This window comes from Pseudomonas sp. G166 (assembly GCF_037027455.2).
Classification (GTDB): domain Bacteria; phylum Pseudomonadota; class Gammaproteobacteria; order Pseudomonadales; family Pseudomonadaceae; genus Aquipseudomonas.
Window position 1 is genome coordinate 2,805,152 of sequence record NZ_CP146985.1, and the last position, 56,180, is coordinate 2,861,331.

Annotated in this window: 54 protein-coding genes and 1 pseudogene (2 of these 55 running past the window's edge); 26 read left to right on the plus strand and 29 right to left on the minus strand. The window is 60.2% G+C overall.

The window, feature by feature from the left end; genetic code table 11:
* Window positions 1-253 carry the beginning of an OprD family porin gene (locus SGN16_RS12680; protein ID WP_335944225.1) on the minus strand. The gene continues 1,091 nt to the left of window position 1, outside the view, so the window shows 253 of its 1,344 coding nt (coding positions 1-253); the start codon lies at window positions 251-253; its stop codon lies off the left edge, out of view.
* Between the two features lie 37 nt (window positions 254-290).
* Entirely contained in the window at window positions 291-713 is a 423-nt protein-coding gene (locus SGN16_RS12685) for an AraC family transcriptional regulator (RefSeq protein WP_210644490.1), read from the minus strand.
* A gap of 253 nt (window positions 714-966) precedes the next feature.
* Here SGN16_RS12685 and SGN16_RS12690 point away from each other — a divergent pair, with 253 nt between their 5' ends.
* A complete protein-coding gene (locus tag SGN16_RS12690; RefSeq protein WP_335944226.1) occupies window positions 967-1,956 on the plus strand; it encodes an MBL fold metallo-hydrolase in 990 nt (329 codons plus the stop codon).
* A gap of 81 nt (window positions 1,957-2,037) precedes the next feature.
* Here SGN16_RS12690 and SGN16_RS12695 read toward each other — a convergent pair whose 3' ends face one another.
* From SGN16_RS12695 to SGN16_RS12710, 4 genes are all read right to left on the minus strand, one after another.
* On the minus strand, window positions 2,038-3,009 hold the full coding sequence (locus SGN16_RS12695; RefSeq protein ID WP_335944227.1) for an FAD:protein FMN transferase: 972 nt from the start codon (window positions 3,007-3,009) through the stop codon (window positions 2,038-2,040).
* Window positions 2,993-5,173 carry a PepSY domain-containing protein gene (locus tag SGN16_RS12700; RefSeq protein ID WP_335944228.1) on the minus strand — a complete coding sequence of 727 codons (2,181 nt, stop codon included), beginning with the start codon at window positions 5,171-5,173 and terminating at the stop codon, window positions 2,993-2,995. Before SGN16_RS12700 ends, SGN16_RS12695 begins: the two co-directional genes overlap by 17 nt.
* A 24-nt stretch (window positions 5,174-5,197) precedes the next feature.
* Window positions 5,198-5,668 carry a DUF2271 domain-containing protein gene (locus tag SGN16_RS12705; protein ID WP_335944229.1) on the minus strand — a complete coding sequence of 157 codons (471 nt, stop codon included), beginning with the start codon at window positions 5,666-5,668 and terminating at the stop codon, window positions 5,198-5,200.
* A gap of 85 nt (window positions 5,669-5,753) precedes the next feature.
* Window positions 5,754-6,077 carry a PepSY domain-containing protein gene (locus SGN16_RS12710; RefSeq protein ID WP_210644497.1) on the minus strand — a complete coding sequence of 108 codons (324 nt, stop codon included), beginning with the start codon at window positions 6,075-6,077 and terminating at the stop codon, window positions 5,754-5,756.
* A 131-nt stretch (window positions 6,078-6,208) separates the two neighbouring features.
* Here SGN16_RS12710 and SGN16_RS12715 point away from each other — a divergent pair, with 131 nt between their 5' ends.
* Together SGN16_RS12715 and SGN16_RS12720 are read left to right on the plus strand one after the other, a co-directional pair.
* A complete protein-coding gene (locus tag SGN16_RS12715) occupies window positions 6,209-6,868 on the plus strand; it encodes a response regulator transcription factor (protein WP_135845820.1) in 660 nt (219 codons plus the stop codon).
* Window positions 6,865-8,208, plus strand: a complete 1,344-nt coding sequence (locus tag SGN16_RS12720) for a HAMP domain-containing sensor histidine kinase (protein WP_335944230.1) — start codon at window positions 6,865-6,867, stop codon at window positions 8,206-8,208. Before SGN16_RS12715 ends, SGN16_RS12720 begins: the two co-directional genes overlap by 4 nt.
* 85 nt (window positions 8,209-8,293) lie before the next feature.
* Here SGN16_RS12720 and SGN16_RS12725 read toward each other — a convergent pair whose 3' ends face one another.
* A complete protein-coding gene (locus tag SGN16_RS12725) occupies window positions 8,294-10,009 on the minus strand; it encodes an amidase (protein ID WP_335944231.1) in 1,716 nt (571 codons plus the stop codon).
* 248 nt (window positions 10,010-10,257) lie between these two features.
* Between SGN16_RS12725 and SGN16_RS12730 the strand changes: the two genes are divergently transcribed.
* The 4 genes from SGN16_RS12730 (at window position 10,258) to SGN16_RS12745 (ending at window position 14,756) form a co-directional block, all read left to right on the plus strand.
* Window positions 10,258-10,989 (plus strand): GntR family transcriptional regulator, encoded by a 732-nt coding sequence (locus SGN16_RS12730; RefSeq protein WP_210644503.1) that lies wholly within the window; start codon window positions 10,258-10,260, stop codon window positions 10,987-10,989.
* A 135-nt stretch (window positions 10,990-11,124) separates the two neighbouring features.
* On the plus strand, window positions 11,125-12,414 hold the full coding sequence (locus tag SGN16_RS12735) for an MFS transporter (protein WP_210644505.1): 1,290 nt from the start codon (window positions 11,125-11,127) through the stop codon (window positions 12,412-12,414).
* A gap of 27 nt (window positions 12,415-12,441) precedes the next feature.
* On the plus strand, window positions 12,442-13,272 hold the full coding sequence (locus SGN16_RS12740) for an amidohydrolase family protein (protein WP_335944232.1): 831 nt from the start codon (window positions 12,442-12,444) through the stop codon (window positions 13,270-13,272).
* A gap of 128 nt (window positions 13,273-13,400) precedes the next feature.
* Window positions 13,401-14,756: a PAS domain-containing methyl-accepting chemotaxis protein gene (locus SGN16_RS12745; RefSeq protein WP_335944233.1), complete on the plus strand. Its 1,356-nt coding sequence runs from the start codon at window positions 13,401-13,403 to the stop codon at window positions 14,754-14,756.
* A gap of 256 nt (window positions 14,757-15,012) precedes the next feature.
* On the opposite strand, the gene SGN16_RS12750 is transcribed toward SGN16_RS12745, so the two are convergent.
* The 3 genes from SGN16_RS12750 to SGN16_RS12760 all read right to left on the minus strand — a co-directional run bounded on the left by SGN16_RS12750 (window position 15,013) and on the right by SGN16_RS12760 (window position 18,434).
* Window positions 15,013-16,617 (minus strand): hybrid sensor histidine kinase/response regulator, encoded by a 1,605-nt coding sequence (locus tag SGN16_RS12750; RefSeq protein WP_335944234.1) that lies wholly within the window; start codon window positions 16,615-16,617, stop codon window positions 15,013-15,015.
* Window positions 16,618-16,917: 300 nt separating this feature from the next.
* Window positions 16,918-17,415, minus strand: a complete 498-nt coding sequence (locus tag SGN16_RS12755) for a hypothetical protein (RefSeq protein ID WP_210644525.1) — start codon at window positions 17,413-17,415, stop codon at window positions 16,918-16,920.
* A 368-nt stretch (window positions 17,416-17,783) separates the two neighbouring features.
* A complete protein-coding gene (locus tag SGN16_RS12760; protein ID WP_210644526.1) occupies window positions 17,784-18,434 on the minus strand; it encodes a response regulator transcription factor in 651 nt (216 codons plus the stop codon).
* 102 nt (window positions 18,435-18,536) lie between these two features.
* On the opposite strand from SGN16_RS12760, the gene SGN16_RS12765 reads away from it, so the two are divergent.
* From SGN16_RS12765 to SGN16_RS12795, 7 genes are all read left to right on the plus strand, one after another.
* Window positions 18,537-20,147, plus strand: a complete 1,611-nt coding sequence (locus SGN16_RS12765) for a hybrid sensor histidine kinase/response regulator (protein ID WP_335944295.1) — start codon at window positions 18,537-18,539, stop codon at window positions 20,145-20,147.
* A 198-nt stretch (window positions 20,148-20,345) separates the two neighbouring features.
* The gene (locus SGN16_RS12770) at window positions 20,346-22,148 is read left to right on the plus strand and encodes a PAS domain S-box protein (protein ID WP_335944235.1); all 1,803 of its coding nucleotides are present in this window, start codon (window positions 20,346-20,348) and stop codon (window positions 22,146-22,148) included.
* Window positions 22,145-22,507, plus strand: coding sequence for a response regulator (locus SGN16_RS12775; RefSeq protein ID WP_210644530.1), 363 nt, complete (start codon window positions 22,145-22,147; stop codon window positions 22,505-22,507). Before SGN16_RS12770 ends, SGN16_RS12775 begins: the two co-directional genes overlap by 4 nt.
* A 235-nt stretch (window positions 22,508-22,742) precedes the next feature.
* Window positions 22,743-24,797, plus strand: coding sequence for a pyridoxamine 5'-phosphate oxidase family protein (locus SGN16_RS12780; protein ID WP_335944236.1), 2,055 nt, complete (start codon window positions 22,743-22,745; stop codon window positions 24,795-24,797).
* Window positions 24,798-24,950: 153 nt separating this feature from the next.
* A complete protein-coding gene (locus tag SGN16_RS12785) occupies window positions 24,951-25,580 on the plus strand; it encodes a glutathione S-transferase (protein ID WP_210644534.1) in 630 nt (209 codons plus the stop codon).
* Window positions 25,581-25,662: 82 nt separating this feature from the next.
* On the plus strand, window positions 25,663-26,583 hold the full coding sequence (locus SGN16_RS12790; protein WP_335944237.1) for a LysR family transcriptional regulator: 921 nt from the start codon (window positions 25,663-25,665) through the stop codon (window positions 26,581-26,583).
* Complete coding sequence (locus tag SGN16_RS12795) at window positions 26,583-27,494, plus strand: LysR family transcriptional regulator (RefSeq protein WP_210644538.1); 912 nt, start codon at window positions 26,583-26,585, stop codon at window positions 27,492-27,494. Before SGN16_RS12790 ends, SGN16_RS12795 begins: the two co-directional genes overlap by 1 nt.
* A 15-nt stretch (window positions 27,495-27,509) precedes the next feature.
* On the opposite strand, the gene SGN16_RS12800 is transcribed toward SGN16_RS12795, so the two are convergent.
* On the minus strand, window positions 27,510-28,415 hold the full coding sequence (locus tag SGN16_RS12800; protein ID WP_335944238.1) for an AraC family transcriptional regulator: 906 nt from the start codon (window positions 28,413-28,415) through the stop codon (window positions 27,510-27,512).
* 110 nt (window positions 28,416-28,525) lie between these two features.
* Here SGN16_RS12800 and SGN16_RS12805 point away from each other — a divergent pair, with 110 nt between their 5' ends.
* Window positions 28,526-28,873 carry a carboxymuconolactone decarboxylase family protein gene (locus SGN16_RS12805; RefSeq protein WP_210644542.1) on the plus strand — a complete coding sequence of 116 codons (348 nt, stop codon included), beginning with the start codon at window positions 28,526-28,528 and terminating at the stop codon, window positions 28,871-28,873.
* Between the two features lie 508 nt (window positions 28,874-29,381).
* Here the strand turns inward: SGN16_RS12805 and SGN16_RS12810 are convergent.
* From SGN16_RS12810 to SGN16_RS12820, 3 genes are all read right to left on the minus strand, one after another.
* On the minus strand, window positions 29,382-30,605 hold the full coding sequence (locus SGN16_RS12810; RefSeq protein ID WP_335944239.1) for an HD-GYP domain-containing protein: 1,224 nt from the start codon (window positions 30,603-30,605) through the stop codon (window positions 29,382-29,384).
* 114 nt (window positions 30,606-30,719) lie between these two features.
* Window positions 30,720-32,363, minus strand: a complete 1,644-nt coding sequence (locus tag SGN16_RS12815; RefSeq protein ID WP_335944240.1) for a methyl-accepting chemotaxis protein — start codon at window positions 32,361-32,363, stop codon at window positions 30,720-30,722.
* Window positions 32,364-32,704: 341 nt separating this feature from the next.
* Window positions 32,705-32,956, minus strand: coding sequence for a hypothetical protein (locus SGN16_RS12820; protein ID WP_335944241.1), 252 nt, complete (start codon window positions 32,954-32,956; stop codon window positions 32,705-32,707).
* Between the two features lie 204 nt (window positions 32,957-33,160).
* Here SGN16_RS12820 and SGN16_RS12825 point away from each other — a divergent pair, with 204 nt between their 5' ends.
* A complete protein-coding gene (locus SGN16_RS12825) occupies window positions 33,161-33,502 on the plus strand; it encodes a hypothetical protein (RefSeq protein WP_210644548.1) in 342 nt (113 codons plus the stop codon).
* Between the two features lie 97 nt (window positions 33,503-33,599).
* Here the strand turns inward: SGN16_RS12825 and SGN16_RS12830 are convergent, their stop codons facing one another.
* Complete coding sequence (locus tag SGN16_RS12830) at window positions 33,600-34,502, minus strand: LysR family transcriptional regulator (RefSeq protein ID WP_335944242.1); 903 nt, start codon at window positions 34,500-34,502, stop codon at window positions 33,600-33,602.
* 92 nt (window positions 34,503-34,594) lie between these two features.
* Here SGN16_RS12830 and SGN16_RS12835 point away from each other — a divergent pair, with 92 nt between their 5' ends.
* Window positions 34,595-35,602, plus strand: coding sequence for an aldo/keto reductase (locus tag SGN16_RS12835; RefSeq protein WP_335944243.1), 1,008 nt, complete (start codon window positions 34,595-34,597; stop codon window positions 35,600-35,602).
* Window positions 35,603-35,677: 75 nt separating this feature from the next.
* Here SGN16_RS12835 and SGN16_RS12840 read toward each other — a convergent pair whose 3' ends face one another.
* Window positions 35,678-36,547 (minus strand): AraC family transcriptional regulator, encoded by an 870-nt coding sequence (locus SGN16_RS12840; RefSeq protein WP_335944244.1) that lies wholly within the window; start codon window positions 36,545-36,547, stop codon window positions 35,678-35,680.
* 249 nt (window positions 36,548-36,796) lie between these two features.
* Here SGN16_RS12840 and SGN16_RS12845 point away from each other — a divergent pair, with 249 nt between their 5' ends.
* Together SGN16_RS12845 and SGN16_RS12850 are read left to right on the plus strand one after the other, a co-directional pair.
* Entirely contained in the window at window positions 36,797-37,315 is a 519-nt protein-coding gene (locus SGN16_RS12845; protein ID WP_210644555.1) for a hypothetical protein, read from the plus strand.
* Between the two features lie 232 nt (window positions 37,316-37,547).
* Entirely contained in the window at window positions 37,548-38,183 is a 636-nt protein-coding gene (locus SGN16_RS12850) for a YopT-type cysteine protease domain-containing protein (RefSeq protein ID WP_335944245.1), read from the plus strand.
* 32 nt (window positions 38,184-38,215) lie between these two features.
* Here SGN16_RS12850 and SGN16_RS12855 read toward each other — a convergent pair whose 3' ends face one another.
* The 7 genes from SGN16_RS12855 to SGN16_RS12885 are packed head-to-tail and all read right to left on the minus strand — an operon-like array spanning window position 38,216 to window position 44,510.
* Window positions 38,216-39,583 (minus strand): ATP-binding protein, encoded by a 1,368-nt coding sequence (locus SGN16_RS12855; protein ID WP_335944246.1) that lies wholly within the window; start codon window positions 39,581-39,583, stop codon window positions 38,216-38,218.
* A complete protein-coding gene (locus SGN16_RS12860) occupies window positions 39,580-40,242 on the minus strand; it encodes a response regulator (protein WP_210644561.1) in 663 nt (220 codons plus the stop codon). The genes SGN16_RS12855 and SGN16_RS12860 overlap by 4 nt, the downstream gene beginning before the upstream one ends.
* Before the next feature lie 11 nt (window positions 40,243-40,253).
* Window positions 40,254-40,898 carry a tetratricopeptide repeat protein gene (locus SGN16_RS12865; protein ID WP_210644563.1) on the minus strand — a complete coding sequence of 215 codons (645 nt, stop codon included), beginning with the start codon at window positions 40,896-40,898 and terminating at the stop codon, window positions 40,254-40,256.
* Window positions 40,895-41,704, minus strand: coding sequence for an SDR family oxidoreductase (locus tag SGN16_RS12870; protein ID WP_210644565.1), 810 nt, complete (start codon window positions 41,702-41,704; stop codon window positions 40,895-40,897). The genes SGN16_RS12865 and SGN16_RS12870 overlap by 4 nt, the downstream gene beginning before the upstream one ends.
* A complete protein-coding gene (locus SGN16_RS12875) occupies window positions 41,691-42,365 on the minus strand; it encodes an iron-containing redox enzyme family protein (RefSeq protein ID WP_335944247.1) in 675 nt (224 codons plus the stop codon). The genes SGN16_RS12870 and SGN16_RS12875 overlap by 14 nt, the downstream gene beginning before the upstream one ends.
* Window positions 42,362-43,843: an AMP-binding protein gene (locus SGN16_RS12880; protein ID WP_335944248.1), complete on the minus strand. Its 1,482-nt coding sequence runs from the start codon at window positions 43,841-43,843 to the stop codon at window positions 42,362-42,364. The genes SGN16_RS12875 and SGN16_RS12880 overlap by 4 nt, the downstream gene beginning before the upstream one ends.
* On the minus strand, window positions 43,833-44,510 hold the full coding sequence (locus SGN16_RS12885; protein WP_210644569.1) for a thermostable hemolysin: 678 nt from the start codon (window positions 44,508-44,510) through the stop codon (window positions 43,833-43,835). The genes SGN16_RS12880 and SGN16_RS12885 overlap by 11 nt, the downstream gene beginning before the upstream one ends.
* A gap of 202 nt (window positions 44,511-44,712) precedes the next feature.
* Here SGN16_RS12885 and SGN16_RS12890 point away from each other — a divergent pair, with 202 nt between their 5' ends.
* Window positions 44,713-45,264: a cytochrome b gene (locus SGN16_RS12890; RefSeq protein WP_210644571.1), complete on the plus strand. Its 552-nt coding sequence runs from the start codon at window positions 44,713-44,715 to the stop codon at window positions 45,262-45,264.
* Window positions 45,265-45,328: 64 nt separating this feature from the next.
* Here SGN16_RS12890 and SGN16_RS12895 read toward each other — a convergent pair.
* A pseudogene (locus tag SGN16_RS12895) lies at window positions 45,329-45,619 on the minus strand (dienelactone hydrolase); the annotation flags it as partial.
* Window positions 45,620-45,656: 37 nt separating this feature from the next.
* Entirely contained in the window at window positions 45,657-45,992 is a 336-nt protein-coding gene (locus SGN16_RS12900) for a helix-turn-helix domain-containing protein (RefSeq protein WP_246883114.1), read from the minus strand.
* A 73-nt stretch (window positions 45,993-46,065) separates the two neighbouring features.
* Between SGN16_RS12900 and SGN16_RS12905 the strand changes: the two genes are divergently transcribed.
* The 5 genes from SGN16_RS12905 (at window position 46,066) to SGN16_RS12925 (ending at window position 52,204) form a co-directional block, all read left to right on the plus strand.
* Window positions 46,066-46,635, plus strand: a complete 570-nt coding sequence (locus tag SGN16_RS12905) for a carboxymuconolactone decarboxylase family protein (RefSeq protein WP_335944249.1) — start codon at window positions 46,066-46,068, stop codon at window positions 46,633-46,635.
* A gap of 442 nt (window positions 46,636-47,077) precedes the next feature.
* Window positions 47,078-47,560 carry a formate dehydrogenase subunit gamma gene (locus SGN16_RS12910; protein ID WP_210644575.1) on the plus strand — a complete coding sequence of 161 codons (483 nt, stop codon included), beginning with the start codon at window positions 47,078-47,080 and terminating at the stop codon, window positions 47,558-47,560.
* The gene (locus SGN16_RS12915) at window positions 47,554-49,113 is read left to right on the plus strand and encodes an NADH-quinone oxidoreductase subunit NuoF (protein ID WP_335944250.1); all 1,560 of its coding nucleotides are present in this window, start codon (window positions 47,554-47,556) and stop codon (window positions 49,111-49,113) included. Before SGN16_RS12910 ends, SGN16_RS12915 begins: the two co-directional genes overlap by 7 nt.
* A complete protein-coding gene (gene fdhF / locus SGN16_RS12920) occupies window positions 49,110-51,986 on the plus strand; it encodes a formate dehydrogenase subunit alpha (RefSeq protein WP_335944251.1) in 2,877 nt (958 codons plus the stop codon). The genes SGN16_RS12915 and fdhF overlap by 4 nt, the downstream gene beginning before the upstream one ends.
* Complete coding sequence (locus tag SGN16_RS12925; RefSeq protein WP_135845783.1) at window positions 51,983-52,204, plus strand: formate dehydrogenase subunit delta; 222 nt, start codon at window positions 51,983-51,985, stop codon at window positions 52,202-52,204. The genes fdhF and SGN16_RS12925 overlap by 4 nt, the downstream gene beginning before the upstream one ends.
* Before the next feature lie 45 nt (window positions 52,205-52,249).
* Here SGN16_RS12925 and SGN16_RS12930 read toward each other — a convergent pair whose 3' ends face one another.
* From SGN16_RS12930 to gcvA, 4 genes are all read right to left on the minus strand, one after another.
* Entirely contained in the window at window positions 52,250-52,570 is a 321-nt protein-coding gene (locus SGN16_RS12930; RefSeq protein WP_210644581.1) for an isochorismate lyase, read from the minus strand.
* A 58-nt stretch (window positions 52,571-52,628) separates the two neighbouring features.
* Window positions 52,629-53,147, minus strand: a complete 519-nt coding sequence (locus SGN16_RS12935) for a cysteine hydrolase family protein (RefSeq protein ID WP_335944252.1) — start codon at window positions 53,145-53,147, stop codon at window positions 52,629-52,631.
* A gap of 457 nt (window positions 53,148-53,604) precedes the next feature.
* Window positions 53,605-54,744 (minus strand): epoxide hydrolase family protein, encoded by a 1,140-nt coding sequence (locus tag SGN16_RS12940; protein ID WP_335944253.1) that lies wholly within the window; start codon window positions 54,742-54,744, stop codon window positions 53,605-53,607.
* A 65-nt stretch (window positions 54,745-54,809) separates the two neighbouring features.
* Window positions 54,810-55,739 (minus strand): transcriptional regulator GcvA, encoded by a 930-nt coding sequence (gene gcvA / locus SGN16_RS12945; protein ID WP_335944254.1) that lies wholly within the window; start codon window positions 55,737-55,739, stop codon window positions 54,810-54,812.
* Window positions 55,740-55,846: 107 nt separating this feature from the next.
* Here gcvA and SGN16_RS12950 point away from each other — a divergent pair, with 107 nt between their 5' ends.
* Window positions 55,847-56,180: the 5' portion of a LysE family translocator gene (locus SGN16_RS12950; protein WP_335944255.1), read on the plus strand. The gene runs 275 nt beyond the window's last position; the window shows 334 of its 609 coding nt (coding positions 1-334); the start codon lies at window positions 55,847-55,849; its stop codon lies off the right edge, out of view.

Here is a 56,180-nt window from a genome sequence, read left to right on the forward strand (position 1 = left end):
AACCGGACTCGAACGAAGCGATGAAGCCTTGGGCCCATTCCTGTTTGTAGCTTTTGCCTGCCGGGGCCTGGGTGCGATAGTCATTGTTGAGGTAGAAGTTGCGGCTGAGGATTTCAAGCGTTGCCCCGTCGAGAAAGCCAGGTGCGCTTTGTGCGGGTTCCGCTGCCATTGCCGGCCCGGCGCTGCCTGTGAGCAGTGCAAGCAGCCAGAGCGGCCTCAGGGTGGCAGTTGAGTGTTGTGGTGCAGGCGACATGCTTCGTTTCCGTATGAAAAGGGGCGGGCGAGGGGGGTTACGCGCAGCCGGGTGCGTATGGTTGAGCACGCAATTCCCGACACCGCCAGGCAAATGGATTGATGCCTTCGCTGTGGGTGAAGATGTGGCAGAAGTGCGCCTGGTCGCAGAACCCGCATTCCAGGCTGATTTGCGTCAGCGTCAAGTCGGTTTCCCGGATCAGTTGTTTGGCCCGGGCGATGCGCTGGCCACGGATCCAGGCCTGTGGGGACAGGCCGGTGCTGCACTTGAAGGCTCGGGAGAAATGACTGCGGGACAGGGCGCAGGCCTTGGCCAGTTCGGCAATTTCCAGGGTGTCGCTCAGACCGTCCAGAATCATTTTCTTGACCAGGTTTTCGCGCCAGGGAGACAGGCCACCGGTGCTGGTTTTGCGCGTTGGCTTGATGGGGGCCCTGACGGTGGTGTGCGATGGATGAGCCATGACAAAAATTCCGTGTCAGTGGGAAATATCCGGCACACCGCACGGTGGCTGGCAGCTTCCCGCTTGAGAAAACAGGTCTGAGCAGAGGGCTTCATTCTTGGATGCGGGGCGCAAACGTGCGAGTTAAACGTTGTTAATTGCGTTTAGGTACTCAGCACATGGCTGCAATTTTTGCGCGGTGAGGCGAGTGCATGATGACCTTCTCCGGCTGGTGGGTGAGTGGCCGTTCTTCTGACTCGGTGAAGGTGAAGGTATGAAGCATTCTCTGGTCTGCGCACTGCGCGGAGCGGGCCTGGCATTGGCGCTGACCTCGCTGGGCGCCCTGGCCCAGGCGCCGCTCCAGGCCACTCAAGTCCCCGGTTACTACCGCTTGGCGGTGGGCGACTACGAAGTGACGGCGCTGTTCGACGGCTACAACGATCTGTCGCCCAAGCTGCTCGAAGGCCTGAGCCAAAGCCAGATCCGCGCCTTGCTCGCCCGCCGTTCGATTGAAACGCCGGGGGTACAGACCGCGTTCAATGCTTTTCTGGTCAATACCGGCAGGCAACTGATCCTGGTGGACACCGGTGCCGGCCAGTGCATCGGCGCCACGGCGGGTATGCTCTTGGCGAACATGCAGGCCGCCGGTTATCGCCCGGAGCAAGTCGATGCCATCCTGCTCACCCATTTGCACCTGGATCACGTATGCGGGCTGGTCGACGACAAGCAGCAACCGCTGTTCGCCAACGCCACGGTCTACGCGGCGAAGGCAGAAGCCGATTACTGGCTCGATCCCCAGGCGTTGGCGAAGGCCCCCATCGGTGCCCGGGAGTTCTTCAAGATCGCTCAGGCGTCCACCGCCCCCTACGTAGCGGCCGGTCGTTTCAAGACCTTTGCCAGCGGCCAGTCGCCGGTGCCTGGGGTCGATGCCGAACTGGAGCCTGGGCATACGCCGGGCAGCACTACGTACCGTTTTACCTCGCAAGGCCAGAGCATCCTGTTCATGGGCGACCTGGTGCATAACTTGGCGGTGCAGTTCGAGCATCCCGAAGTATCGATTCGTTTCGATGTCGACAATCGACGGGCGATCAAGAGCCGGGCCAAGGTGTTCAATGAAGCGGCCACCACCAAGACCTGGGTGACGGCGGCGCATCTGCCGTTTCCAGGGATAGGGCATATCAGCGCGGTGGGCGGGCACTTTCAGTGGGTACCGGTCGAGTACGGACCTTATCAGCGAGCCGCCAAGGTGCCGATGATCGAATGAAGTCCGATTGCTTGCGCCGATAAAACAGGCCGTGCTCCACTGTCGGAGCAACTGCCCATCCTCAACACCCGAGACTCGGCGTCAGCGCGTTTGGACCTGAGCCTGCAGCTGTCCACCGACAATGGATATTTCCTTGAGCTGTGAACCGTCGCGCACGACGAACAATGCGTCCATACCGCGCTCTTGTGCCAAGCGCGGGCCGTGGGTTTCGCCCAGGACCATCAGCGCTGTGGCCCAGGCGTCGGCAAGCATGCATGAGTTCGACACCACCGTGACGGCCGCGAGGGCGTTGCACAGGGGGGCTCCTGTGGTCGGGTTCATCGTGTGGGCGAAGGACTGCCCCCTGATGTCGACCCAGTGTCGGTAATCCCCGGAGGTGGCGATGGCGGCGTCGCTGAGTTCCATCACCCCCATGACTTCACGCACGCCTCGACAGGGCTTTTCCATGGCCACGACCCAAGGCTGCGCGTCAGGTTTGCTGCCGCGGGCGCGCATTTCTCCGTCAATGCCTACCAGGTAGCGCGTGATACCAAACCCATCCAGGCAGCGGGCCAGCTCATCGACCCCAAAGCCTTTGGCAATGCCGTTCAAATTGAGGTTCAGCCGTGCCTGTTTGCGTACTTGGTTGCGTTGGGAATCAACGATCAGTGCTGCACTGGTCGAGCGTCGAGTGGGTGCGGGCAACCCATCGTGCGCCAGTTCGGTGATCGATCGTTCGCCGGGGCCGAAGCCCCAGGCGGCGACCAGATCGCCGACGGCGATGTCGAAGGCGCCGCCCGACTGCCGGCTGACGCGCAACGCCGCAGACAGGACCGTGGCCAATTCCTCGGGTACTGCTATCCACTTCTGCAAAGGTGCGGCGTTGAGGCAACTGAGATCGGAGTCGGGTTTCCAGGTCGACATTTGCTGGTCCACCCGGGCCACGGCGCGCGCCAGGCTGTGGCTGATCGGGCGGATGTCGAGTTCGGTTTCGGCATAGAACAGTGCGGTGTAGCGGCTGCCCATGGTCTCGCCGTTCAGGCTGTAGCGCTGCAATTCAGTAGACGTCTTCACGATAGCGTCCTTGTGCCTTGAGGGCCCGCACGTTCAGGTTGAGCGGTGCCAGTACTTCATCCAGGGCCTGCATCACCCCCTTGGCCATCTCGCGACCGCCGCATACCAATACCTGGGCGCCTTTCTCAATCAGCCGGCGCAAGATCAGGGCGTCGCTGATGAGCCGGTCTTGCACGTAAGAACGGTCCCTGACCTGGGAAAAGGCCGCGTGCAACGCAGTGAGACGGTGGTCCGCCAAATAGTTGTTCAGCTCGGACTCGTAAAGGAAATCCGAGGTCGGATTGCGCCCGCCCCAATACAAGTGCATGGGGTGGTGGGCCTTGTTATTGCGGATGAAACCGGTCAAGGGCCCGATGCCGGTACCGGCGCCGATCAGGATCACCGGATGAGCGCCCGACGCGGGGCGAAATTGTGGGTTCGGCTGGATAAAGGCTTGGATCGGCGCGCCGATGTGCAAGCCGTGAAGATATTCCGAGCACACGCCGCCTTTGTGTTTGCGGACACAGATCTCCAACACGCCGTCCTGTGAATCGCAGGCCAGGGAATAGAAACGTGGGACAGGGCTGCCCGGCGGCACAATGCCCACCAGATCTCCGGCTTCAAAGTCCGGCAACTTTCCGGTCGCCTTGAACCGCAGTACGTGTGTGGGTGCATCCACCTGCTCGCCATAGGCAATGCGTTCGGCCAGCACCAGTTGATGGGTTTGTGGCTGCTGCGGGGTGTGGACCAGCGTCAGGTCGCGCCCCAGCACTTCACCCAAGGCGTGGCCCCAACGAGCAAACTCCTGGGAGGATTGGCGATTGATGGTTTCCATGCCCATCAACGGCGCGCCACCGGCCTGCACCAGGGCTGCCTGCACCTGATGGGCAAACTGACAGAACTGCGCAAACTGTCGGTCACCAAAGCCCAGCACGGCAAACGGCTGGCCAGGTTTGAGCCCGGCTTCGGCCAGCCGTGCCAGGAATTGCGAAGCCGAGGCCGGAGCATTGCCGTCACCGTGGGTCGCAGTGAGGATGAATACCCGTTGAGCGTTGGTGTAGTGGTTGGCGTATTGATTCATCACCGCGCTATGCACGCGGTGACCGGCCTGGTGCAAGGCATCATGCAAGGCGTTGGCAAAGCCCCAGGTAGTGTTGGTCTCAGTGCCCACCAATATCACGCTGTCGGCGGCTTGCGCAGCGCTGTTATGGCGGATGTTCGGCCCGGCCTGCCGGCGGCGCCACCACATCAGAATGCCGGTGATGCTCATCAAGGGCACGCAGAGGGCACAGAGGCCCAGCAACAGGCCCAGCCACCAGAGCCCTTCACCGGTGTGCAACTGATAGATCAATTCGTAGACGTTGTGCATCGAGTCATGGGCTTGATAGGACAGCAGGGTGCCGCTGACCGGGTCCACGTAGCCGTCGCCCTGGGCCGTGCGCAGGGAAAACACGTCTTGCGGATTATTCGGGCTGGGATAGACGAGCTCGTGCAGGTCATTGAGGTCGGTGGCCTGCAACGCTTGCAGGTTCGCCACCGGCAAGGCCGGGCCTGCGCTGATGTGGTCGGGAAATGCGGGCTCGCCCTGACTGCCGTCGGCGATGAAGTCGAAGGTCGTGGCACACATGTAGAGCCCGCTCAGTGCCGATAACAGCAGGCCAAGTAACGCCAGGCGCCCAACCTGCGCGTGCCAGCGCTGGCTGAAATTGCCCTGCAATGGCCGCAGCAGGTTGCGCCAGCCGCCCACCCGCCGGACCAGCAACAGCGCTCCGGACACTGACAGCATCAGCATGAACAGCGCGCCGACGCCCGCCACCCCGTGGCCCGGTGTGCCAAGAAACAGCGAACGGTGCAAGTCTTTCATCCAGCGCGAGAAAGCGGAAGGTTCGTAGGGAGCCAGGCCTTGCCCGGTCATTGGGTCGACCTTTTCGGCCCCGACCTGGCCGGCCTGATTGAAGTAGACGATGACGGTCCCGGACGCTGTGCGCTGGATCTGCTCCACGCCCGGAAAGTGGCTGGCAACGCGTCCGGCCAACTGTCCGACATTGACTTGCCCGGCCGTAGTGGTGGTGCCGTTCAGGCGCTCCAGGGCCGGATCGACAGACAATATCGCGCCGCTGATGGCCAAGAGCATGACCAACACGGCGGCGATCAAGCCGGGCAGGGAGTGGAGCTGGCGAAGCATGTTCGGCCTCCGAAAAGGTAGGTGCTACAAATCGTAAATAAAGGATTCGACGTAGGTATTACCCGCCGCCGGCTTGCCCGCGCCTTCAGTCGTCAGGGGCACGATGACATCGGCCCGAGCATCGCGTTTGTCCTCCACGGCACTGTCGATACGGATTTGATACCCGGCGTCGATCAGGGTGTCTGCCAGCTCGACGCTGACTTTGAGCGTGTCTCCACTGCCGACACTGGCGCCGCTGACACCGTCGAACTCGCTCGGGCTCATCTTGCTGCCACGGGCCCAGTCGGCCAGGTGCTTGTAGTACTTGGCCTTCTTGCCGGCCACCCAGAGGGTTTTCTGATATTGGCCGCTGGCGTCCGTGAGGTAGATCGCCAGGTAGGCATCATTTCCGCTGTAGCGCTTGAGCGCGGTCGTCAGCGTCACCTCGCGGGCCTGAGCCAGCCCCGGCAGGACGATGGCGCCAGCGAGGCAGGTTGCAGCGATAATCTTTTTCATGGGGTTGTCCTTTTAATCGTTAGGTCCAGAGCCTGTAACGGCTTGCTGACAGCAACCTGAAAGGCCGGGCAAGCGTGTCGAAATGTCACGGTGTGGTCGCACGGTCGAGGTAATCCCTGGCGTCGTCATCGTCGCGGAAGTAGATCTCGAGCTTGCGCAGATGCAGCGACGCCGGTGAGTAACGGGCTTCGATGACATTGCCTTTGCGGTCCAGGCCCTTGAGCTTGTAGCAACCGTCATCGACCTTGATGCGCTGCACGCTCCAGCCGTATCGCTGCTCTACCTGCTGGCGCAAGGTTTCCCGTGGTTGCCAGTCGCTGACCGGTTCGCTGCAGTCGTCATCGGCCAAGGCGTAGCCGTTGATCAGCACACTCACCAGCGCGGTGCTGGCGATAAAGCCTGGTTTCATGATCTGTCTCCTGCCGGGGTTTCTTCGTTGGCCTACCCTACGGCGCATTCCTGACAACCAGCTGAATCTTCAGATTCACGTCAGGTAAGGCGGATAAGGTGCTGCACGACCACCATCACAGGAGCTGCCAGATGCGGGTTTTATTGGTTGAGGACGCGCCAAGGTTGGGGGAGGCGGTGCGCGAACAGATCGCCGATGACGGCCACGCCGTCGATTGGGTGCAATGCCTGGCTCATGCGCGCAACAGCGTACGCACGACCCCTTACGACCTGATCCTGCTCGACTTGATGCTGCCGGACGGTCGCGGACTGGATTTCTTGCGCCAGCAACGTGGTGCAGGGGATGCGACCCCGGTGATCATCCTGACCGCCCAGGACCAGATATCCGATCGCATCGCCGGGCTCAATGCCGGGGCCGATGACTACCTGGTCAAACCGTTCGACCTGTTTGAGCTCTCGGCCCGTGTGGCGGCGGTGGCCCGTCGGTACAGTGGCAACCCCAATCCGCAGATCAGAATCGGCGAGCTGCACATCGACATGAGTGCTCGGACGGTACAGCGGGCCGGCGTGTCCGTGGACCTGACGGCGCGGGAATGGGCGTTGTTCGAGGCGTTCGTCCAGCGTCCCGGCGCGTTGCTGTCCAAGACGCAGCTCGAAGAGCGCCTGTATGCCTTCGGCGCGGAGATCGAGAGCAACACGATCGAGGTCTATATCAGCCGGCTGCGCAAGAAACTGGGTCGCGACTTCATTGAAACCGTGCGTGGCATGGGCTATCGGTTGATATCCCCATGAGTGCCTCGTTCAGCCTGCAAAAACGCCTTTGCCTAGGATTGACGCTGGGCATGACCGTGCTTTGGCTTGCCGCGACCGTCGGCACATGGCGGGTGGTGCAGCAGGAGTTGGATGAGATGTTCGACAGCGCGCTGGCGGAGACCGCGCAGCGGATCCTGCCCTTGGCCGTGCTGGAAATCAGCAATCGTGAAGACGCGGATAAGGCGCAACTGGTGGCAGCGCTGAAAATGCACAAGGAATACCTGACCTACTTGGTCCGCGATGCCCAGGGCCGGATCCTGATGCAGTCCCACGATGCCAATCCGAAAATCTTCAGTAAACAACCGACTGAAGGCTTCTCCACCACTGGCAAATACCGTCTGTATGGCGCCAGTGCACTGCGCGAGTCGGTGTTCATCGAAATCGCCGAGCCCCTTGGGCATCGTCGTGAGGCTGCACGGGAAGCTTTGTTGGCCTTGCTCTTGCCGTTATTGATATTGATACCCGTCAGCCTGTTGGGCACCTGGTTATTCGTGCGCATGAGCCTGCGCAGTGTGCTGGCCTATCGGCGTGCCGTGGAGAACCGTGGCGCCGGTGATCTGTCGCCGATCAAGGTGTTGCGCTTGCCGGCGGAAATCAATCCGCTGGCGGATGCGGTCAACCATTTGCTCAAGCGCTTGCGCAAGGCCTTGGAAGCCGAGCGCAGTTTTACCGCCAACAGTGCCCATGAATTGCGCACGCCCTTGGCCGCGACCTTGGCCCAGGTCCAGCGCCTGCGCCATGAAGCACCCGAGGGCCCGTTGCGGCTGCGTGCGGCGAAAATCGAACACTCGCTACGCGAATTGGCGCGGCTCTCGGAAAAACTCATGCAACTGGCCAAGGCCGAGGGCGCAGGGCTGTTGTCGCAAACGCCCCAGGACCTCATTCCGTTGCTGGCCCATGTGGTCGATGAGTGGCGTCACAGCAGTGATCGGCTGATCGAGCTGCAGCTTCCTGCGCAGGCCAGTGTGTACTCGACCATTGACCCGGACGCTTTTGGGATCCTTTTGCGCAACCTGATCGAAAATGCCTTGAAGTACGGCGCGGCCGATCAACCCATTGAAGTCAGCCTCTCTGACCAAGCGTTGCTACGGGTGGTCAACGGCGGGCCCGCGGTGCCGGAACCCGTGTTGCAGCAGTTGACCGAACGTTTCGTGCGCGGTCAGAGTGACGTCAGCGGGTCGGGGTTGGGTTTGGCGATTGTCAAAACGATTGTGCAAGGGGTGAACGGACGAATCATGCTGGCATCACCGGCAAAAGACCGGCAGGACGGATTCGAAGTCGGCGTCTGGTTACCGCTCGCCTCGACGATCGAAGGTTGAGCAGCAGGCTTGGCCTACCATGCGCTCGCGCGTTGGGTGTTGGTTTTATCGCGAGGAGAAGGGCGGGCCTGAGCCCGCCCCCAAGTTATTGCTTGCCACTCCCCAGTGGTGGCGTCCGAGGGGGGATCATCCGTTTGGACCCCATCGACTCAAATGCCGAAGCCAAGTGCAACAGCGTCGAATCGTCGTAGGCACGTCCGGCAAACGTCAGGCCGACAGGCATGCCGATGTCCGCCATGACGCCCATTGGCACCGTCACGGTGGGCACACCCAGGTGGCGGATGGCAAGGTTGCCATTGGCGACCCACACGCCGTTGCTCCAGGCGATATCGGCAGACTCCGGATTGATATCGGCATCTGCGGGGCCAACGTCGGCGACGGTCGGGAAAATCACCGCGTCCAGGCCCAGCCGGTCCATCCAGTCTTCGAGATCGATTCGCCGGGTTTGCTCAAGTCCGCGCAGACCATCAGGCAGGGTGGGGATCTGATCCCAAGGTGTGATGCCGCGCTGGGCCATCTTCACGTATTCATCCATGCCCGCGGCGAGATCGTCCTCGCGGTTGGGTAGGGTGCCGGGGTCGTGAGGGAAGATCTTCGGTCCGTCGACATCGGCCAGGCGGTTCAGTTTCGGGTCACCGTTGGCCCGCAGGAAATCATCGAAGGCCCAGGCCGACAGATCCCACAGTTCATGGTGCAGGAACTCCTTGGATACCAGGCCACGAGTAAACACCGTCGGGGCGCCAGGGCGATCGCCTTCGCAGTTGGACACCAGTGGAAAATCCACCTCGACTACTTCGGCGCCATAGGCTTCAAGGGCCTGGCGGGCCTCTTTCCAGAGGTCGATCACCGAGGCACGGGTGATGATTCGCTGCCCCGTCGGACCGCCGATGCCAGGGGCGGGCGCCGTGCCCGCTGCAGGGTCGGCGTTGATGTACATGCGCGGAACGCCGAAGCGAATGCCGGCGAGTGCACTCGGGTCGGTTGCCAGGCTCGGATACGAGGCGGGACGCACCGACTCGACACTGGGAATCGGCACCCAGGGTTGCAGGCGCCATAGATCGCCCCGCGTGTCGGGATCTTGCGCCACTACCACGTCCAGCACCTCGAGCAGGTCGGCCATGGTCCTGGCGTAGGGCACGACCACGTCCATCGTCGGCGTCAACGGCCAGTTGCCGCGCACCGATATCACGCCGCGTGACGGCGTGTAGGCGCACAAGCCATTGTTCGAGGCCGGGCCGCGTCCGCTCGACCAGGTCTCCTCGGCAAGGCCGAACGCCGCGAAACTGGCCGCGGTTGCCGTGCCTGCACCGTTCGAGGAGCCCGAGGCAAACGGCGCGGTGAGGTAGTCGCCGTTGTACGGGCTCTCGGCACGGCCATACACCCCGCGTTGCATGCCGCCATTGGCCATGGGCGGCATATTGGTCTTGCCGAGGCAGATCGCCCCGGCGGCGCGTAGCCGTTCGATGGTGAACGCATCGCGATAGGCCACCAGGTTCTTGAAAGCCGGGCTTCCGGACGCGGCGGTGAGCCCCTTCACCAGATAACTGTCCTTGGCGGTATAGGGAATGCCATCGAGCGGGCCCAGTGTCTGGCCGCTGGCCCGACGGACATCGGACGCCTGCGCTTCCGCCAGTGCATCGGGGTTGCGAACCACCACCGCATTGAGCGCGGTAGGCGTATTGGGGCCGTCGTAGGCCTCGATGCGGGCGAGGTAGGCTTGGACCAGCTCTACCGCAGTCGTCTGGCCGGACTCGAGGGCAGCACGCAGCTGGGCAATGGAGACTTCGGTGATTTCGATCATGCTATTACCGTCGCGGCAGAGGGATGACAGGGCAGGGCCATTCAAAATCAGATCCTGACATCTCAAAGTGGATATTTATCGGCTTTTGCTCACTGTACTACGCCTGCGGACTGAGGGTCTATTGGGCAATGTATTCTTCACCACGGGTCCACAAGGTACTCGGTTCATTCTTGACAACGAACCAGCCTGAGCAAATACTCGCCACCCATATTCATATATATGACTAGATAACAAGGTGAATAAGGTCGATGAACTCTCTCTCCAGCGATGTCCGCCTACCGCTCTATCAACGTCTGCGCGACCAATTGGCCGAACAGATCGCCAACAATCGCTGGCGTCCGGGGGAGGCGATTCCTACCGAGGCCGCGCTGTCGGCCGAATACCAACTGTCCACTGGCACTGTGCGCAAAGCGGTCGATGCGCTGGTCAGTGAAGGTGTCCTGGAGCGTCAGCAAGGGCGCGGTACGTTCATTCGACGGCCGCAGTTTCAGTCCTCGCTGTTCCGGTTCTTCCGGTTTCAAAGCGCCGCCGGTGAACGCCGGGTGCCGGAGAGCCGCATCTTGTCCATCGAGCCCGTGCCGGCACCTTCGGCGGTGGCCCAGGCGCTGGGGCTGCCGGTCGACGCGCCGGTGATCCGCATCGTGCGTGTGCGTCTGTTGGACGTGAAACCGGTACTGGCCGAAGAAATCTGGCTGCCGCGTAGCCGCTTCCAACCGTTGCTCGAGATCGACCTGAGCCAGAAAGGGCCTTTGCTGTACCCCATCTATGAAGAAACCTGCGGCCAGGTGGTCGCCTATGCCGAAGAGACCCTCACCGCCGAATCGGTGAGTGACGTGCACGCGCGATTGCTGCAGGTGCCGGTCAATAGCCCGGTGGTGGTGATCGAGCGTCTGGCGCGTGACTACGCCGGCACCCCCCTGGAGTGGCGACGCTCACGTGGGCATGCCGAGCATTTCCGCTACAGCGTGGAAATTCGCTGACCCATGTCGGGTTGACGGAGCGTACAGCGGCCCGTCGGTAGCCGCTGTTTTTACCATTGTGTTTGCCATGACTGGCCCTGCAGCGGCGCGGTTCGCTCTCGGCTGCCTTTCGTTCGACGTATAAGGATAAGAATCATGTTCAGCTGGTATCGCCAAGTCACTGCGCGGGAGCGCAAAACGTTTTGGGCCTGCTTCGGGGGATGGTCGCTCGACGCGCTGGAAGTACAGATGTTCGGCCTGGCGATACCGGCGCTGATCGCCGCATTCGCCTTGAGCAAGGGGGATGCGGGGCTGATCAGCGGCGTGACCCTGGTCACCTCGGCCATTGGTGGTTGGGTTGGTGGCACGCTGTCGGACCGCTACGGTCGGGTGCGTACGCTGCAATGGATGATCCTGTGGTTCTCGTGCTTCACCTTCTTGTCGGCATTCGTTACCGGCTTCCACCAGTTGTTGATCGTCAAGGCCCTGCAGGGGTTCGGGATCGGTGGGGAATGGGCTGCCGGTGCGGTATTGATGGCCGAGACCATCAACCCCAAGTACCGCGGCAAGGTCATGGGCACGGTTCAAAGTGCCTGGGCGGTGGGCTGGGGACTGGCGGTCGGGGTCTTCACGCTGATCTATTCCTTCGTGCCGCAGGACATGGCCTGGCGGGTGATGTTCATCGTTGGTTTGCTGCCGTCGTTCCTGATCATCTGGGTGCGGCGCAACGTCGAAGAGCCCGACAGCTTCCAGCGCCTGCAAAAAGAGAAGGCCATCCCGCAGAGTTTCTTCAAGTCATTGGCCGGCATCTTTCGTCCGGAACTGATCCGCGTGACACTGTTTGGCGGGCTGTTGGGCCTGGGTGCCCATGGCGGTTATCACGCGGTGATGACCTGGCTGCCGACCTTTCTCAAGACCGAGCGCAACCTGTCGGTGCTGAACTCCGGCGGCTACCTGGCGGTGATCATTTTTGCCTTCTGGTGTGGCTGCGTGGTCAGTGGCTTGCTGATCGATCGCATTGGCCGGCGCAAAAACATCGTGTTGTTCGCATTGTGCTGCGTGGTGACTGTGCAGTGTTATGTGTTCCTGCCACTGACCAATACCCAGATGCTGTTCCTCGGGTTCCCGCTCGGCTTCTTCGCCGCCGGCATTCCGGCCAGCCTCGGCGCGCTGTTCAATGAGTTGTATCCGGCGGACGTACGCGGCGCCGGTGTGGGGTTTTGCTACAACTTTGGCCGTGTGCTCTCGGCGGTGTTCCCGTTCCTGGTCGGCCACATGAGCGACTCCATGTCCTTGGGGTCGGCCATCGGTATCGATGCCGGGATTGCCTATGGCGTAGCCGTGGTCGCGGCGCTGTGCTTGCCGGAAACCCGAGGGCGTAGCCTCGAAGCCTCGGCGGCATCGGTGCAAACCGCTGCCGGCGGGACCGAGAGCGCCCGAGCCTGATGACTTTCACCTCGATAGATGAAACCCATGCCTGATACCTGTTCCACGCCGATCACCGGCATCGACGCCCATGCTCATGTGTTCAGCCGCGAGTTGAAGCTGGCCGCGGCGCGGCGTTATACCCCCGACTATGACGCCACGCTTGCGCAGTACCTCAAACACCTGCAAAGCCATGGCCTGAGCCATGGTGTATTGGTGCAGCCGAGCTTTCTCGGTACCGATAACCGCTACCTGCTGGCAGCGTTGCGGCAGGCTCCGGAGCAATTGCGCGGGGTCGTGGTGCTGGAGCCAGACGTCAGCCGCGCGGTGTTGGACGACATGGCCCGGTCAGGCGTGGTCGGCGTGCGTTTGAACCTGATGGGCAAAGCCTTGCCTGACTTTCGCGACGCTGCCTGGAGAGGTTTTTTCGGCCACCTCGCTGAATTGGATTGGCATGTCGAATTACACCGCAATGTTGAGGATTTGCCTGGACTGATTCGTCAGTTGATGCCGTTCGGCATCAAGCTGGTGATCGATCACTTCGGCCGTCCTGACGCACGTTTGGGCACTGCTCAACCCGGTTTTGCCGAGTTGATGGAGTTGGGCCAGGGGGGGCGGGTGTGGATGAAGGTTTCCGCTATCTATCGATTGGCCGGGACAGAGCAACAGAACCTGGCGTTCGCCCGAGCCTCATTGTCCCTGTTGGAGCAGAATTTCGGCCCGCGCCGTCTGGTGTGGGGCAGCGACTGGCCGCATACGCAGCATGAAGGGAATGTCGGTTTCGATACCGTGATGGCGCAGTTGCAAGCCTTACAGTGCTCGGCGCCGCTTATGCGCGCGTTGCTGGTGGAGACTGCTCGGTCGTTGTTCAGGTTTTGAAGGCCGGGACGCTGACATTTGTTTTTCTGGCGTCAAAACATAATTGCGTCGTGCTGTATAAAGCGCCCAACCGGTCAGCCGATACCCTTGTAGGTCCGATTGATTTCCGGGTTCGCCGAGGGTACGTCATGTTTAATAAGACGCTAAAAGAAGAACTGGCGGCTAGGACAGCCGAACTGGCTACGTACAAGGGATTAGTCGGCGCTCTGGAGCGGTCGATGGCCGTGGTCGAGTTCAGCCCGGATGGCAAGGTCCTGCGCGCCAACGAAAATTTCTTGAAAACCATGGGTTACCGCGCCGAGCAGTTGGCGAGCCTGTCCCATCGAGATTTCTGTACGCCCGCGTTGGTGGCCAGTGCCGAGTACCGCGAATTCTGGAACAAGTTGCGCACCGGCCAGTTCGTTTCCGGCACTTTTCAGCGGCGCACCTCCCAGGGCCAGAACGTTTGGCTGGAGGCCAGTTATAACCCTGTGATGGACGAGCAGGGCCGTGTAGCCAAAGTCGTCAAGTACGCACTCGACGTGACTGCCCGGGTCGTCAGCGAGGCCGAAACACGCGGCAAGCTTGTAGCATTGGATCGTGCGATGGCGGTGATCGAGTTCGATTTGAGCGGTAACGTCTTGACCGCCAATGATAACTTCCTCAGCACCATGAGTTATTCGCTGGCCGAGATCAAGGGCAAGCACCACCGGATGTTTTGCGAGCCGAACCTGGTCAGCAGCGCTGAATACAGTGATTTCTGGCGTCGCCTCAATGCCGGTGAGTTCTTCAGCGGTCAATTCAAGCGCCTGGGCAAGCACGGCAAGGTCGTTTGGCTGGAGGCCAGCTACAACCCGGTCTACGATGCCGAAGGCAAACTGAGCAAGATCGTGAAGTTTGCCAGTGACATCACCGAGCGGGTGGAAAAGTTCGAAGAGGATTCACGCGGTGCGTCCCGCGCCTACCACATCTCCGCCGAGACCGAAAAAGTCGCCGAACAGGGCGCGCAGGTCATCCAGCAGACGGCCAAGGAAATGCGCCAGATTGCCGAAAACATTGGGGCATCCGGGCGTTTGGTCGGGCAGTTGGGGGCTCGTTCAGAAGAAATCACCGCCATCGTCAATACCATTCGCGGCATCGCTGACCAGACCAACCTGCTTGCGCTCAACGCGGCCATCGAAGCCGCGCGGGCTGGGGACCAGGGCAGGGGCTTTGCGGTTGTTGCCGACGAAGTTCGACAATTGGCCGGGCGTACGAGCCGCTCCACCGCCGAGATCGCCGAAATGATCGGCATGATCCTTTCCGAAACCCGCGACGCCGTCGCGAGCATGAACGTCACCCATGAAGGCGCGCTGCGTGGGGTAACGCTGGCAGACCAGGCCGGATCGGTCATCCTGCAGATCAGGGCCGGGACCACTGATGCGCTCGAAGCGGTGAGCATGTTCGCCTCCAAGCTCGATGAGTCCGAAGTGATACCCAAGACGGCCGTCGGCTGGGTCGGCTGAGCCCGCGCTCCTCCAGGTCGACCCTGGATTCTCTGGGTCGACAGCAAGACTCATGCACCGCCTCATTTCCTGTGGGAACCGAGCTGGCCCGCGATAATGCTGGATCAGTTGACAGTGAAGCCGCCATCGCGAGCAAGCTCGCTCCCACGCTGGTTGCGGGTGGGCGAAAAATCCAGGTCCACCGCCAATCCCTTGTGGGAGCGAACTTGCTCGCGATAGCGATAGGGCAGCTTGCAAGGATTTTCGACCCGTCCCGCTAGACCTTGGGCTGCTCTGTTTTGACCAACCCCAGCAGTACCGCGCGCAATTCCGGCGGTCGCACGGGCTTGGCCAAGACCGAAATGTTCAGGCTGTGCAGTGACCCACGTATCCGTTCTATCTCATGCCCGGTCATGATCAACGCTGGGACTTCCCAGCCACGCTGCTCGCGTATTGCCGTGATGCACTCGGAACCCGACATCTTCGTGCCCAGGTCAAAGTCGGCGATGATGATGTCGCAATCGCTGCTCAGTCCCTGGCCGTCGCTGTGGGTTTGCACCCGGCAACCCCACTTTTCCAGTAGCGCCGAGGTCGCCATCAAGACGTTGGCATCGTCCTCTACCAGGCACACCCGCAATCCGTTCAAGCGGCTTTGGGCGCTCTTGCGCTTGGGCGTCATGACCCTTGGGGTCGCTTGTTCCAGGCCGCTGATCGCCACCTTAGTGCCCCGTCCGACTCTGGAATGGATATGAACATCGACCTCGAGTAGCTGGCTGATGCGCTTGACGATGGACAGCCCAAGGCCCAACCCCTCGACATCTTTGTCGCGAACATGGCGCACCCGGTAAAACTCCTTGAACACCTCGGGCAGATGCTCGGCAGCGATACCTCGTCCCCTGTCGTAGATCACCACGGCCAGGCCCGTGCCCTGGCGTCGTACGCCGATCAGTACCGGTCGGCCCGGGGCGTATTTGAGGGCGTTGGACAGCAGGTTCTGGACCATGGTGGTCAACAATCCAGGATTGATGTTGACCCAATAAGGGCAGGCGCGCAGGCGCAGCTCAACCCCTGCCCAGCGTGCCGCCTCGGTATTTTGCCTCACCACGTCCTGCAGCAGCGCGCCCAAGTGAACCGTATCTGCCTGCGGCACCAGTTTGCCGTGGTCCAGGGTGTAGATATCGAGGATCGAGCGAAACAGCTGCGACACGGTGTGCAGCGAACGGTCGATGTTATCCACCAGGCGCAACTCTTCCAGGCCCAGCTTGGCGTCACGCAGGCAGGCGGTGAACAGGCCGATGGAGTGGATCGGTTGGCGCAGGTCATGACTGGCCTGGGCCAGGAAACGTGATTTCTCCTGGTTGGCGGTGATGGCCTCCTCGGAGGCAATTCGTGTGCGCTGGAGCAGAATGTGCGTGTAGGCCGGCACCACGATGGTGGTCACGATCAACATCAGGAACATGTACGGCTGGGCCTGCCAGAATGGACTGAGCCAGAAAATCAGCACCAATACCGACAGTGCGATGGAAGTCGCCAGTGCCAGGTAGCGAGAACCGAAACGCACGCCGTTGCCCAACGTCACCCAGAGCAGTGCTGCATAGATGGGCAATGCGCTTTCACCCCCCAGCACCATGGCAAAAGCGATGCCGGCGTAGTCATGAAACATGGTGAAAAGGCGTCGCCAGAAGAAGTGCCCCGGCTTGCGCTGGATGAGCAAGCGCAGGAATACCGAGGCAATGATGAACGTCACGATGTAAATGATGATCGGCCTATAGGCAGTGGCGTCATCGGCCTCAATGTTGGCCAGGATGATGATGTACAACAACGCACAAGCGCTGACGATCAGGCGTACCGTAGCCTGATTGAGTTCGCTGTTCTTCTCCACTGACCTTCAACCTCATGACAGAGTAGATGTTGGGTTTCGCGAGCGAGTGTAGTTGTGCCTTTGCGTGACGACACACGTTGATTGATAGCGGTAAGGCGAGCTCCGCCAGATGTCATGTCGCTGGCCGCTTGACTCAAAGGTGATTGGTTGAATGAGGTGGCGACTGGAAAGACTGCGTTGCGGCATCGCAAGGGATGCGTGCTGGACGCAGATACTTGGAAAGGTTGGATCAGGCCGCTTCGGCTAGCCCTGAGACTTAGCAGTTCAGTGGCCAGCCAAAGTCGTGGGTTGTGTTGGGCCTTAATAGACCCGGTAATATTTCACTACGTCGTCGACGAAATAGATCGTCAGCACTGTTCCCTGGGTTTGACTCTGGGTCGTCTTGGTGCCGGTTACGCTGCTTACGTCGTTCGCCACGCCTTGAGCTTTGGAGAGCTGTGCTGAGGTGTCATACATCTTCAGGCTCGTCTCGGTCGATACATATTTGTGCGCCAGCTTCATGTACTTATCGAGACCTTCCTCACGTTTGTCGTATGTCCAATTCGACTCGTTGCTGCTACTTGTCGAATTGAGCTCTTCACTCGTGGGAGCGCCAAACATCTGGTTGATCTGGCTTTTAGTGGTCTTGCCTGGATAAATCGTCTGCTTCAGATAAGTGGTATCGAATTTCTTCGCGCCCGAATTCAAGGAGTTCAAGGAGTTCATTAAGTCGCCCGAGTTTGTACAGCCGCTGATGAACCCAGCCAACACGCACAGCGCCACTCCATTTCTTAGTGTTTTTCCATAGTTGAAGGACATAGGGACTTACCTTGAGTTGTATTTTCAGGACCGTTCCATTCTTCGACCGAACTGACGGTGAAGTTGGCCCAGCGTTGCATAGCCAATCGATCTGTTTAACCCTATAGGGCCAGCAAGCCACAAAACATCGATACGCGCGGTCATAGGCCCGGCGTAGGGTTCATATGTTGTCCAAGTAGGTTGGCTGTTCGTGTCAGCCTTTATAGGGCGCTCACAGAGTAGAGTGCAGAGACTGGCTAAAGCCATAGCACAAGTGTGCTATGGCTTTAGCCAGTAGGACAGAGGATAACGCCTCATATAAGTTCGATAGCCCTGTCTCAATTTACATCACCATCTTTTGCATGACGTCATGCGGGAGCCCAGCGCGTCTAAAGTTTGTTTTTCCCAGGCCAGCCACTGCTGCTCGGGAAGTTGGAAAATTGAGCCGCTGCGGCCGCACGGGTCGGAACACCCAGGGCCTTGAGCAAGCTTGAGACATGGATACGCACCGTGAAAGGTGAAATACCCAGTTCCTTGGCGATTTCCTTGTTGGTCTTGCCATCCGCCACCAGACCAAGGACTTGGCGTTGGCGCGCCGTCAGTTGGGAAAGGGCCTCTGACTGCAAATCGTCGAGAATCGAATTTTCCGAATGATATTTGACGATCACTTCGCCTTCGCGAATGGCCATGATCGCTTCGGCAATGCCAGCGGGGTCGACATTCTTTCCAATGAAACCGTCTGCACCCAATGACATTACCTGGGAAATGACGTCGATGTCGTCAATCATTGAAACCACAATGATCGAGGTGCGTTTGAACTCGTTGCGCAAATGGCCGATGACTTGCAGCGATTTGATACCGGGGAAGCGCAGATCAAGAATCAGCGAGTCCACCTCCGTGCCCGACCGTGCGAGGGCCAGTACTTCATCAAGGTTGCCCGCCTGCTCTATGGTGGCCGTCGGTAGCAGTCGCTCAATGGTTTTCAGCATCCCTTCGCGAAACAGCGGGTGGTCATCTGCCACAATTACCCTACACGTCATGCCCGAGATCTCCTGATCTTCAAGTACGCGCATCGTAACCTAAACTGGAAACTCGAGTTTCAAGTTTGAAACAATCCTTTGAATTGGAATATCACTGTGACTATCACGGAAAAGAATAGCGAACTCGATCAAGCGACCTTGAGATTGACGGTCAGTACCTGCGCCTCGCTCTATATCATCGTGGTCGCTTATCTTCCCTCCAGTGACTTCGCGACCTATGTACCGATCATGTGGTACATGGCCTTTTTCATCATTGTCGCGGTTCCGCTGCGCATGGCGATCAAGCGCTGGCCAGGGCACTATTTCTGGCGTCGGCTCTTTGCCATGACGCACGACTATTCGGGCATTGCCTTCGCCATGATCGTGGGCGGGGAAGGTGCGCTGCCGGTATACGCTGCTTTGCTTTGGGTGACCTTGGGCAATGGCATGCGCTTCGGTTCGCGCTACCTCGCGGCTGCAACGCTGATCGCGCTGGCGATGCTGGTTCTGATTTTCCTGCTCACGCCGTTCTGGCGTGGCCAACCCTACATGTTCCTGATGTTGATCGTGACCACCATCGTGGTTCCCGCATACGCGCATATCCTCTTGACACGTACCCGCATCGCTTCGCAAGAGGCAATTGCTGCAAATCAGGAAAAATCCCGCTTCCTGGCTCAGGCAAGCCATGACCTGCGCCAACCGATTCACTCGATAGGATTGTTCACCGCCTGCTTGCGCGATGCTCAGTTGGGCAAGGAAGAGTTGCGCCTGGTGGACAATATCGATCGCTCGCTGCATATCGTTTCACAGCTGTTTCGCTCGATTCTGGACATCTACACGCTTGATAATGGCAAACTCGAACCACTCTCCGAACCGGTGCACCTGGGGGCGTTGCTACAGGATGTCGTCAAGCAAAATACCGAGGCGGCGCGCTGGGCCGGCGTTGAACTGCGCTTGCGACCTTGCCGGCATTGGGTCAATGTCAACGCCGGCCTGCTGGCTACCATGGTGCAGAACCTGGTCTCCAATACGCTCAAGTACGCGCCTGGCCAGCCCGTATTGATTGGTGTGCGTCCAGCAGGAAACAGCCTGGCCATCGTCATTTATGACAAGGGGCGCGGTATCGCCGCCGAACATTTACCCCAGGTGTTCAAGGAGTTTTACCGGGTGCGTCATGTACGCGACAAGGATGTCGAAGGGCTTGGCCTGGGATTGTCGATCGTCAAGCGCATCAGCCATTTGATCAACCTGGATATCCAGTTGGACTCCAGGCTCGGAAGGGGCACTCGCGCCATGATCGGCGGGTTGGAAAGAGTCGCGCCAAGGGCCATCGCTGACAGGCCCGCCCCGGCACAAAGTCGTTTGCGTGGTTTGCGGGTGTGTCTGGTGGAGGACGATGCCAACGTGCTGATGGCAACCTCGGCGTTGCTGGAAAAGTGGGGCTGTGAGGTGGAGACCCACAGCGATGGGGTGGGAGTGACAAGCGAATGCGACATCATCATTGCCGACTTCGACCTGGGCACGAAGGTGTCGGGCTCAGAATGCATTGCAGCGATTCGTGAGCAACGTGGCTGGGAAGTGCCCGCAATGATCATGACCGGCCATGAGATTGAAAGAATCCGCCACGCGTTGAGCCACATGAACATTTCAATCCTGGCTAAACCCGTACGTCCGCCAGAGTTACGGGCTACCTTGCTCGAATTGACCAAACAGGTCGCTGCCAAGACTTATTAGCCAAAAAGTTACAACGCTCCGGGTTTTTATGAACTCGCCAGGCGAATCGGGATCAAGAGTTTCAGCACTGCAGTTTTAAAAAATATCCGTACCCGCATTCAATGGGGTTAATCCGAGCTGGGATCGCCGACTCAGGATGATAATTTTGCGTCGACAGACAGCAGGGACGTTACAGCCAGACGGATTGAGGATTGATTGATGTCCAATGTTGAAGAGCTTGCCAGGGATACCATTACGCTGAGCGAGTACGACAGTTTACTTTCCATAGGCACCAGTGCGCTCGAAGCCATTCCTGGTGCCGTGTACCTTTGTGATCGCGAAGGGTGGCTCGTCCGGTACAACAGCGAGGCCGCCGGGCTGTGGGGCAGGACCCCGGCCCTCGGTCAGAACGGTGATCGCTTCTGCGGCTCGCATCGACTTTTCTTGACAGACGGTACGCCGTTGGCGCTTGAAGATGGTCCCACGGCTTCGGCGCTCAATGGCGATGTCGTGACACGCAATCAGGAAGTCATCATCCAGCGTCCGGATGGCTCGCGGTTCGTGGCGCTGATGAACATCCGCGCGCTCAAGGATCGGGGAGGCGCCATTCAAGGCGCGATCAATTGCTTTCAAGACGTCACCGCGCACCACGCCGTGGCCGAGGAGTTGCGGCGCAAGAGTGCCGACCTTGAAGATTTTTTCGAAAATAGCGCGGTCGGCCTGCACATCGTCAGTGGCGAGGGCATCATCCTGCGTGCCAACAAGGCTGAGTTGGCGCTGCTGGGCTATTCGGCGCAAGAGTACATTGGCCGCCACATTACCGAGTTTCATGTGGATGCGCCGGTGATTGGTGACATCCTCGATAAATTGAGTTGCGGCGACTGCCTGGACAGTTATCCGGCGCGCTTAAAGGCCAAAGACGGTTCGATCAAGCATGTCGCGATCACCTCCAACGGGCGTTTCGAAGACGGCAAGCTTTTCAATACGCGCTGTTTCACCATCGATGTCACGGTCGCCCAGCAGATGGAAAACCAGGTTCGCGAAAGCGAACGGCATATGCGCAACCTTCTCGAGGCATTGCCCGCTGCGGTCTATACCACCGACGCAGAGGGCTGCATCACGTTCTACAATCGGGCGGCAGTGGAGTTGTCGGGACGCACGCCTGAGTTGGGTGACATGTGGTGCGTGACCTGGAAGTTGTTCAACAACGACGAAAGCCCACTTTCCCACGATGAATGCCCGATGGCGGTGGCCCTGAAGGAAAACCGCTCCGTTCGGGGTGTCGAGGCAATTGCCGAGCGGCCGGACGGGAGCCGCGTACCCTTTATTCCGTACCCCACGCCCCTGCACGATGCCGAAGGCAATTTGGTGGGGGCGATCAATATGCTGGTCGATATCACCGAGCGAAAGCAGGCGGAGAATCGCCAGAAGACCTTGATCGATGAGCTCAACCACCGGGTCAAGAACACCCTGGCCACAGTGCAATCCCTGGCGGCGCAAACGGCGCGTAACGCCGAGGATGCGAAAGACGGTTACTACCGTTTTGAGGCCCGGCTCCTGGCGTTGTCTCGTGCCCATGATCTTCTGACGAGGCGCCATTGGGGTCATACGCCCCTGGACGCGCTTGCCCATGAAGTGCTGATACCGGTATTCGGCCATGAGCCCAACCGCATCAAAATCGAGGGGCCTTCTATCGACGTCAGTACTCGGGTCGCGCTCAATCTCACGATGACGCTCAATGAACTGGCGATCAACACGCTTAAATACGGAGCGATGTCCGTTGAGACGGGCACGCTATCAGTGACCTGGACGCTGCAACCTCAATCGAGCGGAACATTGCTGACCCTCGACTGGCGCGAGCAAGGCGGCCCCTCGGTGTCCCAGCCAAAACGAGAAGGCTTGGGCTCGCGTCTGATGAAACGCTGCATCGAACGCGATCTGGCTGGCAAATTTGATCTCGTCTTTGCCCCGTCGGGAGTTTTCTGTCGCTTCTCATTTCTGATCGGGGCGGCTGGGGCATGACCCCATTCGTTGGCGTCAGGGTGTTCGTTGTCGAGGACGAAGGCGCGATTGCCATGATGATCGAGGAAATGTTGGAAGAGCTTGGCTGTGAAGTACTGGCGTCGGTGGCGCAGCTCGCCACGGCGCTTGAAATAGCCAGAACGGCGCAGGTTGACCTGGCCATCCTGGACGTCAACCTGGCCGGTGAGCGTATCTTCCCGGTTGCTGAAATTCTCCGCGAGCGCGGTATTCCATTCTTATTCAGCACGGGATACGGCGCCAGTGGCCTGCCCGGCGAGTTTGCCCAGTACCCAGTCTTGCGCAAACCGTTTTCGCAGAACGACTTGCAGCAAAAAGTCGCACTTGCGCTGAGGCACTGACCTCCAGCCCCGCAGGTCTGTTTCCGGACCTGGAGAATCCCCCGCAGCCCGCTCTGGAAGCCGCCATTTCATTTTATGAAATGGTGGATTGCAGTTTGTGCGTATTCCTGCGAAGTCGCTTTGGGAAGAAGATGGCCCCACCTGCACTACACGTCTATGCAAGAGACGTCGCGCAGCTTCCCTAATCGTAGCGCACTGGCCCAGGCTGCAATGCGGCGGGCGCGAGGAGTAGCAGATGAACGAAGCCTCGAAACCACCATCCTCGCCCTGGCATGAAGGTGAGCTGACATTGCAGCGCTCTGTCGGCGCGGTCGACATGATGGCCAGTGTTGGCCAGCGGCAATTGGCCCGCACCTGGATGCCGGATCAACACCGTGAGTTCTACGCCCAACTGCCTTTCGTGGTCTTGGGAACTGTGGATCGGCAGGGCGACGTGTGGGCGACCCTGCGTACCGGGCAGCCGGGCTTCATGCATTCGCCCGAGCCGCAAACCTTGCACATCGATCTCAAGCCGCAGCCCGACGACCCGGCCCAGGAGGGCATGGGCGAGGGGGATGCCATCGGCATGTTGGGGATCGAGTTGCACACCCGGCGTCGTAATCGCATGAACGGGAATGTGCGTCGTCAATTGGAGGACGGCCTGGAGATTTCAGTCAGTCAGGCCTATGGCAATTGCCCGCGTTATATCAACCTGCGCCAATACGCCTTTGTTGAAGAGCAGGTAGCCGCGCCACGGGAGTTGGCCCCGACGGACCCGCTGATACGGCGCCTGGTCGCGGCCGCCGACTCGTTTTATATCGCCACCTATGTGGTCCGTGACGGCGAGCGCCAGGTCGATGCGTCCCATCGCGGCGGCAAGCCGGGTTTTGTGCGCATGGACGAGGACGGGACGCTGACCGTTCCTGATTTTTCCGGAAACCTGTTCTTCAACACCCTGGGTAACATTTTGCTGAACCCGCGTGCAGGGCTGGTGTTCATCGATTTTCAAACCGGCGACCTCTTGCAGATGAGCGGTTCGGCGCAAGTGTTGCTGGACGACCCGCAAATCAACGCGTTCCAGGGCGCCGAGCGGCTGATGCGCTTCACGCCGCAGCGTATTGTCTATCGCCCGGCGGCGATTCCCTTGCGCTGGAAAGACCAGGCCGAAGGGGACTCGCCCAATTCATTGATGACCGGCAGTTGGGAGCAAGCCGCCGAGCGCTTGCAGGCCGAAGCCTTGCGCAGCCATTGGCGGCCACTGCGGGTGGAGCGCGTGGTGGATGAAAGCCACAATATTCGCTCTTTTTACCTGCAAGCGGCTGACGGCGCTGGTTTGCCTCGCTTTGAAGCCGGCCAGCACCTGCCTGTGCGGGTCTTGCTGGATGGGCAACAGGCTGCGTCGATTCGAACCTATAGCGTCTCCAGTGCGCCGTCGGATGACTTCCTGCGCATCAGCGTCAAGCGCGACGGTTCGGTGTCTTCGCACCTGCATGAGCAGATTCAGGTGGCCCACGAGATTGACGCGCGAGCGCCCCAGGGGCATTTCACTGTCCAGCCCACCGAGCGGCGTCCGTTGGTACTCCTCGCCGCGGGCGTCGGCATCACGCCGCTGTTGTCGATGTTGCGCGAGGTGGTTTACCAAGGGCAACGCATCAGCCGCATGCGCCCGGTCTGGGTGGTGCAAAGCGCGCGTACGGTAGCCGACCTGGCGTTTCGTGAGGAACTCGATGAACTGGCGGCCCGCGGCGGCGACAAGGTGCGGATACTGCGGATGGTCAGCCAACCGCCCAGCGAGGCACCGGCAGGCGAAGGCTATGACGCGACGGGCAGGATCGACGTGGGGCTGCTCAAGCAACTGCTTCCACTCGACGACTACGACTACTACCTGTGTGGGCCGGGCAGTTTTACCCAGGCGCTGTATGACGGACTGCGTAAATTGCGCATTCCGGACGATCGTATCCACGCCGAGACCTTTGGCCCGTCGACGCTGGTCCGAGACGCCGAAGTCAGCGTCCCGGCGACGCCACAGACGCCGGCGGCGAGCGAGGCGGTGAAGGTATTGTTCGCCACCTCCGGCAAGGAAGCACGCTGGGAACCCGGCAGTGGAACCCTGCTGGAACTGGCCGAGGCGCGCGGCCTGAGTCCGGAGTTCAGTTGCCGCGGCGGCTCCTGCGGCACCTGCAAAACCCACTTGAAGCGCGGCCAGGTGCATTACCTCAATAGCCCCGCGGAGCCTTTGGCCGACGATGAGGTGCTGATCTGTTGCGCGGTGCCGGCAGAGGGCAGTGAGACGTTGGTGCTGGAGGTTTGAGAGAGGGGCAGGCGAAGCCGGCCGCTGACTATTTCAAATAGTGAAATGCTGGATTGTAAAAGCTGGTGATTCCGCTGTTTGGGATAGGAGGGGAGGATAGCGCCATCGACGCGATTCCCGCCTCGATCCTCAAAAAACAACATGGAGTACGTCATGTCTCAGAAAGCGATCAAGCTTTATCGCCATCCGTTGTCCGGTCACGCCCATCGCGTCGAATTGATGCTCTCGCTGCTCGGCCTGCCGACCGAACTGATCTCCGTGGACCTGATGAAGGGCGAGCACAAGACCCCGGAGTTCCTGGCCCTCAACCGTTTTGGCCAGGTCCCGGTGATCGATGACAACGGCACCGTCCTGGCTGACTCCAATGCCATCCTGGTTTACCTGGCGACAAAGTATGGCGATGGCCAATGGTTGCCGGGCGATCCACTCGCACAAGCCAGGGTCCAGCGCTGGCTTTCAGTGGCTGCCGGCCAGATCAATTCGGGACCCGCCAACGCGCGATTGATCACCGTGTTTGGTGCAAGCTATAACGCCGAGGACGCCATCGCCCGGTCCCATGCCCTGCTCAAGGTCATGGAGAGCGAGCTGGAACAAAGTCCGTTCCTGGCGGGTGATAAGCCCACCATCGCCGACGTTGCTGCGTACACCTACGTGTCGCATGCGCCGGAGGGCAATGTCGCGTTGACTGATTATCCGCATGTTCGGGCGTGGCTGGGCAGCATCGAAGCGTTGCCGAATTTCGTGGGTATGCAGCGCACGGCCAAGGGCTTGCAACACGCTTGACTCAAACTGCCGGGACTTGCCGTGAGCCATCACGGCAAGCGCCTGCGCCGTACGGTAGACGCCCCAGCAAGATGGATCGCCTATGGATCGCTTTCAGGAAATGCAGGTTTTTATGGCGGTTGCCGAGGAGGAAGGATTTGCCGCGGCAGCCCGGCGCTTGAATGTTTCACCCCCGAGCGTGACGCGTGCCATCGCGGCGATGGAAGAAAGGATCGGCACTCAGCTACTGTCCAGGACGACCCGCAATGTGCACCTGACCGAAGCGGGGCAACGCTACCTGGAAGATTGTCGACGGATTCTCAGCGAGCTCGAGGAGGCGGAGGAAGCAGCTGCCGGCAGCTACTTGATACCGTGCGGATACCTGACCGTCACAGCACCGGTCCTGTTCGGCGAACTGTACGTTGCGCCACTGCTACCGGATTATCTCGATCAATTTCCCTCGGTGCATCTCAATGCCTTGTTGGTCGACCGAGTGGTGAACATGGCTGACGAAGGGATCGATGTAGCGATACGCATCGGCCATTTGCACGAAAACGCTCAGCACGCGATCAAGGTCGGGGAGGTGCGTCAGGTGATATGCGCCGCGCCCGCGTATTTCGAGCGGCATGCAAGGCCACGACACCCTGCCGAGTTGAGTAAGGCCAAGATCGTGATGTCTTCGGCCAGCCACTTGCTGAGCGATTGGCAGTTCGTCGATGACGGCAAGCCGCTGAGTTTGCGGTTTGATCCACGCCTGGTGGTCACCGCCAATCAGGCGGCGATCAATATTGCCTGCCTGGGATGGGGCGTCACGCGGGTATTGTCCTATCAAGTGGCCAGGCACGTTGCTGACGGAGCGCTGGAAGTGGTGCTCGAGGATTTCGAGCTGCCGGCGTTGCCGATTCATGTGGTGTACCAGAAGAACAATCGGGTGCCTGCGAAGGTACGTACCTTCGTCGATTTCCTCGCCGATCGGCTCGGGGGCGACGCGACCCTCAGATCGCTCGCCAAAGGGAGCGGCTAATGGGGCGTTACCATGAAATGCGAATGTTCCACGCGCTTTCGCAAAGTCCGAGTCTCGCATCGGCCGCCCATCGCCTTAATGTATCCGGTCCGACCGTTGCGCGTGCCATTGATCGGTTGGAGGCTCGGCTCGGTGTGCAGTTACTGTCGCGAAGCACTCGCGGGGTCGCACTGACTGAGGCGGGAGCGGCTTTCATGGCCGATTGTTCGCGTATCCTCTGCGGGGTCGATGAGGCCGAAGCCTGCGCCAAGGGCCTGCATGTCCAAGCGCAAGGCGGTCTGACGGTACTGTTGCCGTTGCTCTTCAGCCGCTATGTCATGGCACCGCTGCTGGCCGATTACATGGACCTGTATCCCGAGATCAGGGTGTTCGCGCAGTACCATGATCGTATTGCGAACATGAATGAGGAAGGGCTGGATGTGGCCGTGCTGGTGGGGCATTTGCCCAGCTCTGCATTGATCTCACGACCTGTTGGCGATGTTCGCTCGATCGTTTGCGCCAGCCCTGCGTATCTGGCCACTCATGGTGAACCTGTCGTGCCGCAGGATTTGCGAAGTCATCGGCTGATTGCCGCGCAAGCCAACCAGGACCGGGTCCAGTGGTCTTTTCAAACCCAGGGCGAGCCCAGTAGCATCAAGATGCGCACGCGGCTCAGTTGCGCGACCTTACAGTCGGCCATCGATGCCGCGGCGCATGGGGCAGGGTTGACACGTAGTGTGAGCTACCCGTTGTACGACTATTTGAGCAGCGGACGATTGTGCAGGGTCTTGCAGCGTTATGAACCGCCCTCGACGCCAGTCCAAGTGGTTTACCGTGAACGACGTAAGGCTTCGATGCGCGTGCGCAGTTTCGTCGATTACATTGTTGACCGGCTACGCGAGCACCCGGCCTTGGGGCCTGACGTTTACTGATGTGCCCAGCCACTTTCAAATTTCACGCCGCATTCTTCCGGGGGCCTGGCCATAGATATCCTTGAATTTCTTGCTGAACGCCGCCTGGGATTGGTAACCCACCTGCACTGCGATGTCGCTCAAGCCTAGATGTGAATGGTTCAGCAGACCGAACGCCAGCTCCATGCGTACCTGCGTCAACAATGCCCACGGCGATACACCAGCCACCCGAACGAACGCTCGCATGAAGGATGCTCGGGACATGCTTGCCGTCTCGGCCAGGCTTTGAATCGTCCACTCGTGCGCAGGGTCCGCCAGCATCGCCTGCCAGGCGCGGCCCAAACGTTTATCGCCCAGCAGGGCCAATGAGCCACTGTCCTGGCTATGGTTGGCCAGGTGCGCGCGCAGAATCAGGGTGAAGAGCGCCTGGGAAAGCGCGTCGAGCAAAAACCGAGCGCCGACCTTATCCCCGTCCGCTTCCCCTCGAATGACCTCGACCAATGCCGGTAGCGGCCCATTGGCCGGCAAGGCGCCGCTGGGAATCACCAGGTATTCGGGCAGAGACGCAAACAGCAGGGACGCGCGGTTGAAATGAAAGCCACCACAGAGCATGTCCAGCTCCGGGCTGGCGCCGCCAATGCGATGTATCGGCAACGTGCTCCCCGGGATGACGTCTGGGGTAGTTGGCGCGACCGTTTTTCCAGGGCTATGCATCAAGTGCCGGGCACCACGAGGCAGCAGCAGAATATCGCCTGCACGCATGGGCAAGCGCTGCCCGTCGGGGAACTCCACCCGGCATTCCCCCGCCAACACGATGTGATAGGGCGCTGTGCCCAGCGCTTGCTGCTCATGCTCCACAGCCCAATCGCCCTGGAACTGGCAACGCAGATCCAGGCTGCCGCGCACGTTGGCCAGACTGATGAGTTTATCGACCGCATTCATTTGAGCGTTTCGCAAAAAAAACTGAGTGGATTGAACAAACCCGAGCTACGTCAGGGTGAAAAACTGAGTGCGTCGAAACAGTACACCCAACCCACTCAGGAGTTAATGCCATGTTCAATAACTGGTCCGAATTATTGCCCACTATTCAGAAAGCCTTCGGTGCACTGGGCAAGAGCAACCCGAAAATGGTCAAGGCCTACATGGCCCTTGGTGAAGCCGCCAGCGAAAACAACGTGCTCGACGCGAAGACGCGCGAGTTGATCTCGATCGCCATCGCCGTCACCACCCGCTGCGACGGTTGCATCGCCGCGCACACAGATTCGGCTATCAAGGCCGGTGCCAGCCGCGAGGAAGTGGCCGCAGCCCTGGCCACCGCGATCTCGCTGAATGCGGGGGCAGCGTACATCTACTCGCTGCGTTCGCTTGAAGCCTATGACGCATTGAAAAGACCGGCGTGATTGCACGCCTCATCTGGCCCCAGGCGCCGCAAGGTGCCGGGGTTTTTTCAAGCCATTGTTTCATGCCATGCAATTGAGTCATGTCAGCCCTGGTCCTTCTCCGGAACCCATTTGCCAGTGAAACTGATCCCAGAAACGATTGAGCCGCTGCGGCTTGGCAGCGTTCTTCATTCACCAGGAGATTCCAATGATCGACACCCCTCAGTCCTGCGCCGAGAGCCTTTGGCCAGAGACGCCAAGCATGACCCACCGCGAGTTCGAAAGCGGTTTTCTACTGCCTCAGTTGATGGGCGCATTAGCCGGCGAGTCTGCGGGTCTTGGCCTACGGGGCGGATGCCGGACAAAGAGCACTTCATTGCGGCAGATAAGTGTCTGGCTGATGCAGAACTTGCGACTTGCGGCGCGTCCATGGTGAGTTGAACAAACCGAGCGCTATACGCGTTTGGCTACGGTCATGACGACGTCGCTACGTCATTTGGGATGGACTTATCTGGCGATGGACCGGTCGTTATTGTCCGGCCCAGAGGGACTGTAGATACTTGAAATTCCATTTTTCGTAGGCTTCACGACTGATGATTCGATCGGCACATTTTTTATCGCTCAAGTCGATAATCTCGTGGGGGATCGAAGCTTTTTTTTGCGTGGAAAAAAACACCTTCACTTTAGGCTTCAGCAGTGAGGCATCGCTCTGTTCCATGACGACGGCGAGACGTCCGCTTTCCAGCCGAACCAGCGAGCCTATGGGGAATATGCCCATATATTTCACGAAAGCCTGAAATATGACTGGGTCAAAATGTCCCTCCCATGAGGCCATCTTGTGCATTGCGTCTGCCGGCCCCCAGCCTCTCTTGTAGGGGCGATCAGATGTGACGGCATCATATACGTCGCAGATGGCGGCCATTCGTCCAAACAAACTGATCTGTTCACCGACCAGTTTGTGGGGGTAACCCGTGCCATCAAGTTTTTCGTGATGATGCAAACACACATCGAGCACCGAGGCGCTGATTTGCCGATTGTTTAACAGGATCTGCTCCCCGAGTTCAGGGTGTTGGTAGATGGTGAGAAATTCCTCGCGGGTCAGTTTTCCGGGTTTGTCGAGTATCTTTTGCGGGATGGCCATCTTCCCGATGTCATGCAGCAAACCGGCAAGACCGGCCTCCTGCACGTTGGGCTCGGAGAGGTTCAACTGGCGGGCCAAGCCGATCATGAGCCCACTGACGGCAACGGAGTGCATATAGGTGTATTCGTTTATGCTTTTAAGGCGTGCCAGGCTGATAAGGGCATGTGGATTTCGCGTGATGGAGTGAGTAATCGTCGATATCAATTGACTGACGCCGTGCAGCTCGATCGATGCGCCCATCCGTGCCTGATTGAACATCTTCATCACGGCTGTTTTCGACCGCTCACAGAGCCTTAGCGCAATTTGGGCTTCCTCTTCGACGGATACGCTCGCCGTCGTATTGGCTCGGCTTTCGGCTATCGCGGCCAATACCGAACGCGCGTAGCAGTCAGCCTGGGCAGCTGTAGTCGCCGGCACATCGCCGACAATATCCAACCCTTTTTCTGTCTCGATCCAGACCTCGTGAATCGCTGACTCCAAGATCCGCGCCAGATCATGGGTGTTGTTGAGCAGGAAGCGTTCTCTCCAGAATGGATGATCGGTCCAGGCTCCACAGAATTCCGTAATGTACATACCCAGGCGCAGGTCAGTGACCGCAATGCGTTTCAACATAGCGCTATACCTCAGGTTCCATGCTGCCGATCAGGTTTATAGACCTGTTTGAAAACCCAGCGCTGCAGCTCAACGCTGAGACCTTGGCCGTCCGTGGCTACGTTGTTCATAGCATCAAACTTGAAAGTGCCCGACTTGTTGCTGCAGTGTCCCGCCCAGGCGTGCCAGCTCAACGCTGGAGGCTGCGGTCTGTTCGGTCGATGTGGCCGACTCATCGGCAATCGCTCTCACTCGCGTGATGCTCCGGCTGATTTCTTCGGCCACCGCGCTTTGCTCTTCGGTGGCGGTAGCTATCTGCTGCATCATCTGCTGGATCGCTGCGATCATGCGGGAGATGTCCATGACGGCGGCCCCCGTATCATCCACACCTGCAACGGTACGTTCGGTCAGATCACTGCAAAGCTGCATACTTCCTGCGGCTTCTTCCGCGATGTGTTGCAGCCCTCCTATGAGTGACTGGATCTGCACCGTTGCCTCCTGGGTGCGGCGTGCCAGCAGGCGAACTTCATCAGCCACCACGGCGAAGCCACGGCCCGCCTCGCCGGCGCGAGCGGCTTCAATGGCCGCATTTAATGCCAGCAGGTTGGTCTGGTCTGCTACCGACTTGATGACATCCAGCACGCCACCGATTTGCTCGGTCTCGAGCTTCAGGCGGGTCATGGCGTCATTTGACCCTGCGACTTCCTTGGCCAGATGCTTGATTTGGCTGATAGCCTGACGGGCCTTTGCCTCGCCGGCCTGGGCCTGTTGATCTGCAGACAGCGCGGCGCTGGCCACTTGCTCCGAATTTCGAGCCACCTCCTGCACTGTTGCGGCCATTTCGTGTACAGCGGTTGCCACCTGATCGACTTCCTGTTTTTGAATCACGACACCATGGCTGGCCTGCTCAGTGGCGCTGGATAATTCAGCTGCCGCTCCCGATATGGTTTCAGCTGAGGTACGCACTTGGCCGATGAGTGCGCCAAGGCCCTGCTGCATCTCGCCCAGAGAGGCCATGACGCTGCCTGTAGGGGCGAGTTTTGCGCCTGGCAGGCTACGCATATCACCGGAGGCTACGCGCCGGGCCGCTGCCGAAAGCTCAAGCGGCTCGGCACCTAAGGTTCTCAGCAGGCTTCTGACGATGGCAATGCCGAGCCCAAGGGCGAGCAACAATGCGCCTATGCAGACGGCGATCATCAGGTTGCGTTGGCTCTCGTACTCCTTGTGACCGCTGGTGACGGCCTCATTGGCGGCGTCTCTACTGTGCTGCATATACGCTTGGCCTGCGGCCAGGAGTTGTCGGAGCAAGGGGATGCAATCTCGGTTGATGCGCAAAATGGCTTCTTCGCGCTGGTTTCCTGCTGCGCGCTCGACAATCTCCAGTGCGACCGGACCGTAGAGGCCTTCAATGCGATCGATATCCGCCAGTAATTTTTTCTCTGTTTGCGACTGAGTGCCGGTCACCGTATCGAGCGCGTTTTTCAGGTCTTCAAGGCGTGCCTTGACGTCTCGGTGCGCTTCCAGGACTGCGGCATGTTCCAGCTTCAGATCAGCCTCGGAAGACACCAGCACCATGTTCCGCGCCGCTACGGCACGCCGTTGTGCAGCGATGAGTAGTTCGGCTGCCAATCCTTCGCGGGTGTTCACACCTGAGACATACATCGAAAAAGCCTTGTTGGACTTGGCCAGCTCAACCATTGCGAACGTGGAAACCAGCAGCACGACGATTGTCAGGGCGGCGAAGCTCATGCCGAGCTTCATTTTTACGGATAGATTCATGGCAGATCACTCGAAGAGGGGGCAACGCCGGGTGGGGCGTGAGCTCAGGTGGTGGCGCAGAGCCATCACTTAATATTGTACAAGTGTAGTGAGTTTGTACAGGTATTGTGTAAATTCGAATGATCTTTGACAGGTAGCCAAGACCGTATCGATCGCTTGCGGCGGTTCGACGGACGCAAACGGCGACGTTGATGGTTGAAAGGAAATGTAACGACCAACACCGAAGGAAATGCTTCCAGCGGTCCGGTAACGAAGGGGTAGGGGAGAAGCGAAGTGGTTCAGGAAGGCATTAAGCGATGAACCTGTCGGCGGAGCAGACGTCCGCCCCAGGGGTCAGCCGGTCATTGATCAAGCGCTAAAAGCCAGGTATTGACCACCCGCCGATCCAGCTCCTCCCAATCCGCCATGCCCAATACCCGCGTGGTGTTCAGCCCACGCAAATAACCGCGTAATTGATTGGCGGTGGCCCGCGCCAGTTCCGGGTCGGGGGTGTTCTCGCTTAACAGCACGGTTTCGTACTGGACCAGGTACTCGGCCACGCGGTCACGAAAGTCGGGCAAGACAGCATCGCGGATCAGATCAAACGTTCTCAAGGAAAAGTCCTCATCATTTTTTTAGTGGTGATCTTAGTGTGTATCTGTCTTCACGGCGCGTAACTATCGCTAGAAGTGATAGTGACCATTACGCAACGTAAGTTCTGCTTTGTCGGCGATCGGTGGAAAATCACCTCCATTGAACACGCCGCCCCAGACATCTGGGCGCTTGATGACCGAACCCTTTGTTTTCAGGATAGATCGATGCGCTCTTTATTTGTGCTTCTCATGACGTTTGCCTCGCTGTCGCTCGCCGGTTGCGCCTCCGTGCCGAACGACCCGACCCTGACCTTGCAGACCAGCAAGACGCCGGCCCAATACGCCGAATGTGTCGTGCCGAAATTGCAGGGCAGCGCATTGAACCCAATGGTCTCGCAGACCCAGCGCAGCTACCGGATCGTGGTGCCGAGCAAAGTCTCGGCGGACAACGTGCTGGAAGCGTACAAGTCCGGCAACGGTGGCAAGGTCTTCATCTATGAGCGGCATCTGCTGGCTTCGAACCTGCTGCCTTCGAGTTTTGGCCGCGCCGCACAGGATTGCATCTGACGCGGCCCGTAAACATTTTTATCGCGCTCCTTTGGTTGGCCGCAACCAACCAATTCCTTGCCCCGCACCGTATTCGGTTGCGGGGCTTTTTTTTGAATCAGATTCGCGAGTCGTCTGCCCGGATGAATTCGATGAGCGCTTTCAAGGCCGATGGCACATGGCGTCGGCTGGAGTAATACACAAAGAAGCGGCTCGGTGGTGCTTTGTAGTCCTGGAGTATTTCTCTGAGGTGCCCGCAGCGGATGTCGTCGCGCGCCAATGCCTCGTAGACGTAGGCAATGCCTGCGCCATCTTTCGCAGCCTGGATCATCAGCCCATCGTCTTCCAGGATGAGCGGGCCGGTGACGGATAAGCGTATCGGCTGACCGTCGGCCTGATACTCCCAGGCGTACAGTTTGCCGCTGGGAAAACGCCTGGCAATGCATGCATGATCGAGCAGGTCGCGGGGTGCTTGTGCAACCCCCTTTGCGGCTAGATACGTCGGCGCGGCAACGGTGACGAACGACTGAGGTGCGCCGACCGGTATTGCGATCATGTCGCCGGCCAGGCTTTCTCCAAAGCGGACCCCCGCGTCAAACCCGTCGTTGACGATATCGGTCAAGCCGTCATCGGTGATCAGCTCCAGCTGAATGCGTGGGTACCTGGCCACGAAGGGCGCGAGCACTTGCGCAAATACAATGCGAGCCGCCGGACGTGCCACGTTGAGGCGCAGTTTGCCGGCGGGCACTTCCTGCATCGAGGTCAATTGCGCCAAGGCATCGGCAACCTGGTGCAGGGTCGGAGCCAGCGTTGCCAATAGCTGCTGGCCGGCCTCGGTCGGGGTCACGCTACGCGTGGTCCGGTTCAACAGCCTGACGCCCAGGCGTGCTTCCAGCGCGCGCATCGCGTGACTCAACGCCGAAGCTGAGACGCCACGTTCGTCGGCGGCCTTGCGAAAGCTGCGATGGCGGGCGACGGCGGCAAAGGCATCGAGTTCCGCGAGGTCAGGGTGCTTACTCATGAGTTTAGTTCAGTAGTTCAAATAAGATTACCTATCTTATCTTCATCAGATCGCTCCCGGATACTTCTCCCATCACTTGTGGAGAGGTCGTTATGCAAAAGAATCGTCTTGGCTCATCGCAGTTCCTGATTTCGCCGATTGGCCTGGGAACGTGGGCAATCGCTGGTACCGGTTGGGAATACAGTTGGGGCGCGCAGGATGACAAGGACAGCCTGGACGCACTGGAATATGCCATCGAACGTGGGGTCAACTGGATCGATACCGCTGCGGTTTATGGCTTGGGCCATGCGGAGCGATTAGTCGGGCAATTGTTGCGTCGGGTGCCGGCTTCGCGGCGTCCTTTGGTGTTTACCAAAGGCAGCCTGGTCTGGGACCCGGTCACGAAGGCGATTGCACACTCGCTGGCGCCCCAGTCGTTGCTTGCCGAAGTCGATGCGAGTTTGCGTCGGCTTCAAGTCGAGGCTATCGATCTGTATCAGATCCACTGGCCCGCTTTTCCGGCCGACGCCAGCAGCGAAGGTATTGAAATGGCGCTTTCGGCTTTGGCAACGGCCCGCGACCAGGGAAAAATTCGTGCGATCGGTGTGTCGAATTTCGACGTCGCTCAACTCAAGCGGGCCCAGGCGGTGACCGAGATCGTTTCACTCCAGCCGCCGTACTCCGCGTTGATGCGCGATATCGAGAAGGACGTCTTGCCATTCTGCGAGCAGGCCGGAATGGGTGTCCTGGCCTATTCCACGCTTCAATCGGGGCTGCTTTCCGGCAGCATGACCCGCGAGCGCATCTCGCAACTGCCTGAAGACGATTGGCGCAAAGCCCGGAGTGCCGACTTCCAGGAGCCCCGTTTGAGCGCCAACCTGGCATTGGTGGAGGTTATGGCACGCATTGGTGAACGGCATGGGGTAGGCGCTGCGGCAGTCGCCATCGCCTGGGTACTTCGCCAGCCGGCAGTGACCGGTGCCATCGTCGGTGCCCGCCATCCCGCCCAAGTGGACGGGCTGATTGCAGGTACGCAGTGGCGCCTCAGTGCTGCGGAAATCGAGGAGATTCGACCGTTCCTGCCGGCGGGCATGGGAACCAATGTCCCTGGCGCCGCCTGAGCGATTTGATCGAGGTCAACGCCCCTGAGCGAACACTTGCCCACGTCAACTCAGGGACGAAAGCTGCTTGCTCCGTTATTGCAGCGGAACATACACATCGGTCTGCCACTGGTCCTGCGGTGTCTCGGGATAGACGCTCAGGTAATGGAAAAACAGCGGCTGGTCACGCAGCTCTTCTCCACTGGCAGGTAGCCAATCGCGGTAGATCGGATAGATCGTCTCGCCGATGTGGTCCGGTGACCCCACGTGGCGCACCACGGCGCAGCGCCCGCCAGCAATGACCATCTCGCGCACGCCGAACGTATTCGGCGCCACTGCCTCGTGGATCTCGCCACAGATGGCGAAGCGGAAGGCGTGTGGCGGTGTGGTATCGGGGTTGCCATAGGGAATGCCAAAGGTGCGGCTCGATACCACCGGCGACTGTCCGCTCTGCATACGCCACTTGATGAACTTGCCCACGCTCTCTTTGACGAGCCCGGTCGGCCCGCAGTGCTCCAGCGTTGCTACCCTGACTTCGGGGAAGTCGACGATTTGTACTTGCATGGTGATAGTCCTGGAAAAATGGGGGATTGCGAACACCGCATTCCAGACCTGCCAGTTCGGTTCCTTCCTGAACGCACTCGGCGTCATGCCGAACGCGCGCCTGAATGCCCTGCAAAATGCCTCGGGACTTTCAAAACCGGCACCGAATGCGGCGTCCAGTATCGAGTGATCAGCGAGGGCGGCCAGGCGATGCGCCGCGCGTCGTAGCCGCATCAGTTGCACATAACGCGAAACCGGTACGCCGACGAACCCGGTAAATTGTCGGTGGAAGTGAAACGCCGAAAAGTTCGCCACTTGGCTCAACGTCTTCACCGACAAATCACCTTCGAGATGGGCATCGATATAGGCGAGTACGGCGTTCAAGCGTTTTGTGTAAGCGCAGTGGGTCGGCATGTCAGACACTGGAAAAGGCTCTTGGAAGTGGGGTCGGCAATAGAATCGACTATAGCGGCATGCACGCGCCTAGCCGCGCTTGCTCAAGGCTGGTTCTGTTTGGACAGCGTGCCAGCAGGCACTTGCCGAACAAACGATCAAGAACGCCATTGCCCTGATTTTGTCATCTGTTTTTCCGTTGTAGCCATCTTTGGGTTCCAAATTCTTTTCCAGGCGCTAACATCCGCGCAGACCTCCCGACACCTCGGACTTCTCTTCATGAAATTGCGCCTGCTTACAGCCAGTTTGTTTCTCGCCTCTACCCTGACTCACGCCGCCGAACCAGAACCCATTCCCAAAGCCTTGGAGGAACAGGTCGGTCACCTGGTGACACTTATCAAAGACAGCTATGCCACCGGTTACCCAGAAGCGACCCTGGTACAGACCCTGGATACCGGCGAGGAAAGCCAGATAACGCTTGCGGTATTCACCATCGAGGGCTTCGGTATGGGCAACAATTACAGCCAATACCTGGCGGCCTTTACGCCTGAAGAGAGCGAAGAAGGTGTGCAGCGTTTCAGTCTGCTGGACGTAATGCGTATTGGCGGGGACAGCTGGCGTGCGATCGACAAGCTGGAGGCCAGGCTGGTCAGCGATCCGGCGGGTGAGCAGACCCTGATCGACATTCCCGTGATGGAGAATACCGACGACGATGCGCCGAATTTCCCAAGCAAAGCCGCTGTCATTCACCTGTCTTTGGAGGGCTCACATTCACTCCGGTTGGTGGAGGTGAAGTAGGGCGGTAGCGACCGCATCCGTTATCACGGGTCGAACGGCTAGGCATTGATAGGCGTGCCAGAGTGACGGCCAGCGGTTTGAAAAATGTTTGCCGGGCTTGAATGGCAGAAAGCTGCCTGCTTGGCTACCATTTTTCAAACCGCACACGCCTGGATGATGATGGGTTTTTGCCTGTTTGGGCGTTCTTCAGCTGTTAATCCCCAACGGTCATTGCCTTACAAGGAGCGTAAGCATGAATCAAGACTGGCCGGCCCTGGGTTTAAACAACGTAGGGCATTCCTTTGGAACCAAGTTTGCCCCCAGCAGCAACCCTTTTCTTCAAAAGGCGCTGAAAGACCAGAAAAAAAGCGGCAACTGTTTTGCCTATTCAATGCTCTGGTGCCGTCAATGCATAAAATTGAACCGCAAGCTCCAGAGTAAGAATGAGTTAATCACGCACACGCAACTCATGGTCGCGGCGCAAGCGATGCAATCGCAGCAGGTTCGCCAGAACAAAAAGGGTGCCTACGGGGCCGAAGGGATGTTGGGCGAGGCCTATTACCAAGCGATGGCCGCCGCATTCTGCGTTTCTGCCGCCGAGGTCGGCAAAGATGCCGGGCCTCTTTTGAGCGACCACAATGGCTGGCTTGAATTGGTCACCAAGTCAGAAGGGCATTATGTCATTGCCTTCATTTTCTCCGGTGGAGGCGCGCACGCCGTCGCTGCGTTGAATAAGGGGCGGGACCTGGTGTTTTTTGATCCCAATTATGGTCAGTACTCCGTCGATAACTATGCTCCGTGGGAGATGTTGCAGTATCACGCTGATGTTAAGAAAGGTTGCGATACCTACGGTCTTATCAGCAACTGGATCGCGGTCAGAGTGACCTGAGGCAGCCTCATCAAGGCGTCGCCAGGGACCGTTCAGGAATGCCCGATCACCAACGTAGCGCGCGTTCCCGTCGGTAGGCGATTTTCCAATTTGATTTGCCCTCCCAACCGATCGGCAATGGCTTTCACGATGGCCAGGCCCAATCCGGCGCCTTGGTCATTTCCGCGGCTGTAGAAGCGCTCGAGCAGCCGATTGGACTCGGACTCATCGATACCTGGGCCTTCGTCTTCGACGGATAATTCATAATGATTGCCGTTTTTGGCCAGGCGTACCGTAATCTGCCCTTGGGCGGGGGAGAAGTTGGCCGCGTTGGTGACCAGGTTGTTCAAGGCAATGTGAATGTCGGCCGGGTCTACCCTGACCGGTTCGATGTCATCGCTGACATCGAACCCCAGTTCAAGCCCCTTGCTCAGCAGCCAGGGGGTCAGTTGAACCAGGCTTTCCCGGACGGTGGCGGCCAGATCGATGAGCGGAACGATGCGTGTCCCGGTCTTCGGTTCGATCCGAGCCATCGTCAGCAGTTGATTGACCAGCCGGCTGGCGCGGTCGACGCCGGCGATCAAATGTTCCAGCGATTCCCTGCGTTCATGTTCGGTGCCGGCTTCCAGCAAGTTTTGCGCATGTACCCGCAGCACGGCCAGGGGGGTACGCAGTTCGTGGGCGGCATCGGCGATGAAGCGTCGCTCGCGTTCGAGCACGTCCTGGATCTGCGCAAGCATGCGGTTGAGCGCGGCCTGCATCGGTTCCAGTTCGCTGGGCAGGGGTGTCAGTTGCAGCGGCTCCAGCGAGCCGCTGTGGCGCGCGCGCAGGGTGGCCGCCATGTCGGCCAATGGCTTGAGGCCCCAGCCGATGGCCAGCCAGACCATCGCCGCCAGGATCAGGCTACCCAGTATGTTCGGCCACAGGGTATGGCGCACGATGCGATCGACCAGGTCCGCCCGTACGTCATCCCGTTCACCGACCCAGATATTCAGGCCGTTCTGTTTGTCCTTGAGAACAAAGGCTCGCCAGTGACGGTTGTTCAAGTCCACCACGTCACTGAAACCCGGCTCCACCGGTGGCGCGCGGAAGGAGGGGGCGCTGGCGGTGTGTACCAATACCTCGCCTTGGGCGTTCCACACCTGGAAGGCGATTTTGCTTTCGTAAGGATGACCGTCGTTGCGCGGCGCCGCCTCGCTCAACGCCGTGTTGAACGCCCGATACAGGTCGGCATGGGCCTGGCTCGCCAGCGGCATGTGCATCACGCCTTGGAGCAGACGGGCATTTTGGGCCAGTTGCGCGTCGTAGACCTCGGCGATTTCGTGATTACTGTCATGCAGGTTGAGCACGCTGATCACTGCCAGCCCGGCCAGCATCAGGCCGATGATCAGGGTCAGCGTGCGGCGGCGGATAGATGTCATCGATGCTCCTCCACCAGATACCCCACGCCGCGAACGGTGCGGATCAGGTCGGTGGAGAACTTCTTGCGCAGGTGATGGATATGCACCTCGAGGGTGTTGCTTTCGGCTTCTTCGCTCCAGCCATACAGCAGTTGCATGAGGTGATCGCGGGTCATGACACGACCTGGCGGCGAGAGTAGCTCGTGCAGCAATTGATATTCCTTGGGTGTCAGCACCACGGGCTTACCGAGATAGCTGACTTGCTGGGTGCCGGGGTTGAGGCTGATGCCGGCATGTTCGATCAGCATTTGCGCGCGCCCGGCACTGCGCCGCAACAAGGCGCGCAGGCGGGCCTTGAGTTCGGCCAGGTCGAACGGCTTGACCAGGTAGTCGTCGGCACCGGCGTCCAGCCCGGCGATGCGATCTTCGGTCGCATCGCGGGCGGTGAGGATCAGCACCGGCAGGTTGGAGCCACTGGCGCGCAGGCGTTGCAGGACTTCGAGCCCATCCATGCGCGGCAGGCCGAGGTCGAGCACGGCCAGGTCAAAGGTTTCGCTGAGCAGCGCGTGCAAGGCGCTTTTGCCGTCCTTGAGCCAGTCGACGGTGTAGCCTTCGCGCCCCAGGGCTTGATGGATGCCTTCGCCCAGGGCCACGTCATCCTCGATCAGTAGTACACGCACACGGACTCCTGTCAGTTGAGTTTTTTGTTCACTTCAATCAATAGTGCCTGGATTTCCTTGCGGCGTCCGGCATCGGCCTGTTCACGTCCTGGGCGCGGCGCGGCGTTGAGGGCTTTTTGCAGGGCACCTTGGGCTTCAGCGTAGCGTTTCTGACGGTAAAGGTGATCGCCCCAGAAGTACAGGCTGTCGATACCGTCGGGGTTGAGTTGCAACGCTTGCTTGAGCAGTTGTTCGGCTTTGTCGGCATCACCGAAGCCGATCGGCCAGCCGGGGACCCGATCATACAGGGCCGCAAGGCTGGTGTAGGCCGAGCCTTGCAGGGCTTTTGGGTCGAGGGTCAGGGCTTTTTCCAGGTCGGTCCTGGCTTCCTTGACTTTACCCAAGGCGCCGAGACCGCCCTGGGCGCCGGCCCAGCTGCTGGTGACGATGCCCGACCAGATCCAGGCTTCGGCCAGCTCCGGGCGTTCACGGGTGAATGTCGAGGCTTGCGTCGCCAATTGCTCGAACGCCGCCTCGCGTTGTTTTTCCGGCAGTTCATATTGAATGTGCGCCCAGCTTTGCTGGATGCCGACGAGGCGTTGCTGGTCAGCAGTGTCCAGCGCCCAGGCGCTTTGGCCCATGGCGACGATCATCAGGCCGGCGAGAAGTTTTTTCATGGTTCCAGGTGCTCGTTTTCAGGTTTGTGACTCAGACGGCGGATCAGCGGCAATTGCTTGCGCAAGCCACGGTCCACCAGATTGGGTAACAGGCTGTTGAGGCGAACGAAGAAGCGCTCCGGCCAACCCAGGTAGAGATCGCGACGGTCGCCGGCGATAGCGTGTATGACCGCATTGGCCACCGCTTGCGGATCATCGACGTTGGCTTTGAGTGCATCGTTCAGCGCCTGGGCAGCCGGGCTGTTCATCGTGGTTCGAGTGGCTCGGGGCGCGACATAGAGGACGCCGACCCGGGTGTCCGCCAGTTCCCGGCGCAGGGCTTCGGAAAAACCGCGCAAGGCAAACTTGCTGGCGCAATAACTGGCATAGCCTGGGTAACCGATGGAGCCATAGGTTGAGCCAACGTTGACGACCATGGCGCTTTCAGCTTGCTTGAGCAGTGGCAGCAGCAGTTTGGTCAGGCAGATCGGCGCGCTGATATTCACCGCCAGCATCGCGTTGACGTCACTGTCGTCGAGCTGTTCGAGCATCGCGAAGTGGTTGATACCGGCGGCGTTGATCAGCAGGTTGACGCCGTCGAGGGCTGTGGCGGCGGCCAGGATCTTGCGTCGGTCGCCGGGTAACGTCAGGTCGGCGGCCACCCAGCACAGGTTCTGCGGATAGCGTTCGAGCAAGGGCTGCAGCGACTCCTGATGCCGCGCCACCGCCAGCACCCGAGCCCCGGCGGTACACAGTGCACCGGCAATGGCCTGGCCGATGCCGCCACTGGCGCCGGTCAGGACCACACGGGCATCACGCAGCTGCATGGTGAGCCTCCGTGTCCCGCGGCAAGCCACGGAACATGTCGGTGTAGAGTCGGTACACCACTTTTGAAGCGTGGATAACCGCTGCCTGGTCTGCTGGGTCATCGAGCTTGTTCATCAGGCCGCGGTAGGTCTGCATGTGCTCGATGTCGAGGGAACCGTGGGAGCTCAAGTAGCTGAAGGCGCTGGCCGGCAATGCCAAGTGTTCGCGGATGCTGTCCGCCGCGTGGGTGGCCAGGGCGATGCTGGTGCCTTCCAGCACATTGACCATGCCGAACAGCCCTACCGGGTTGCCTCGGGCGATCAGATCGTAGAGAAAACTGACCATCAGCTCGATCGGCAACGACGGTTGGCCATCGCGCACGGCATTGCGATCACCGCCGCAGGCGACGATATCGTCGAGGACCCATTGTTCGTGGCCGTATTCTTCGTCGATGTACTCACACACCGCTTTGCGTAGCCATTCAAGGTGAGCGGGCAGACGCGCGCCGCAGGCCATCATCAGTGGCACGGTGTGGCGCACGTGGTAATAGGCCTGGACGAGAAACGCCCGGTAGCTCTGCAGGCTGACCTTGCCGTCGAGGGCATCCCGGATGATCGGCAGGTTGAACAGTTCGTGGCGTTCCTCTTTTGTAGCTTCTTGCAGGACGTCGAAAAACATCATGATGCGGATTCCTCGCAATGGGTGGATGCAGTCAGTTGCGCGCTGTACAGCGCGACAATGGCGTCGCGGCGCGGGCGACCATTGGCGGTCAGCAGGCCGTTGGCGGCGGTGAACGGTTGGGCCAGGCGGGTCCAGAGATGTACCTGGGCATAGTCGGGCAAGGTTTCGTTGGCTTCGGCCACGGCGGCGGCCAGCTCGGCGTCGGTGCAGTCCGGGCGGTGAGGCCATAACAGTGCGTGATTGCGCGGCAGCGCTTCGCCGTAGACAAAGGCTTGGGCAATGTGTCGACGCTGGGTCAGTTCCGCCTCGACCCATTCCGGGTTGACGTTGCGCCCGTAACTGGTGACGAACTGGTGTTTTTTGCGACCTTTGAGGTAAAGAAAACCTTCCGCGTCGAACTCGCCAAGATCCCCGCTTGGCCACCACTCTTCGGCATAGGGTGGATCACCTAGATAGCCGAGCAGGCTCGACCCCTTGATCAGTACCTCGCCGTCTTCGGCCAGGCGTATCTGGATATGGGGCAGGGGCTTGCCGACACTGCCCGGACGCTGTGCATCGGGGCGATTGAGGCACACCACCGAGGCGCATTCGGACAAACCATAACCTTCGTAGACCGCCAGGCCGACGCTTTGGGCACGCTGCAGCAGGCTCTCGGAGACTCGTGCCCCCCCGACGGCGGCAAAGCGCAGTTTGTGCGGGGCGAATGCTTTCTGTTCGGCGGCGCCGACCAGTATCTGCAACAGCTGCGGCACCAGGATCAGGCTCTCGGGGGCGCGATTGGCCAGGCACGCGAGCAGGCGCGGGGTGTCGACGCCACTGGCACCCAGGATGCCGAGGGTTTTCTGACTCGGTACGCTCAGCGTGGCGCCGGCATACAGCGCCGCATAGCAGCCGAGGTTTTCCAACAGGATCGCCAGCGGCAACAGCGCCAAGTGATGCTGTGGGTCGGCGGGCTTGCTGGCGTGATCGAGCTCGCGCGCGACCCGCAGCAGGCTTTCGGCACTCAGGCAGACGCCCTTGGGGGTACCTGTGGTGCCTGAAGTAAAGGTCAGCTTGGCGGTGCCGGCGGGCATCCGGTTCGGTCCGGTGAAGGTGCGGCACCAGAACTCGCCGTTTTTTTCATAGCCGGCGGCGAGCATTTGGGCTTCCAACTCCGGTTCGGCAACGACCCGCTCTGCCTGGCTTTGCTCCAGGCAGTGGGCGCGTTGGGCCGGGCTGAAGAAGGGTGGCAAGGTCACACAGGCCAGGCCTTCGAACAGTGCCGCCAGGTCCCAGAGCATCGCTTCGACGCCGTTGTCCAGCGCCAGGGCGATCACCGATACCTGCTCATCGCGCAGGCGTTGCTGGCGATACACCACCTCGGCGTACAGGGTGGCGTAATCGAGCTTCAGATGATCGCCCCACAGCGCGATGCGACGGGTGTGGCGCTCGGCATGGCTACGCAGGGTTTGCCGGAAGCGCTGCAGTTCAGGCGACATGGCAGGTGTCCTCCAGGGATGACGGCAGCCCCAGCCGGGTGAACAGGCCGATGTTGCGTAAATGAATGAAGCCTGCGCGGATGTTGCCCACGTGTACCCAGGGTTTGCTTTCGTAATAGCTGCCCCAGCTGTGGCGGTCGTCGCCTAGCCGCTCTGGGTCGGCGGCGCACAGGGTCACCGGTTTGAGACCGAGCCGATGGAAGCTGTTGACCAGACCGATGTTGCCGGTGAAAGCCACCCATTCCAGGCCGCCCATGGCCAACAGATAAGTGATGGCGATGATGCTCAGCCGGGCGCTGCCCGTGTCGCTGGCGGCGAGGTTGCCGACTTCGACGATCCCGGCTCGATCCACCGGATGCCCCGCTGCGGCGCCGATCAGGGGTTCGATCGGTTCGTCCAGGTAGCGCTCCAGAAACAAGGGTTCGTCTTGCGCCATGCGTACCCCGGCCACGGCGCAGAGCCCGTCCTCGGCATTACTCAGACCGAACAGTTGCGGCATGAAATGACGGATGTCGGCCCCATGGGCCTTGCGAAAACGCTGTTGGATGAACGCTTCGAACGACGGCCGCTGTACGTCGTCCGGCAGGGCGGCTGAGAGGATCATCTGCGGCGCCTCGGCTTGGCCGAAGTGCAAGGGCAGGGGGATGTTCCAATTGACAACGGGCATGGGCAGAACGCCTCCCTTGATAGAATGGGGAGGAGTATCCGAGGCATTTCTTAACGAAGTCTGAAGGTAAAAAAAGCTTCTTGAATGTCGGTCTTCAGACTGCCTTAAGACTTTAATGACAGGTTGGCCGCGTCGGTTCTCAGCAACCGGATCGGAGCTGCCGAATGGATCGGCAGTCCGCCAGACTTTCACGAGGCGCGTTATGACCCGCGATATTGCCGTAAACCGTTATGGAAAGTTGTCGATGACCCTGCACTGGCTGATGCTGGCGCTGTTCGTCGGTGTGTATGCCTGCATTGAGATCAAGGGGCTGTTGCCCCGTGGCAGCACCGCGCGAAGCCTGTTCCTGGGATTGCACGGGCTGTTCGGGCTGAGCATTTTTGCACTGGTTTGGGTCCGCCTGTTCGGGCGCTTGACGCCGCGCCCGCCGATCACACCCGCACCACCGGCCTGGCAGACGGGTATTTCCCACCTGATGCATGCGGCCCTGTATGGCCTGATGATCGCGACGCCGGTGCTGGCGTGGTTGATGCTGGCTGCCGGCGGCAAGCCGGTCCCATATTTCGGGTTCTTCCTGCCAGCCCCGGTGGCGGTGGATCCTGACCTGGCCAAACAGCTGAAGTATTGGCACGAATTGCTCGGCAGCAGCGGCTACTGGCTGATCGGCCTGCATGCAGCGGCGGGTCTGTTGCATCATTACTGGGTGGGTGACAACACCCTGGCCCGGATGCTGCCGGGGCGGAATCGGTCTTGAGGCCGATGTTACCGTGAGCATTCGTTAATCGCCCACTGCAGCAGTTTGACGCTTTGCGACCACGCCAATTTCCCCCGTAACCGTGGGAGAGCACCGTCAATGGACGCTCGCCGGCAGCCGGTGGTGCGTTGCGCATGGCCAGGGCACGGACAAACACCGCATTGTTGGCGTTCGATTGCGGTGTGGCGGAGGTTGCACTGGGATACCAGGCAACCATTTCCACCGGCCGCTCATTATGCGGCTCTGCCAGCGTAGAGACCTGGAAACCGACAGGGCTATCGTCGGCCAGAGCGCGGGTGGTCAGGCAGATCAGAAGCAGTGCGCCGAGAGCTGTTTTCGATGTCGTTATCTTCATTGATTGGTTCGAATCATCATCTTGCCTGCTGGAGAGGCTAGTGCGGTTCCCGCTCCAGGCAGTCCGCCCATTTGCCTGCGAACCGGTAGAGCGGCGCGAATGCTTCCGACAGCTCCAGGCCAAGTGGCGTGAGCTTGTAGCCGTCATCGACCAGTTCGACGATGCCCGCATTGCGCAGCTCATTTATTCTGCTCTGCAGCACGGTAGGAGAGATGTCTCCCGCAGCACTTCTCAACGCCCTGGAGCTCATGGCTTGATCACGCAGCTCCCAAAGGACTCTCAACGCCCATTTTTGTCCCAGTAAATCCAGGAGAGCCATGATCGGCCGGCGTCCCCTGAGTATTGATGAAGCGCAGTGCTGACTATCATTCATCGTTATTTCTCTTGCTTGCTACACATTCAGTAGCGATTATCCTTGCTACATATTCAATAGCAGAGGATACGCCATGTCACGAATCAAAGCACTTAGTGAACCCTACCCGGACGAAGTCAGAGCCGCATTCGACAAAATAATGGGAGTAGGTGTGCCGCCTCTCGTTCTGTTCTCGACCATCGCCAGCAGTGATCGCGCGTGGCGCAAATTCAGGGGCGGTTCGTTGCTGGATGGCTCATTGTTGACACTTCGTCAAAGAGAACTTGTCATCGATCGGGTCTGCGCTCGCACCGGATGCGAGTACGAATGGGGGGTACATGTGATGGCCTTCGCTCAAGCTGCCGGGCTTACCAGGGAGGAGGTTGCTGGCACGTTGGAGTACCCGCTTCGGCTGGAGCATTGGAAGGAGGAGGAGGCTGCTCTCCTTGCTATGATCGATGCACTTCATGACCGCGCGGCGTTGAGCGATGAAGAGTTCTTGAACATCAGAGCACATTTCGACGATGACCAGGTCCTGGAGATTCTCATGCTCGCAGGCTTCTACCGCACGGTCTCGTACATCGCTAATGGCCTCGCTTTACCGCTCGAGCAAAACGCCGCGAGCTTCAGTGAATACCGGAATGAGGTGAACGCCTGCATTTGAGGCAGCCCGACGTTAGTAAACCGCAATGACTATTCGGCCAGAATCCTGAGCGACACTCTCTGGTTGATTTCGTCCTCCAGCAAGGCCGGCTTTGGGCTGGGAGTTATCTTTCATTGCTCATACTGTAGGTAGGCATTTGTCCATTCTCACCGATCGCTGTGGGTCGCCTACAATCGCTTGTGTATTTGCCCTTGTGAGCGCAGGGTAACTTTTGCGCCCGAGTCGCTTTCAGGACACGTTTAGTCGTCCACGTGCAATCGCCAACCCCCGGGAGTGGCAAGCTGTGAAGATGCCCCGGACCAGGTGCGCCAAAGACACCTGGCCGGAGAGCGAGGATGGCGATCGGAGTGCCACGCTACCGTGACGTGGGCCGGACGCCGCAGCCAAGACTCCGAATGGCTGCCGCTATGTGGCGGTGGCGTTCGAGATGCCGAGGTACTTTATGCCTGATGAGACGCTTCACCTGCCTCTGATCCACAGCGTGTTGGAGCGCGAAAAGGACACCCCCGGTGCCTTGTTGCCGATTCTCCACGCCATCCAGGAAGGCTGCGGGTATGTTCCCGACGTCGCCGTCCCGGAAATCTCCCATGCCCTCAACCTCAGCCAGGCTGAAGTGCGCGGCGTAATCAGCTTCTACCACGATTTTCGCACCACGCCGCCCGCACGCCATACCCTGCGCCTGTGCCGGGCCGAGTCGTGCCAGAGCATGGGCGCCGAACGCCTGGCTGCACAGTTGCGCGAGCAGCTGGCGCTGGATGACCACGGCACCAGTGCCGATGGCAGCATCAGCCTGCGGCCGGTGTATTGCCTGGGCGCCTGCGTTTGCTCGCCAGCCCTGGAACTGGACGGTGAACTGCACGCCCGGCTCACGCCCGAGCGCTTGCGCGAGCTGGTGAATGGCTGCATGGAGGATGGGGCATGCTGACGCTCTATATCCCCCGCGATTCGGTGGCCCGTGCCGTCGGCGCAGACAAGGTGGCCGTTGCGCTGGTGCGTGAGGCCGAGCGTCGGCAACTTCCACTGGACCTGCGCCGTACCAGTTCCCGTGGCCTCTATTGGCTGGAACCGCTGGTGGAGCTGGAAAGCGCTGGCGTCCGGCTCGGTTTCGGCCCGGTCACGGCGCAAGACGTGCCGGCTCTGCTGGACGCCCTGACCGGCGATCCCGCCAGCCATCCATTGGCCTTGGGGCCGGTGGAGGAAATTCCCTATCTCAAAAGTCAGCAGCGTCTGCTGTTCGCCCGCGCCGGGATTACCCAGCCACTGTCCCTGGACGATTACCGCGCCCAAGGCGGTTTCCTCGGGTTGGCCCGGGCCCTCCAGATGGCTGGCGCAGACGTGGTTGCCAGCGTGCTCGATTCCGGCCTGCGTGGCCGGGGCGGCGCGGCGTTCCCGGCGGGCATCAAGTGGCGCACCGTGCGCGATGCCGTGGGGCCACAGAAGTATGTGGTCTGTAACGCCGATGAGGGCGACTCCGGCACCTTCGCCGACCGCATGCTGATGGAAGGTGATCCCTTCCTGCTGATCGAAGGCATGATCATCGCCGGCATCGCCGTGGGCGCGACGATGGGCTACATCTATGTGCGTTCGGAATACCCGGACGCCATCAGTACGTTGAACGATGCCCTGCGCATTGCCCGTGACGCCGGTTATCTCGGCGCGAACGTGAGCGCTAGTGGCCGGGCCTTCGATATTGACGTTCGCGTGGGGGCCGGCGCCTATATCTGTGGCGAAGAAACCGCATTGCTGGAGTCCCTCGAAGGCAAGCGCGGCACGGTTCGCGCCAAGCCACCGCTGCCCGCCATCCAAGGCTTGTTCGGGTTGCCCACACTGGTTCACAACGTGGTGACCCTGGCTTCGGTGCCGGTGATCATGGAGAAAGGCGCGCAGTTCTATCGCGACTTCGGCATGGGCCGTTCCCTGGGCACGATGCCGTTCCAACTGGCCGGCAACGTCCGTCACGGCGGCCTGGTGGAGCGTGCCTTCGGCCTGAGCCTGCGCGAGTTGGTGGAAGGCTATGGTGGTGGAACCGCCAGCGGCCGGCCGCTCAAAGCCGCGCAAGTCGGCGGGCCGTTGGGCGCCTGGGTGCCTCCCGCACAGTTCGATACGCCACTGGACTACGAGGCGTTCGCCGCCATGGGTGCGATGCTCGGCCACGGTGGCGTGGTGGTCGCCGACGACACCCTGGACATGGCTCACATGGCCCGTTTCGCCTTGCAGTTCTGCGCCGAAGAGTCGTGCGGCAAATGCACGCCCTGCCGGATAGGTTCTACCCGTGGTGTCGAAGCAGTGGACCGCTTGATGGCCAGCACCGATGCCGCTGCCCGTGAGGAACAGGTCCTGCTGCTCAAGGATCTCTGCGACACCCTGCAATACGGCTCGCTCTGTGCCCTCGGTGGGATGACTTCCTACCCGGTCGCCAGTGCCCTGAAGTATTTCCCCGCCGACTTCGGTCTGGCGACCACGGAGGCCGACCAATGATCAACATCTTCGACCCCAGCAGCGATATCGACCTCGGCACTCCGGCTCGTGAGAGCGACGTGCAGGTCAGCCTGACCATCGACGGCCGCGAAATCAGCGTTGCCTCCGGCACCTCAGTCATGCGTGCCGCAGCCTTGCTCGGCACCACCATTCCGAAACTCTGCGCCACCGACAGCCTGGAGGCGTTCGGCTCCTGCCGCATGTGCCTGGTGGAGATCGACGGCATGCGCGGCTATCCGGCCTCCTGCACCACGCCGGTGACCGAGGGCATGGTGGTGCGTACCCAGACCTCCAAGCTCGCCGATCTGCGGCGCAACGTGATGGAGCTGTACATCTCCGACCACCCGCTGGACTGCCTGACGTGTGCGGCCAACGGCAATTGCGAGTTGCAGACCGTGGCCGGACAGGTGGGCCTGCGCGAGGTGCGCTACGGCTACGAGGGCGCCAATCACCTGGCTGAAGCCAAGGACGTTTCCAACCCCTATTTCGAGTACGACCCGAGCAAGTGCATCGTCTGCAACCGCTGCGTGCGTGCTTGCGAAGAGATCCAGGGGACCTTCGCCCTGACCATCACCGGCCGCGGTTTTGACTCTCGCGTGGCAGCGGCGGGCGGCGACAATTTCCTCGATTCCGAGTGCGTCTCCTGCGGCGCCTGCGTGCAGGCTTGCCCGACCGCGACGCTGATCGACAAGAGCGTCGTGCAGATCGGCCAGCCGGAGCGCAGCGTGATCACCACGTGTGCCTACTGCGGCGTGGGTTGTTCCTTCCGCGCCGAAATGAAAGGCGAGCAGTTGGTGCGCATGGTCCCGGACAAAAACGGCCAGGCCAACCACGGCCACTCTTGCGTCAAGGGCCGTTTTGCCTGGGGGTACGCGACTCACCCGGACCGCATCACCAAACCGATGATCCGCAAACACATCAACGACCCGTGGCAAGAGGTCAGTTGGGAAGAGGCGGTGACTTACGCGGCCAGCGAGCTGCGCCGGATCCAGCTGAAGTACGGGCGTGACTCCATCGGCGGTATCACCTCCAGCCGTTGCACCAACGAAGAAACCTACCTGGTGCAGAAACTGGTGCGCACCGCGTTTGGCAACAACAACGTCGACACCTGTGCCCGCGTTTGCCATTCGCCCACCGGCTATGGCCTCAAGCAGACATTGGGCGAGTCCGCCGGTACCCAGAACTTCGACTCGGTGATGAAGGCCGACGTCATCCTGGTGATGGGCGCCAACCCCACCGATGCGCACCCGGTGTTTGGCTCTCAGCTCAAGCGTCGCTTGCGCCAGGGCGCACGGCTGATCGTCATCGACCCGCGTCGTATCGATCTGGTGGATTCGCCTCACGCCCGAGCTGACCTGCACCTGCAACTGCGTCCGGGCACCAACGTGGCAATGCTTAATGCGCTTGCCCATGTAATCGTCACCGAAGGCCTGGTGGACCAGGCTTTCGTCGAGGAACGCTGCGAGGCGGCGGACTTCACCCGTTGGCGCGATTTTGTCAGCCTGGCGGAAAACTCGCCCGAGGTGCTGGGCCCGGTGTGCGGTGTGCCGGCCGAGCAGATTCGCGCCGCTGCGCGGCTCTACGCCACTGGCGGCAACGCGGCCATCTACTATGGCCTCGGAGTCACCGAGCACAGCCAGGGCAGTACCTCGGTAATGGGCATTGCCAACCTGGCGATGGTCACCGGCAACATCGGCCGCGAGGGTGTCGGGGTGAACCCGCTGCGTGGACAGAACAACGTGCAGGGTTCCTGCGACATGGGCTCGTTTCCCCATGAGCTGCCGGGTTATCGGCACATCTCCAACGAAACGGTGCGCGCCCAGTTCGAACAGGCGTGGAACGTGACCTTGCAACCTGATCCGGGCCTGCGTATCCCGAATATGTTCGAGGCTGCACTGGATGGCACCTTCAAGGCGCTGTATTGCCAGGGTGAGGACATCGCCCAGAGCGACCCCAACACCCAGCACGTGACTGCGGCCCTGAGTGCCATGGAGTGCGTGGTGGTGCAGGACATCTTCCTCAACGAGACGGCCAAGTTCGCCCATGTGTTCCTGCCGGGCAGCTCGTTCCTGGAGAAGGACGGCACTTTCACCAACGCCGAGCGCCGTATCTCGCGGGTGCGCAAGGTGATGGAACCTTTGGCCGGCAAGGCCGACTGGGAAGCCACCATCGCCCTGGCCGACGCTTTGGGCTACAAGATGCACTACAGCCATCCCTCGGAAATCATGGATGAAATCGCCCGCCTGACGCCGACATTCAGCCGCGTCAGCTACGCCGAACTGGAGCGGCATGGCAGCCTGCAATGGCCTTGCAACGATGCTGCGCCGGACGGCACGCCGACCATGCACATCGATCAGTTCGTGCGCGGCAAAGGGCGTTTCATGCTCACCGGTTACGTGCCTACTGAAGAGAAGGTCAACAACCGCTATCCGTTGTTGCTGACCACCGGACGCATCCTCAGCCAATACAACGTCGGTGCCCAGACCCGACGCACCGACAACGTGGCGTGGCATGAGGAAGACCGCCTCGAAATCCACCCGACCGACGCCGAGAACCGCGGCATCGCCGAGGGCGATTGGGTCGGCATCGGCAGTCGCGCCGGGCAGACGGTACTGCGGGCGAAGGTCACCGAACGGGTGGCGCCGGGCGTGGTTTACACCACGTTCCACTTCCCTGAATCGGGTGCCAACGTGATCACCACCGACAACTCCGACTGGGCCACCAACTGCCCGGAATACAAGGTGACGGCGGTCGAGATCGTGCGAGTCAGCCAGCCTTCGGAATGGCAGAAACGCTACCAGGCGTTCAGTGATGAGCAAGGGCGTCTGCTGAGGGAACGTCGCCATGCCGAGAAAGCCGAGGTGCGTCGATGAGTTCTGAAAGCCTGATCAAGATGGCCAACCAGATCGCGCAGTACTTCGCCAGCGAACCGGACCACACACTGGCCGTCAATGGGGTACGGCAGCATATGAAGAGCTTCTGGACGCCGGGCATGCGCCGCGAGTTGATGGCTTGGCAGACAACACACCCTGACGCGGTCCTGCACCCACTGGTGCTGGCGGCGCTGACAGAGTCGCAAGTGAGTGCCTAGTGAGCCATGGGGGCACGCGCCCCCGTGGTGAGGAAGAGTGGCGGCTCAGGTGTCGGATTGATGAGCCGTCCACTGCTTCATCTCTTCAGCAATGAAGTGAGTCACCAGGTCGCTGTACATCTTCTCGATGATATCCGGGTTCAGGCCTTCGGCCTCAGCCCACTCGCGCCGTGTCCCGAGCATGGTCTTGAAACGCTCCGGGGCCTGCACCGACGTCGCCGAGGTCTTGAATTTCGAGGCCGCCTGCACGTAGCCAAGGCGCTTGCCCAACAGCTTGATAATGGCCTGGTCGAGGGCATCGACTTCGCGCCGGATGTCCTCCATGCCTGCGCATTCCGAGGGTTGTAACGGAGGGGGGGCTTGCATGTAGGTCACTCCTTGGGGAAGAGGATCGGCCCAACTTGAGCCGCTCCTCTGCCATGGATTAAAAGTACCACTCTTGAGCGTAGACAACTCGGCAGAAGGGGCCTGCCAGGGTTGTGTTGTGATGGGCGACGATCAGGTCCGCCTTCAAGTCAGAAGTGTCGGCGCAAGTATGGCCGTCGGCGATCAACACGGCATCAAAGCCCAGGTCCCGGGCCGCGCGGCAGGTGCTGTCGACACAATACTGGGTCTTCATTCCAGTGATAACCACCCCTTCGGCGCCACAGGCCTTCAATCGATTGGCCAGGTCTGTCATGGTAAAAGCATTGGGCCGACTTTTTTCGAAGATGACCTCGGCGCCTTCCAACAACAGCTCTGGCACCAGTTGCGTCAAAGGACTTCCCGGCTCGATGGGCGAGCCGGGTGGGCCGACGTGGCGCGCCAGGAAAATCGGTGCGCCGGCTTTGCGAGCCTTGATCAACAGGCCATTTAGCGTGTTGAGCAGCGCTTCGCCGGCCCAGGGTTTTTCCGGGCCATGAAACAGCCCAACCTGCATATCGAGAATCAACAGAGCATGCATCGTGCTTTCCTTGCGTTTGAGCCAGTGACACAAGGGCAAAAGAAAAGGCCCTTACCATCACTGGCGGGCCTTTGGGATACGTGTGTTATTGGCTCACGACACCTCACGACCCGCCTTGGCGGTCGTGGTCGTGGTGGTCGAGGCAATCTGTGACAGGTTCATGGTGCCGACACTAACGTCCGGCCGTCAGGTTTGGCAAGTGGGTATGTCAGCTTGCTTGCGAAAGCGGTGCGTCAGTTTGCGCAGATGTTGGTTCTGCCGCCGCCATCGCGAGCAAGCTCGCTCCCACATTTTGATCGGTGGCGCGTCTCGATTTTGCAGCAGCCCAAGTCCTCTGTGGGAGCAAAGTTTGCTCGCGATGCAGGCACCTCGGTTACCCGGAGGACCGAGTCATCTTCATCGCGGGCAAGCCTTGCTCCCACAGGAGGTTTGTTCTGAGCTTTTTTTCGGAGTTTTTCTAGCGACAATTGCGAAAAAACGCCCTGATATCCTCCGCCAACAACTGCGGCTGCTCCAACGCCGCAAAGTGACCACCCCGGGGCATCACGGTCCAGCGCTTCACGTCGCAGCAGCGTTCCACCCAACTCCTTGGCGGCATGGGCAGTTCCTTGGGAAACAACGCCACCCCAACCGGCGGCTTCACCCGCTCGCCGCTGTTGAACAGCAACGGCCGCTTGCTACCTTCCACATATTGGCGAAACGACGAGCCGATGCAGTTCGTCAGCCAGTACAACGTCACATTGGTCAGCAGCCAGTCACGATCGATGGCGGGGTGGGTATCGCACCAGGACAGGATCTTTTCCCCCATCCATGCCAGCAGCCCCGCCGGCGAGTCATTCAGGCCCACCGCCAGGCTCTGCGGTTTGGTTCGCTGGATGTGCCCATAGGCGCCTTCGGCATCGGCAAATGCAGCAGCGCGTTGCAGGAAGGTCGTTTCCGCCTCGGTCAGCGCTGGCTCGGTTTCGCCAAGGGGAGGGCGATAGGAGCCGGGGATGTAATTGAGGTGAATGCCCGTCACTCGCTCGGGAAACCGTACGCCCAGCCAGCTCGATACGCCCGCGCCGATGTCCCCGCCCTGGGTGCCAAACTGCTCATAGCCGAGCCCCGTCATCAACTCACTCCACAAGCCGGCCACTTCATAAGGCCCCATGCCAGGTTGCTTGAACGGCGCGGAAAAGGTGTAGCCGGGCAGGGACGGCACCACTACATCGAAGGCATCCGCAGGGTCACCGCCATGGCTGGCGGGATCCGTCAGCAGCGGGATGATGCGCTGCATTTCGATGAAGGAACCGGGCCAGCCATGGGTAAGGATCAACGGCAGCGGATTCGGCCCGACGCCTCGCTGATGAATGAAGTGGATCTGCTGCTCGCCGATGTCGGCGACAAATTGCGGCAAGCGATTGAGCGCCGTTTCCTGGGCGCGCCAATCGAACGTAGTCGACCAATAGGCGAGAAGCTCCCCCAGCACGTCCATGTCCATGCCCTCGTTCCAACCTTGCCCGGCCAAGGGCTCCGGCAGCCGGGTGTTCCTCAGGCGATGCCGCAGGTCTTCAAGGGCCTGTTCGGGGATGTCGATGGAGAAAGGTTTGATGAGCATGACTACACCTTATGCCGTTGCACTCAGGAAATTTTGTGCATCGGGCGTTATCTGGAAACTGCCTTTCAGCTCGCGCGATCCGTTATCAAGCCTGTTGAAGCAACGGCCGTCGCATCCTGCCGAATTTGAGCGAACATCCAATCAACAAAGACCTGCGTTTCGGCCGCGGCGTCCGGGGAAACACCGTAGTAGTAGCGGGTCAACGGCAGGCGCAAGGTTGGCAGTGGACAGCTCAGGCGTCCGGTCAACAAGTCTTTGCCCAGCAGCGACGCCGGACACAAGGCCACGCCCAAACCATCGACAGCGGCTTGCAGCACCAGATGCATGTGGTCGAACTGCAAGGTCGGCTGGTTGCTCAACCGTCTGATGTCGGCGTGCTTTGCCCACGTCTGCCAGTCGCTGCTGCGGGTTCTGCCCGACAACAGCGTGTGCCTGGCAAGGTCGTGGACACTGTCCAGCGGCACGTTTTGCAGCAGCGACGGGGCGGCGACCAGCAGAAGGTCATCTTCCAGCAGGATCTTGGGTTGGACCGTGGGCGGCCAGCCGGAATGCCCGCGGCGGATGACCACGTCGAACGTTTCGCCTGATTGATCCGGCGGCTGTGTGCGAGTGAGCACTTCGGGCTTGATGTCCGGATGGAGCGCCATGAACTCAGGTAACCGTGGGATCAGCCAGCGCACCGCAAAGGAGGGGCGCACGTTGATGCTCACCTTGCGCTGGGAAGTACCGCGAGTTAGGGCGGCAGCGGCGTTGGCGATCTGGGTCAGTGCTACGCTAACCTGTTCGTAAAAGGTTTGCCCGGCAGGCGTGAGCACGGACTGCCGGGTTCGGCGTTCGAACAGCAACACCCCCAAGTGCTCCTCAAGCAGCTTGACGTGCCGGCTGACGGCACTGTGGCTGACGTGCAGCTCCTCGGCCGCGCGGCTGAAACTCTGGTGGCGAGCGGCAGCGGCGAAGGCTCGGACGGCGTTCAATGGGGGGAGGTTGGCAATCATGTGTCTAATTTAGTCACATATGAGGTGCAATTAAAGCGTTTGTCAGCGTTGCGGTGCTACGCCAATCTGCAGGCCGGATCAATGCGCCCTTCAACGTGGAGTGATTAATGGTCAGTTACGGACTTTTTCTGATTCTGGCGACCCTGACGGTGCTCAGCCCGGGCCCCGGTGTGGTGCTGACGATTTCCAATGCCTTGCGTCATGGCTGGAGCGGTTCGCTGCCGGGTATCTTCGGGATCGCCGCGGGCGCTTTTATCGTGGCGGGTATTTGCGCCAGTAGCCTGGGGTTGGTCCTGGCCGCCTCGGCGACGGCCTTCACGGTGCTCAAGTACATCGGGGCGCTGTACTTGTTGTACCTGGGCATCAAGATGTGGCGCACCCAGCGCTTTATTCCCGAACTCAAAGCCACGTCGCCGCGTCCATGGCGGCGATTTGTCGAAG

Coding starts and splice junctions, on each gene's coding strand:
- SGN16_RS12830 (WP_335944242.1), bottom strand. CDS start 34,502: ATGAGTAAGCACCCTGACCTCGCGGAACTCGATGCCTTTGCCGCCGTC.
- SGN16_RS12785 (WP_210644534.1), top strand. CDS start 24,951: ATGTCTCAGAAAGCGATCAAGCTTTATCGCCATCCGTTGTCCGGTCAC.
- SGN16_RS12940 (WP_335944253.1), bottom strand. CDS start 54,744: ATGCTCATCAAACCTTTCTCCATCGACATCCCCGAACAGGCCCTTGAA.
- SGN16_RS12930 (WP_210644581.1), bottom strand. CDS start 52,570: ATGCAAGCCCCCCCTCCGTTACAACCCTCGGAATGCGCAGGCATGGAG.
- SGN16_RS12935 (WP_335944252.1), bottom strand. CDS start 53,147: ATGCATGCTCTGTTGATTCTCGATATGCAGGTTGGGCTGTTTCATGGC.
- SGN16_RS12915 (WP_335944250.1), top strand. CDS start 47,554: ATGCTGACGCTCTATATCCCCCGCGATTCGGTGGCCCGTGCCGTCGGC.
- SGN16_RS12865 (WP_210644563.1), bottom strand. CDS start 40,898: ATGAAAAAACTTCTCGCCGGCCTGATGATCGTCGCCATGGGCCAAAGC.
- SGN16_RS12685 (WP_210644490.1), bottom strand. CDS start 713: ATGGCTCATCCATCGCACACCACCGTCAGGGCCCCCATCAAGCCAACG.
- SGN16_RS12880 (WP_335944248.1), bottom strand. CDS start 43,843: ATGTCGCCTGAACTGCAGCGCTTCCGGCAAACCCTGCGTAGCCATGCC.
- SGN16_RS12810 (WP_335944239.1), bottom strand. CDS start 30,605: ATGTTGAAACGCATTGCGGTCACTGACCTGCGCCTGGGTATGTACATT.
- SGN16_RS12870 (WP_210644565.1), bottom strand. CDS start 41,704: ATGCAGCTGCGTGATGCCCGTGTGGTCCTGACCGGCGCCAGTGGCGGC.
- SGN16_RS12690 (WP_335944226.1), top strand. CDS start 967: ATGAAGCATTCTCTGGTCTGCGCACTGCGCGGAGCGGGCCTGGCATTG.
- SGN16_RS12770 (WP_335944235.1), top strand. CDS start 20,346: ATGTCCAATGTTGAAGAGCTTGCCAGGGATACCATTACGCTGAGCGAG.
- SGN16_RS12885 (WP_210644569.1), bottom strand. CDS start 44,510: ATGCCCGTTGTCAATTGGAACATCCCCCTGCCCTTGCACTTCGGCCAA.
- SGN16_RS12780 (WP_335944236.1), top strand. CDS start 22,743: ATGAACGAAGCCTCGAAACCACCATCCTCGCCCTGGCATGAAGGTGAG.
- SGN16_RS12720 (WP_335944230.1), top strand. CDS start 6,865: ATGAGTGCCTCGTTCAGCCTGCAAAAACGCCTTTGCCTAGGATTGACG.
- SGN16_RS12875 (WP_335944247.1), bottom strand. CDS start 42,365: ATGATGTTTTTCGACGTCCTGCAAGAAGCTACAAAAGAGGAACGCCAC.
- SGN16_RS12805 (WP_210644542.1), top strand. CDS start 28,526: ATGTTCAATAACTGGTCCGAATTATTGCCCACTATTCAGAAAGCCTTC.
- SGN16_RS12905 (WP_335944249.1), top strand. CDS start 46,066: ATGTCACGAATCAAAGCACTTAGTGAACCCTACCCGGACGAAGTCAGA.
- SGN16_RS12850 (WP_335944245.1), top strand. CDS start 37,548: ATGAATCAAGACTGGCCGGCCCTGGGTTTAAACAACGTAGGGCATTCC.
- SGN16_RS12835 (WP_335944243.1), top strand. CDS start 34,595: ATGCAAAAGAATCGTCTTGGCTCATCGCAGTTCCTGATTTCGCCGATT.
- SGN16_RS12845 (WP_210644555.1), top strand. CDS start 36,797: ATGAAATTGCGCCTGCTTACAGCCAGTTTGTTTCTCGCCTCTACCCTG.
- SGN16_RS12890 (WP_210644571.1), top strand. CDS start 44,713: ATGACCCGCGATATTGCCGTAAACCGTTATGGAAAGTTGTCGATGACC.
- fdhF (WP_335944251.1), top strand. CDS start 49,110: ATGATCAACATCTTCGACCCCAGCAGCGATATCGACCTCGGCACTCCG.
- SGN16_RS12790 (WP_335944237.1), top strand. CDS start 25,663: ATGGATCGCTTTCAGGAAATGCAGGTTTTTATGGCGGTTGCCGAGGAG.
- SGN16_RS12855 (WP_335944246.1), bottom strand. CDS start 39,583: ATGACATCTATCCGCCGCCGCACGCTGACCCTGATCATCGGCCTGATG.
- SGN16_RS12755 (WP_210644525.1), bottom strand. CDS start 17,415: ATGTCCTTCAACTATGGAAAAACACTAAGAAATGGAGTGGCGCTGTGC.
- SGN16_RS12745 (WP_335944233.1), top strand. CDS start 13,401: ATGTTTAATAAGACGCTAAAAGAAGAACTGGCGGCTAGGACAGCCGAA.
- SGN16_RS12760 (WP_210644526.1), bottom strand. CDS start 18,434: ATGACGTGTAGGGTAATTGTGGCAGATGACCACCCGCTGTTTCGCGAA.
- SGN16_RS12815 (WP_335944240.1), bottom strand. CDS start 32,363: ATGAATCTATCCGTAAAAATGAAGCTCGGCATGAGCTTCGCCGCCCTG.
- SGN16_RS12775 (WP_210644530.1), top strand. CDS start 22,145: ATGACCCCATTCGTTGGCGTCAGGGTGTTCGTTGTCGAGGACGAAGGC.
- SGN16_RS12725 (WP_335944231.1), bottom strand. CDS start 10,009: ATGATCGAAATCACCGAAGTCTCCATTGCCCAGCTGCGTGCTGCCCTC.
- SGN16_RS12740 (WP_335944232.1), top strand. CDS start 12,442: ATGCCTGATACCTGTTCCACGCCGATCACCGGCATCGACGCCCATGCT.
- gcvA (WP_335944254.1), bottom strand. CDS start 55,739: ATGATTGCCAACCTCCCCCCATTGAACGCCGTCCGAGCCTTCGCCGCT.
- SGN16_RS12900 (WP_246883114.1), bottom strand. CDS start 45,992: ATGAATGATAGTCAGCACTGCGCTTCATCAATACTCAGGGGACGCCGG.
- SGN16_RS12715 (WP_135845820.1), top strand. CDS start 6,209: ATGCGGGTTTTATTGGTTGAGGACGCGCCAAGGTTGGGGGAGGCGGTG.
- SGN16_RS12735 (WP_210644505.1), top strand. CDS start 11,125: ATGTTCAGCTGGTATCGCCAAGTCACTGCGCGGGAGCGCAAAACGTTT.
- SGN16_RS12700 (WP_335944228.1), bottom strand. CDS start 5,173: ATGCTTCGCCAGCTCCACTCCCTGCCCGGCTTGATCGCCGCCGTGTTG.
- SGN16_RS12925 (WP_135845783.1), top strand. CDS start 51,983: ATGAGTTCTGAAAGCCTGATCAAGATGGCCAACCAGATCGCGCAGTAC.
- SGN16_RS12710 (WP_210644497.1), bottom strand. CDS start 6,077: ATGAAACCAGGCTTTATCGCCAGCACCGCGCTGGTGAGTGTGCTGATC.
- SGN16_RS12705 (WP_335944229.1), bottom strand. CDS start 5,668: ATGAAAAAGATTATCGCTGCAACCTGCCTCGCTGGCGCCATCGTCCTG.
- SGN16_RS12800 (WP_335944238.1), bottom strand. CDS start 28,415: ATGAATGCGGTCGATAAACTCATCAGTCTGGCCAACGTGCGCGGCAGC.
- SGN16_RS12825 (WP_210644548.1), top strand. CDS start 33,161: ATGCGCTCTTTATTTGTGCTTCTCATGACGTTTGCCTCGCTGTCGCTC.
- SGN16_RS12730 (WP_210644503.1), top strand. CDS start 10,258: ATGAACTCTCTCTCCAGCGATGTCCGCCTACCGCTCTATCAACGTCTG.
- SGN16_RS12795 (WP_210644538.1), top strand. CDS start 26,583: ATGGGGCGTTACCATGAAATGCGAATGTTCCACGCGCTTTCGCAAAGT.
- SGN16_RS12910 (WP_210644575.1), top strand. CDS start 47,078: ATGCCTGATGAGACGCTTCACCTGCCTCTGATCCACAGCGTGTTGGAG.